The sequence below is a fragment of the Pseudomonas sp. 37 R 15 genome (genome assembly GCF_900004865.1).
GTDB lineage: Bacteria > Pseudomonadota > Gammaproteobacteria > Pseudomonadales > Pseudomonadaceae > Aquipseudomonas > Aquipseudomonas fluorescens_AM.
Map to the genome: position 1 here is coordinate 1 of NZ_CVTV01000005.1, position 55,187 is coordinate 55,187.

Below are 55,187 nucleotides of genomic sequence, written 5' to 3' on the forward strand. Positions count from 1 at the left end.
ACTACGACAAAGCCGGCAACCTCACCCGCCTGCTCGACACCCGCAAAGGCGAACACCGTTACCGCTACGACCCGCTCCAGCGCCTGACCCGCGCCGATCACTCGCAGGATGTGCAGGAGCGTTTCGCCCACAACCCCGCCGGCAACTTGCTTATGCAAGACAGGCCGGGCCCGGACATCGTGGCGGGTAATCGGTTGATGATCCAAGGCGATCACCATTACGACTATGACGCCTTCGGCAACCTGATCCGTGAGCGACGAGGCAAGGGCCATTCACTCGTCACCGAGTACCGCTACGACTGCCAGCACCGGCTGATTGGCGTCACCCAACCCAACGGCCAAACCGCGAGCTATCGCTATGACCCGTTTGGTCGACGCATCAGCAAGACCCTCGAAGAGAAAACCACAGAGTTCTTCTGGCAAGGCGACAAGCTGATCGCCGAACACCACGCCGATCGCCATCGCAGCTACCTCTACGAACCGGACAGCTTCCGTCCGCTGGCACTGCTGGAAGGCTTCGGGCCGGAAGACGTAAAGCCTTACTACTACCAACTCGACCACCTCGGCACACCGCAGGAACTTACAACGCCCGACGGCGAAATCGCCTGGTCCGCCCACTACCGCGCCTACGGCGAAATCAGCCGCCTGGACGTAGGCAAAGTCGACAATCCGCTGCGCTTCCAAGGCCAGTACTACGATCAGGAAAGCGGCCTGCACTACAACCGCCATCGCTACTACAATCCGGATAGTGGTCGTTACCTGACGCCGGACCCGGTGAAATTGCCGGGAGGGATCAATGCGTACCTATACACGCTCAATCCTACGGGGTGGGTTGATCCGCTTGGGCTGGCATGTACGCGGGGCAATTGCCCAGGACAGCAAAGCCAAACCTCTCCTCGATATGGAGAAGAACCGCCGAAGGTAGGGAGTTCAACTCATTCGGCCACCTACGAGCAAGCATTGAACAAAGCACTTGAGTGGTTACTGGAAAATGACTTTCGGGCGGAAAAACCAAAATTAGGAAAATTTGGCGAACGCAAAGGTCAACCCATCGGCATGCAAACGACTGACGCAAGGACAGGTTATCGTGTTGAATATGACGAGAGGCATGGCGCTCACATTAATGTATGGACTCACAAAAAAAACGGCCCCCACTATACTTTTGAAGGCACGTCAAAAACTGTACTTCAACTCACAAAGAGGTTCGCAAAAAAATGAGCTATCTTGACGACGAAATAGTCAAAGACCTCTACCGACTGAATATCGAATTTGATATCCCAGCAGAAGTAGAACACGATTTAATTGTTGAAACGATTAATGCAGCCGTTCCTTTCTCCGGAAATCAAATAGCTTGGAGCTTATTTAAGGAAAACACCTATGTTGGCCCCTCTTCATTAAGATCGACGCTAGAGATACTAGAAAAAAAAATAAAAGCTGCCACTAAATGTAATGTGATTTTCATCGGCGACGCAACCGACAACGCCTATTCAATTACATGCAGAGACCTCATGCAATCACTGCAAATTTTTTCAAAAATACCCCAACATACTTATATACTTCAAAAACAGCTGGATTGGATTGCCTGCATTTCATTTGAGGGCGACATTGATTTTGCAAAAATATAGCTTATGCGAACAACCAACCTATATTGCTAAAAATACGCGCGCTACCAACAACCGTCTATCAAGCTTAAATAAAAATACAAATAAACGATATTTCTTCTGACCAAGACATTGAACTTAGTGAGTCCAGAACACAGAAACTCGGCTTTGTGAAATTTAGCGCAACTGCCATTCATCTACACCCAACAAACACGTGAACACGACTTCAGCTACGCTGCAGCACATTAAACTCTAAGAAATTGCTCCAAGGGAGCCATGAGCCAAATCTGCTGCACAATCGGCTCATCAAATGAGCCGAATACCCCCCTATTCGGCTCGCGCCCAGGCGCTCCCTCATGGATCATCCCATTGAATCTGGCCACACGGCACCTGACCTACCATAAAACAAACTGCAATAGGCCTGCCCGGAGGCGGTCGCAGTACGCGCTATCAGATTAATACTGCGGGCGAGTAAGCCCCCACTCATTTGCCCCAATCCCCCATGTCTGCTAGTGTCGCGCCGGTTTACCGTCTACCGGAATTGCCGCCATGGCCCGCAAAAAAGTTGCACTCGATTTCGAACAATCCCTCGCCGACCTGCAAACCCTGGTCGAGCGTCTGGAGAACGGCGAGTTGTCGCTGGAAGACTCGTTGACGGCGTTTGAGCAAGGCATCGGCCTGACGCGTGACTGCCAGAGCGCGTTGGCGCAGGCTGAGCAAAAAGTGCAGGTGTTGCTTGAGCGCGACGGGGAGTTGGCCGAAGAACCTTTCGATGCGGAACAACCCGAATGATCGATGCGTATCAGGCCAGTAGCCAAGCCCGGGTAAATGCGGCGCTGGAGCCCTTGTTTGTTGCGCCGAGCCCGGAAATGAAGCGGCTTTACGCCGCCATGCGCTACAGCGTGATGAATGGCGGCAAGCGTGTGCGCCCGTTGCTGGCGTACGCCGCGTGTGAAGCGCTGGGGGCGCCGGCCGAACAGGCCAATGGCGCGGCCTGTGCGGTAGAACTGATTCACGCCTATTCCCTGGTACATGACGATCTGCCGGCGATGGACGATGACGATCTGCGTCGCGGCCAGCCGACTACCCATAAAGCCTTTGATGAAGCCTATGCGATCCTGGCCGGTGATGGCCTGCAGAGCCTGGCGTTCAGCGCATTGCTGGACCCGGCGCTGAGCAGCGTCAACGCCGAGATCCGCCTGCGCATGGTCACCGCCCTGGCCCTGGCCGCAGGCCCGGCCGGGATGGTCGGCGGGCAGGCGATCGATATGGGTTCGGTCAGCCTCAAGCTGGATCAACAAGCCCTGGAACACATGCATCGTCACAAGACCGGCGCGCTGATCGAAGCCGCCGTGCAACTGGGCGCCCTGGCCAGTGGCCGGGCTGAAGCGGGGCAATTGGCGGCGCTGCAAACCTATTCACGGGCGATCGGCCTGGCCTTCCAGGTGCAGGACGATATCCTCGACGTGGAAAGCGACACCGCGACCCTGGGCAAACGCCAGGGCGCCGATATCGCACGGGACAAGCCGACCTACCCTGCGCTGCTCGGGCTTGCGGCCGCCAAGGCCTACGCCCTGGAACTGCGCGATCAAGCCCTGGACGCCCTGCGACCTTTCGACGCGGCAGCTGAGCCGTTGCGTGATCTGGCGCGGTATATCGTCGAACGTCGCCACTGACTCGTGCGGCCATAAGCGCCGCAAATTGGCCAAGTTCGCCCCTCTGCGTGGGCAGTTTGCAATGCTTGAGGTAAACTGCCGCCTCTTCTATACCTATAACGATTCGCCTGATGCCCACGACGTTCCTAGAGATTCCCCGCAAGCGCCCGTCCACGCCTTTGCTCGACCGTGCTGCCACGCCGGACGGCCTGCGTCGACTGGGTGAAGCCGAGCTGGAAACCCTGGCCGATGAACTGCGCCTGGAATTGCTCTACACGGTCGGCCAGACCGGTGGGCATTTCGGTGCCGGGCTGGGCGTGATCGAGCTGACCATCGCCCTGCACTACGTATTCGACACCCCGGACGACCGGCTGGTGTGGGACGTGGGTCACCAGGCGTATCCGCATAAAATCCTTACCGGCCGTCGCGAGCGCATGGCCAGCCTGCGCCAGAAGGACGGTGTCGCCGCCTTCCCACGGCGCTCGGAAAGCGAGTACGACACCTTTGGCGTCGGCCATTCCAGCACGTCCATCAGCGCAGCGCTGGGCATGGCGATTGCGGCCCGCCTGCAAGGCAGTGAGCGCAAGGCGATCGCGGTGATCGGTGATGGCGCGCTGACTGCGGGCATGGCCTTCGAAGCGCTGAACCATGCGCCGGAAGTGGATGCCAACATGTTGGTGATCCTCAACGACAACGACATGTCGATTTCGCGCAATGTCGGTGGCTTGTCCAACTACCTGGCGAAAATCCTCTCCAGCCGCACCTACGCCAGCATGCGCGAAGGCAGCAAGAAAGTGCTGTCGCGTCTGCCCGGCGCGTGGGAAATTGCCCGTCGCACCGAAGAATATGCCAAGGGCATGCTGGTGCCCGGCACCTTGTTCGAAGAATTGGGCTGGAATTACATCGGCCCTATCGACGGCCACGACCTGCCCACCCTGATCGCCACGCTGCGCAATATGCGCGACCTCAAGGGCCCGCAGTTCCTGCATATCGTCACCAAGAAAGGCAAAGGCTTCGCCCCGGCGGAAGTCGACCCGATCGGTTACCACGCGATCACCAAGCTCGAACCCCTGGACGCCCCCGCCGCAGCGCCGAAAAAGGCCAGCGGCCCGAAGTATTCCGGCGTGTTTGGCGAATGGCTGTGCGACATGGCCGCCGCCGACCCGCGCCTGGTAGGCATTACCCCGGCGATGAAGGAAGGCTCCGATCTGGTGGCCTTCAGCGAGCGTTTCCCGCTGCGCTATTTCGACGTGGCGATTGCCGAGCAGCACGCGGTGACCTTCGCCGCCGGCATGGCCTGTGAAGGCGCCAAACCGGTGGTCGCGATTTATTCCACCTTCCTGCAGCGCGGTTATGACCAATTGGTGCATGACGTGGCGGTGCAGAACCTCGACGTATTGTTCGCCATCGACCGCGCCGGTCTCGTCGGCGAAGACGGCCCGACCCACGCCGGCAGTTTCGACCTGTCCTACCTGCGCTGCATCCCCGGCATGCTGGTGATGACGCCGAGCGACGAGAACGAATTGCGCAAGATGCTCAGCACCGGCCACCTGTACAACGGCCCCGCCGCCGTGCGCTATCCGCGCGGCAATGGCCCGAATGCGGTGATCGACAAAGACCTGGAGGCGATTGAAGTCGGCAAGGGTATCGTGCGTCGCCAGGGCAGCAAGGCGGCCTTCCTGGTGTTCGGCGTGCAACTGGCCGAGGCCCTTAAAGTCGCTGAGAAAATCGATGCCACCGTGGTCGACATGCGGTTCGTCAAACCACTGGATGAAGCCCTGGTGCGCGAGATTGCCGGTAGTCACGAGCTGCTGGTAACGGTTGAAGAAAACGCCATCATGGGCGGCGCCGGTGCGGCGGTCAGTGAGTTCCTGGCACGGGAGAATATCCTCAAGTCGGTGCTGCACCTGGGCTTGCCGGATGTCTACGTCGAACACGCCAAGCCAGCGCAGATGCTGGCTGAATGCGGGTTGGATGAAGCCGGCATCGAAGCGTCGGTGCGCCAGCGTTTGGCGCTCTTGAATCCGTAACCGGATCCAGGTGTGGGAGGGGGCTTGCCCCCGATAGCGGTGTATCAGTTGTAGCTATTGTGACTGAACCACTGCAATCGGGGGCAAGCCCCCTCCCACATTTGATCTGTGCAACCTTGAAACGCTATGGACAGCCCATGAAACGCCTGTACGTTGCACTGCTGCTTCTGCCTGCCTCGAACCTGCTCGCCGACACCCGCGACCAGGCCTTGAAGCTCTCCGACGTGCTCATCAGCGCCAACCGCCAGGTACAGGCGCGTAACGACAGCAGCGCCGCCAACACCGTATTCACCCGCGCCGATATCGACCGCCTGCAGCCCGGCAGCGTCACCGACCTGCTCAGCCGCGTGCCCGGCGTGCAAGTGGCGCCCACCGGTGGCCGTGGCAGTCTGCCGGGCATCTACATTCGCGGTACAAAATCTGCGCAGAGTCTGGTGCTGGTGGACGGCCAGCGGATCGCCAATACCACCTCGGGCGACAGCGGCCTGCAATACCTCAACGTCGACCAGATCGAGCGTGTGGAAGTGCTGCGCGGCTCACGTTCGGTGATTTACGGCAGCGATGCGATTGGCGGGGTGATCCAGGTGTTTACCCGGCGCAACGCCGAGCAAGGCTTGCAACCGCGCTTGAAACTGGGCGTTGGCAGCAATCAGACTTGGGAGCGCAGCCTGGGCCTGTCGGGCGGCGATGAACAGACGCGCTTCAACCTGGGCGCCAGCCTGGATGAAACGGCCGGCATCAACTCGACCCATCAGTCGTTTCCCAGCGACGGCGACCACGACGCCTACCGCAATCAGTCCCTGAGCCTGAACCTCAGCCACTCGTTCAGCGATGCGCTGGAGCTGGGCTTCAACCTCTTGGATAACCGCGGCAAGTCGGAGTACGACAACAGCTTCGGGCGCTACGACTTCGCTACCGGGCAAAGCTTCGGCCAGAAACCCTACACCGATTACACCGTCAGCAGCGCCAGCGGCTATGTCGCCGCCACCCTCAGCGAAGCCTGGCAGTCGCGCCTGGAGGTGGGCCACAGCGAAAACCGTGACACCAAGCGCGATACCCTCAGCGATGATTTCAGCGTGTTCAACACCTACCGCGATTCGGTCAACTGGCAGAACGACCTGACGCTGAACGAGCGCAACAGCCTGATCGTCGGTGGCGACTGGTACGAAGACCGCTTCCACGGTTCCACCGCGTTTACCGAAGACAGTCGCTGGAACCGTGCCGCTTTCGTGCAGCATCGCTTTCATGCTCAATGGTTTTCCACCGAACTGGGCCTGCGCCGCGACCAGAACCAGCAGTTCGGCGGTCAGAACAGCTGGAGCGGCACCCTGACAGTGCCGATCAACCCTGACAATGACGTGTTGTTCAGCTACAGCGAAGGCTTGCGCGCGCCAACCTTCAACGATCTCTATTACCCCGACACGCAGTACAGCAACCCCAACCTGCAGCCTGAGACGTCAAAAAGCTACGAGGTGCAATGGCGCAGCCAACTGGCGCAGAGCACGCGCCTGGAAGCCTCGCTGTACCGCACCGACCTGAGCGATGCGATCATCCTCGACGCAGGCAAGCCGCAGAACGTAGCGTCGGCGCGAATCAATGGTGTTGAAGCGGCGCTCAAACAAGAGTTGTTTGGCTGGCAGGGCAACCTGGGCGTGTCGCTGATCGACCCGCGTGACCGCGACAGCGGCCATACCCTGGCGCGTCGCGCACGGCGCACGTTGAACCTGGACCTGGATCGGCAGTTCGATAAGGTCGGTGTGGGCGCGAGCTGGCAGGCGATCAGCAGCAGTTACGATGACGAAGCCAATCGTAATCGTCTGGGCGGGTATGCGTTGCTGGGGCTACGCAGCCGTTGGGCGTTGAACCGCGAAGTTTCGTTGTCGCTGAAGGTCGATAACGTGCTGGACACGTCTTATGCGCGGGCGAAGTACAGCTACCTCGAGGGGTATCAGAATTATCGCGAAGCAGGCCGGACGTGGATGCTCGGGGTGACCTGGACACCCGAGATTTGAGTTGTCTGAAGCGGCGTCATCGCAGGCAAGCCAGCTCCCACATTTGACATGCATTCCCCTGTGGGAGCTGGCTTGCCTGCGATAGCGATGTCAGAGGTTCGGCGCAATCACCTGACACAACCGCGCCACCGCTTCCAGCATCTGCCCACTGGGCCGCTCCAGGCCCTTGTCCGGTACCAACCGAACGCGCTCGAACAGGGTCGGCCAGACCTTCCAGGCCTCGCGCTGCGCCTGATCGCCTACCAGGATCAGTTGCGGATCACGCTGCAACACTGACTCGATACTGACCTGCGGCGCTGGTAGCTTGAGGTCGTCGAACACATTACGCGCCCCGCACACTTTCAACGCATCACTGATGATCTGCTCACCGCCCACGGTGTACAGCGGCTGGTTCCAGACCTGGTAAAACACGCGCAACGGCTCGGCGCGCTGATAGCGCTGGCGCAGTTCGGCGAGGCGCCGGCGCAGTTGGTCGGCCAACCCCAGGCCGGCGTCGGCTCGGCCCAATTGCTCGGCAATGGACTGGACCTGGCGGGTCAATTGTTCGAGGTTATGGGGTTCGGCAACGTACACCGGGATATTCAGGCGCTGCAACTGCTCGCGCTGGGCCGGGCCGACGCTGCCGGGCCACAGCAGGATCAGGTCGGGCTTGAGGCTGAGCAGACGCTCCATGTCCAACTGGCCGTAACGCCCCACCGACGGCACGTTAACCAGCGCCGCCGGACGGTCGCCGCCATCGAGCACACCGACCACTAAGCCAGCGGCACCCAATTCGACCACGATTTCAGAGAGCGACGGCGCTAGACTGACAACGCGCTCGACCGCCCAGACCTGAGTGCTGAACACCAGCAGCAGCGCCAGCCAGTGGCGTCTCATCCCAGCTGACGCGGAATGCGATAGAGGTAAAACAGCACCGTCGTCGACAGCGCCAGCAAGAACAGCGGCACCGCTTCCAGGCCGACGAACACCGCCAACGCGCCGATCCATGCCGGTAGCGCAGCCACCAGCAAGGCCGTGCGTCGGCGCGCCGCAAGGGTGATCCAGGCGGCGGGCTCTTCGGCAGTATCGAGGGCTTTGGACGTGGCGATCAGCGCGTGTTTATAGCCATGAAAATAACGCAGGCTGAGAAACATCGAGGCCACGCCGGCGATAAACAACGGCATGGCCAGTACGGGAAGCAAGGACCCGGCACGGCCGAACACCAGGTTGATCACAAACAATGGGAGCAATGCCAGGGCCAGGTACTGCCACCAGTTGAAGGACAGTCGCCGTTTCACCTGGCCGCGGGTCACGCGCGGTCGGCCTCGCCCTGATGCTCGTTGCCCATCATGTGGTCGAGCTTGCTGGCTTTGGTGGCCAGGTACAGTTTGTTATGCGGGTTGTGCCCGGTATGCAGCGGCACGCGCTCGGCCACAGTGATGCCCATTTCGGTCAAGGCTTTGACCTTGCGCGGGTTGTTGGTCATCAGGCGCAGCGACTTCACGCCCAGATGCTCGAGCATCGGGAGGCAGATGGCGTAGTCACGCTGGTCGGCGGCAAAGCCCAGGCGCTCGTTGGCCTCCACGGTGTCGGCACCGCCATCTTGCAATTCATAGGCGCGGATCTTGTTCAGCAGGCCGATGCCACGGCCTTCCTGACGCAAGTACAGCAGCACGCCACGGCCCTCACGGGCGATAGCCTGCAACGCGGCTTCCAATTGCGAACCGCAGTCGCAACGCTGGCTGAACAGCGCGTCGCCGGTCAGGCATTCGGAATGCACGCGGCCCAGCACCGCTGCACCATCAGCGATATCGCCCAGGCTGAGCACAACGTGCTCGCGCCCGGTGGCCTCTTCGAGAAAGCCATGCATGGTGAATGTGGCAAAGGGGGTAGGCAGCTTGGAAGCGGCGACGAAAACGACGGGCACCGTGTGCTCCTGATTTCAGATTTCACAGAGGCAGGCATTGTAACAGCCTGTTCCTACACACGCTTAAGCTGAATTATCGCTGATAAAGATCAATGCGTTCGATTGGCCTTCGGCTTGGTTCTATGCAGGTCAGAACGGATACGGCTGCTTCCAGCGTTGAAAAATCGGTTTCAACTCGCCGGTTTTCACCAGCACGCCCATGCGCTGGTCATACAAGGTCCTCAGTATCTGCCCACGTTCGTTATCGGCAAAGCCTATGTAGAGCGGCAGTTGCGCGAGGTGGGTGAGTGTGAACCGCGACGGATCATCGGCCTGACTGAGCACATACTCGGCTTCGGTGCGCGACTCGATGTAGAAGTCTGCATGGCCATGCTGCAGCATCGACAGGATACCGTCGCGGCGCTGGACCTGGTTGAAGCGACGCACGTTCGGCAGGTATTTCTCGTATTTGTAGCCACGCACCCAGGCCAGGCGGTAATCGCCGAGCGTCGCCAGGCTCGGCGCGGGTATCGTTACCAGGCCAAGGGCGTAGATATGATCGGAGTCAAAGTGCCAGCGCGGATAAAGCACGTGCTCAGCTTCGTCGCGGTAGGAACCGACCCAACCGTCAACCTCGCCGCGCTGGGCCAAGCCGACCGAGCGGGTATAGGGTGCGCTGCGGATTTGCAGGGCGACGCCGGCCGGTTCGAAAACCCGACGTAACACGTCCCAGGCCAGGCCGCTGCCATCATTGTTGGTGTAGTCGCTCCACTCTTCGCTGGCCAATATGATCTTGCCGGGCACTGGGGCTTCGTGCGCCTGAAGCACAGTGGAAAAGACACACAGCATGATCGGCAGCCAGCGGCGCACACTCATTGTGAGGGGCTTCCTACGTGGAGATATTCATATGAAGGGTAGCGCAGGACGCCAGCTACGGCAGCTCGCGAAAATGCTGATAGCCGCGCACGACCGGTGTAATGTCTTGGCCATGCGCGTCGAGCAGTGTCACGCCCTGCCCCGCTTCGACCCGACCGATCACATGAACCGGCCAGCCGCCGGCCCGCAACGATGCCAGTTCGGCCGGCGGCAAGGTGAACAGCAGCACATAGTCATCGCCGCCACTCAATGCGGCTACGTGAGCCTCGTCGCGATCGACAAACGCCAGCAATGCCGCAGACAACGGCAAGGTGTCGCGTTCGATCAACAGGCTGACAGCCGATGCCCTGGCGATATGCCCGCAATCGGCCAGCAGCCCGTCGGAGATATCCATGGCCGAAGTCGCTTTACCCCGCAGCGCCAGCCCCAAGGCCAGCTGCGGTTGCGGTGACCAGTAGTGGGCGAGCAGCGGCTCGGCGATGGCCGCTTGCGCGCTGCGCTGGCCCAATACCAGCGGCAAGGCACCGGCCGCGTTGCCCAATTCGCCACCGACACACAGCAAATCACCTGGCCGTGCACCGCCGCGCGTCAAGGCCAGCCCGGCCGGCACGCGACCGAATACGGTCAAGGTCAGGCTCAGCGGCCCGCGCGTGGTATCGCCGCCCACCAGGCCCACACCGCAGCGTAGCGCCATGGCGTTCAAACCTTGGGCATAGCGTTGCAACCAGTCGGCTTCGACGGCCGGCGTGGTCAGGGCAAGGGTAAACGCGAGGGGATGGGCGCCCATGGCGGCCAGGTCGCTCACCGCCACGGCCAGCGAGCGCTGGCCGAGCAGGAACGGGTCACAGGGGTCGGCAAAATGTACGCCGGCCACTAACGTGTCAGTGGAGACTGCCAGTTGCTCCCCGGCGGGGAGCGCCAGCAAGGCGCAGTCGTCGCCGATCCCCAGGGCAATGCCTTCGCCGCCTTGCGCGCAGGGCGCGGCGGCGAAATAGTTGCGGATCAGCTCGAACTCACCCATCGAGGACTCAAGCGCGACTTAGCGCTTGTGTTCCTTCACTTCGGCTTCACGCAGGCGCGGGGCCAGCTTGTCGAGCACGCCATTGACGAACTTGTGGCCGTCGGTCGAACCGTAGACTTTCGCCAGTTCGATGCCTTCGTTGATCACCACGCGGTACGGCACGTCGACGCGCTTGAGCAGTTCCCAGGTGGACAGGCGCAGCACGGCCAGTTCAACCGGGTCCAGCTCCTCGAGGGTCAGGTCCAGGCAGGGCGCCAAAGCCTTGTCGATCTCGTCCAGGTTGGCCGGCACACCGTGCAGGATGTCGTGGAAGTAGCTCTGATCGGCGAAGGTGAAATCGTTATCGACGCGAAATTGCGCTTCGATTTCGTTCAGCGCAGTGCCGGCCATGTGGCGCTGGTACAGCGCCTGGGTCGCCAGCTGGCGCGCCGCACGACGCTTTTCGTTTTTCGAAGGCTTGCCGGCGTCGGCTGGACGCTCGTCGCGCGGGTTGAAACGATCGCTCTCGTCGGAAATCACTTGGCCTCCAACTGCGACAGCAGGCTGACCATTTCCAGGGCGGACAGGGCAGCTTCAGCGCCTTTGTTACCGGCCTTGGTGCCGGAACGTTCGATGGCTTGCTCGATGGAATCAACGGTCAGCACGCCGAAAGCGACGGGCACGCCAAACTCCATGGACACCTGGGCCAGGCCCTTGGTGCATTCGCCGGCCACGTATTCGAAGTGCGGGGTACCGCCACGAATGACCGCGCCCAGGGCGATGATTGCCGCGTATTCACCCTGCTGGGCAACTTTTTGCGCAACCAGTGGAATTTCGAAGGCGCCAGGGGCACGGATAAGGGTGATGTCGCTCTCGCTCACACCGTGGCGAACCAGGGCGTCAACGGCACCGCTTACCAGGCTTTCAACCACGAAGCTGTTGAAGCGGCCAACCACCAGGGCATAGCGGCCTTTGGGGGCGATGAAGGTACCTTCGATGGTCTTCAGGGTCATTCGACAAATCTCTTAAAGAGCCGGGACGCGAAAAGTGCGTCCCTCAGTGATGATTTAACCGCGAACAAGGGGCAAAAATCGCCAGCCTTTATTCGGAGGGCACGTATTCTACAACTTCCAGGTCGAATCCGGATATCGCATTAAACTTCATCGGTGCGCTCATCAGGCGCATTTTGCGTACACCGAGGTCGCGCAGGATCTGCGAACCGGCACCGACGATGCTGTAGGTGGTCGGTTTTTTCACCGGCACGTGGTCGGCTGTTTCACGGATATGCGCCAGCAGTACATCACCATCCAGCGGGTGGCCAAGCAACAGCACCACGCCACTGCCCGCCTCGGAAACCGCGGCCATGGCGGCGCGCAGGCTCCAGCGCCCGGGTTGCTTGACCATCAACAGGTCGCGCAGCGGGTCCATGTTGTGCACGCGCACCAGGGTCGGCTCTTCGGCGCAGATGGTGCCCAGGGTCAGGGCCATGTGCACATCGCCTTCCACTGAATCACGGTAGGTCACCAGATTGAATTGGCCCAGTTCGCTGTCCAGCGGCTGCTCGGCAATCCGCTGAACGGTACGTTCGTGGATCATGCGGTAGTGGATCAGGTCGGCAATGGTGCCGATCTTGAGGTTGTGTTCGGCGGCAAAGGCTTCGAGCTCACTGCGACGGGCCATGGTGCCGTCGTCGTTCATCACTTCGCAGATCACTCCGCTGGGCTCGAACCCGGCCATGCGCGCCAGATCGCACGCGGCTTCGGTGTGACCGGCACGCGCCAGGGTGCCGCCCGGCTGGGCCATCAAAGGGAAGATGTGGCCCGGGCTGACGATGTCTTCGGCCTTGGCGTCTTTCGCAGCGGCGGCCTGCACGGTGCGGGCGCGGTCAGCGGCGGAAATGCCGGTGGTGACGCCGGTGGTGGCTTCAATCGATACGGTGAACTTGGTACCAAACCCCGAGCCATTGCGCGGCGCCATCAGCGGCAGCTTGAGCAATTCGCAGCGTTCACGGCTCATGGGCATGCAGATCAGCCCACGGGCGTGCTTGGCCATGAAGTTGATGTGCTCGGGCTTGCACGCCTCGGCGGCCATGATGATGTCGCCTTCATTCTCGCGATCTTCGTCATCCATCAGGATGACCATCTTGCCTTGGCGGATGTCTTCAACCAGTTCTTCGATGCTATTGAGCGCCACGCGGCACCCCCTTGGTCAGGATTTCAGGTAGCCGTTAGCGGCCAGAAAACTTTCGGTGATGTTGCCTGATGCAGGCTCTGCGGCCTTTTCGCCCATCAACAGGCGCTCCAGGTAACGGGCAAGCAAGTCCACTTCCAGGTTCACCCGCCGGCCTGGCTGGTAGGAGGCCATGATGGTTTCGCTGAGGGTGTGGGGAATGATGGTCAGTTCGAATTCGGCGCCATTGACGGCGTTCACGGTCAGGCTGGTGCCGTCGACGGTGATCGAGCCTTTGTGGGCGATGTACTTGGCCAGCTCTTTCGGCGCACGGATACGAAATTCCACCGCGCGTGCGTTTTCGCTACGGGCCACCACTTCGCCAACGCCGTCGACATGCCCGCTGACCAGGTGGCCGCCCAGGCGCGTGGTCGGCGTCAGGGCTTTTTCCAGGTTGACCGGGCTGCCGGCCGCAAGATCGCTCATTGCAGTGCAGTCCAGGGTCTCGCGGCTGACATCGGCGGCAAAGCCATTACCCGGCAGCTCGACGACGGTCAGGCACACACCGCTGACGGCGATGCTGTCGCCCAGCTTGACGTCGCCCAGGTCGAGCTTGCCGGTTTCAACCAGCAGGCGAATGTCGCCGCCTTTGGGGGTCATTGCACGGATGCTGCCGATGGACTCGATAATACCGGTGAACATGTCGTTCTCCTGAAAGCGGGGGGCTGACGCTCAAGCGCAGGCCGGGAATTATACGCACGCTGGCGCAAGCGGGACGGCGGTGACTCGCCAGTCGTCGCCCACAGCGCGCATGTCAGTGATCTTGAGTTGGGGAGCATCGGCCAGCTTCTCAAGCGGCCAATCCAGCAAAGGCCGGGCAGCGGAGCCGAGGAACTTGCCGGCGACAAAAATCACGTACTCGTCGACCAGCCCTTGCTGGGCAAACGCGCCCGCCAGGCTCGGGCCGGCTTCCACCAGCACTTCGTTGACGCCACGGTTGGCAAGCGCCACCAGTGCCGAACGCAGGTCGACCTGGCCCTCCACACCCGGTACCACCAGGCACTCGGGGCCCCGGGGGAACTGGTTTTCCGCGGTCACGCACGTGATGACCAACGCCGGGCCCGCCTTGAAGAACGGCGCATCGAGCGGCACCCGCAGACGGCCGTCGATCAACACACGCAGCGGCGGGCGCGACATGGCCAGGGCGGTGGTCTCTGCATCCAGGCCCAGCTCGGCGGCGCGCACGGTCAGGCGGGCACCGTCGGCCAGCACCGTATCGGCACCGGTCAGCACCACGCTCGCTTCGGCGCGCAGGCGCTGCACGGCGGCACGCGCGGCGGGGCCGGTGATCCATTGGCTTTCGCCGCTGGCCATCGCGGTGCGCCCGTCCAGGCTCATCGCCAACTTGACCCGCACAAACGGCAGGCCGTGTTCCATCCGCTTGAGAAAGCCTGGGTTCAGCGCACGCGCTTGAGCTTCCAGCACGCCGCTGCGAACCTCGATGCCGGCCTGGGCCAGGCGCTGCATGCCGCGCCCGGCCACTTCCGGGTTGGGGTCCTGCATGCCTGCCACCACACGCGCCACACCGGCTGTCACCAGCGCATCGGCGCACGGCGGCGTACGGCCATGGTGGCTGCAGGGCTCGAGGGTGACGTAGACCGTCGCGCCACGGGCCTTGTCACCGGCGGCGCGCAAGGCGTTGGGTTCGGCATGGGGCTCGCCGGTGCGCTCATGCCAGCCTTCGCCGACAATCTGCCCGTCACGCACAATCACGCAGCCCACCCGTGGGTTGGGGTGAGTGGTGTACAGGCCCTTGCGCGCCAATTCGAGGGCGCGGGCCATGTAATGGGCGTCGAGAATTGCCTGTTCAGAGGTCATTGTTTGGAGGGCTCACGGGCCAGGCGGTCGATCTCTTCGCGGAACTCATTGAGGTCCTGGAAGCGTCGATACACCGAGGCGAAACGGATATAGGCGACTTCGTCGAGCTTTTGCAGCTCGCCCATCACCAACTCGCCGACCACCAGGCTCTTGACCTCGCGCTCGCCGGTCGCGCGCAGCTTGTGCTTGATATGCGCCAGCGCCGCCTCCAGCCGCTCGACACTCACCGGGCGTTTTTCCAGGGCGCGCTGCATACCGGCGCGCAGTTTGTCTTCGTCGAAAGGCTGGCGGCTGCCGTCGGACTTGATCAGACGTGGCAATACCAGTTCGGCGGTTTCGAAGGTGGTGAAACGTTCACCGCAGCCAGAGGCCAGGCATTCGCGCCGGCGACGCACTTGATCGCCCTCGGCGACCAGACGCGAGTCAATGACCTTGGTGTCGTTGGCACCGCAGAAGGGACAGTGCATGGTTGGCAGGCAACAAATAAAGGGAGGGCCATGGTAGCGCATCCCCGTCGCAAGACAAGCCATAGCCTTTAAGGTATATAGGCAGGCTTATATGTTTCTATTTTTTAAGCCACGGATTTTGCCCTCTCTGGAGCCGTACATGCAGTTACGACCACTTGCTCTCCTCGCCCTGTTCAGTTTTCTGGTCGCCTGCAGCAGCGAAGCCCCCAAGCCGGCCGCGCCTCAGCCAACACCCGCACAAGAGAAAAAAGTCCCCGGCATCGAAGACCTCGGCCCCCTGCCCGCCTACCAGCGTGAAATCAGCGGCAACCTGACCAACGTGCCGGCCGGCGCCGAAGTCGAGTTGGCGCTGCTGGTGATCGACGAGCGCTCGCGCCCGCAGCAGTTGCTCGCCAGCAGCGTGCTGACCGGCAATGGCAAGCCCCTGGCCTTTCGCCTGCGCTTCAACCCCGAAGCGTTCCCGGCCGGGGCACGGGTTGAATTGCGCGGTCGCGCCAGCCAGTCCGGCCAGTTGATCCTGCACCTGCCCGCCGTGCGCATCACCCAGGCGATCACCCAGACCACCGGCCCCCTGCAACTCGTCAAGGCGCCATGACGCCACCGCTGCACCTGCAACGCGCCCTGAGTGAACTGATCGGCGACGCACACTTGGTGCCCTGCCCGCTGCCGGGCACCGAGCTGTCGTTGTGGTTGCTCGACGCCGACAACATGGACCGTGCCTTCAGCCAGGAAGAAACCCGGCGCATCCTGCATGAACCGCCCTACTGGAGCTTCTGCTGGGCCAGCGGCCTGGCACTGGCGCGCTATCTGGCGGCGAACCCCGAATGGGTGGCGGGCAAGCGCGTGCTGGATTTCGGCGCCGGCTCCGGCGTGGCCGCGATTGCGGCCGCCAAGGCCGGGGCATTGGAGGTGGTGGCGTGCGACCTTGACCCGCTGGCGCTGGCGGCTTGCCGGGCGAATGCCGAGCTCAATGAGGTGGCACTGAGTTATTCAACCGATTTCTTTGCAGAGGCTGATCGTTTCTACCTGATTCTGGTGGCCGACGTGCTTTACGATCGCGCCAACCTGCCGCTGCTGGATCAGTTCCTGACCCGTGGCCACGAAGCGCTGGTGGCAGACTCGCGGGTGCGCGATTTCCAGCATCCGGATTATCGGCGGCTGGACATCCTCGAGGCGCTGACCCTGCCGGACCTGGCCGAGCCGTGGGAGTTTCGCAAGGTGAGCCTGTACCATTCGCGGCGCCCTTAAGGCCATCACGGGCAAGCCCGCTCCCACAGGGGAATGCAGTACAAAATCGGCGAACGGGTTCGTCTGCCAAAGCGGTCTCGAGTCCACGATGCTTTCGGCCAACCGCGCCAGCCCTTATAGTTGCCCCCATTCCCGCTTTATTCGAGACGCCTCATGAGTGAGCCCACGCCGTACATCTTCGACGTCACCACCGCCAACTTCGAGCAGGCGGTGATTCAGAACTCTTTCGAAAAACCTGTGCTGGTGGACTTCTGGGCCGAGTGGTGTGCGCCGTGCAAGGCGCTGATGCCGATGCTGGCGCAGATTGCCGAGAGTTATCGCGGTGAGTTGCTGCTGGCCAAGGTCGATTGCGAAGCCGAACAGGACATCGTTGCGCGTTTCGGTATTCAGAGCCTGCCGACGGTGGTGCTGTTCAAGGACGGTCAGCCGGTGGATGGGTTTGCCGGGGCGCAGCCGGAGTCGGCGGTGCGGGCGATGCTCGAGCCCCATGTGCAGATGCCGCCACCGGCTGCGGCCGATCCACTGGAGCAGGCACAAGCGCTGTTTGCCGAGGGCCGCATCAGCGATGCCGAAGCCCTGCTGGTAGCGCTGCTGGGCGAAGACAACACCAACGCCGCCGCGCTGATCCTTTACGCGCGTTGCCTGGCCGAGCGCGGTGAACTGGATGAAGCCCAAACCGTGCTGGACGCCGTAAAAGGCGACGACCACAAGGCCGCTCTCGCCGGAGCCAAGGCGCAAATCACCTTCCTGCGCCAGGCTGCCGACCTGCCGGACGCCGCCGACCTGAAAAGCCGCCTGGCGCAGAACCCGCAGGATGACGAAGCGGCCTATCAGTTGAGCATTCAACAACTGGCGCGCCAGCAATACGACGCCGCGCTGGAAGGCCTGCTCAAGCTGTTTATCCGCAATCGCAGCTACAGCGAAGGCTTGCCACACAAGACCTTGCTGCAGGTGTTCGAACTGCTGGGCAACGATCACCCGCTGGTCACGGTGTACCGCCGCAAATTGTTCGCCGCGCTGTACTAACCCTCGCCCTGTAGGAGCGAGCTTGCTCGCGAAGGCCGTCAACGATAACGCGAACATCCTGGATGAACGCGGCGCCTACGCGTTTTTCGCGAGCAAGCTGGCTCCTACAAAGCGTCGATCCAGGTGTACAGCGGCGTGTCTGCGCCGCTGGTCACTTTCACTTTGGCGCTGTGGCGCAGGCGCACCAGCAGGCGCTTGCCCGCGGCGGCATCGCCGGCCAACCCTTCCAGTTGATCGAGCAATTCCAGGCCGCTGAGCTGCCCGGCGTTGCGCAACAGATCCTGGGCGTTCTGCCACAGATCCTCACTTTGCCTGACCGGTACCGCCGTCGACTCGGCCGGCACCGGGGCGGCCTGCAATTGTGCGCCCAGCCGCGCCCAATCGCCGTCGTCCAGTTCCAGGGTCAAGTCCACCGGCAGGTCGCCGACGGTTCCACGAATTCGCAACATCGTCCTTACTCCCGCATTTTTTCTGACGGACATGCTCCCATGCAGCTTGCGCAACGCCAAGCGGACGGTCAAACTCTCGGCACTATTGTTATAAGATCACATAACAAAACTTTCATCTGTGGAGTCCTGTCATGCGCCGTCTGCTGCTTGCTTTGCCGTTTGCCCTGCTGCCTCTGGCTGTCGCTTACGCCCATGAAGATCACGACCATGAGCATGGCAGCCTCGGCGCTCACGAACACGGTGTGGGCCGTCTCAATGCAGTGCTGGACGGCCAGAGCCTGGAGCTTGAGCTGGACAGCCCGGCGATGAACCTGGTGGGTTTCGAACATGTCGCGACCAGTGCCGCCGACAAAGCCAAAGTCGCCGCCGCGCGCAAACAGCTGGAAAGTCCGCTGGCACTGTTCAACGTGCCCAAGGCCGCCGGTTGCGTCGTCAGCGCCCAGGCACTCAACAGCCCGCTGTTCGGCGACAGGCCCGAGGCCGATCATGATGGCGACAATGGCGATGATGGCGATGATGGCGATGACAATGACCATGCCACCGACGGCAAAGGCGCTGCCGCCCATGAGCATCATCATGACCACAGCGACATCCATGCCCACTACCAGTTCACCTGCGCCAAGCCAGAGGCACTGAGCAACCTGGACCTGAGCCAAGTGTTCAAGACCTTCCCCGCCACCCGGAAAATTCAGGTACAACTGATCGGCCCGAGCGGCCAGCAAGGTGCTGACGCGACCGCCACTGCAGCCACACTGAAGTTCTGAGTTGACATGACCGACGCATTGATCGAACTGTCCGACCTGGGCTTCAACTGGCCCGGTCACCCCCAGTTGCTGGACATCCCCGCGTTCCGCCTGGAGCCGGGGCAAACCCTGTTCCTCAAGGGTCCGAGCGGCAGTGGCAAAACCACCTTGCTCGGGCTGCTTGGCGGCGTGCAGAAACCCAGCCGAGGCAGTATCCGCCTGCTCGGCCAGGAGCTGACCGAACTGTCTGCCGGTGCCCGTGACCGTTTTCGCGTGGACCACACCGGCTACATCTTCCAGCAGTTCAACCTGCTGCCGTTTTTGTCGGTGCGCGAAAACGTCGAGCTGCCTTGCCACTTCTCCAAACTGCGGGCACAGCGCGCGGCCCAGCGCCACGGCAGTGTCGACCAGGCCGCAGCGACCTTGCTTGCGCACCTGGGTTTGAACGACCCGGACTTGCTCGAGCGCCGCGCCGATTCGCTGTCCATCGGCCAGCAACAACGGGTGGCCGCCGCCCGTGCGCTGATCGGTCAGCCGGAACTGGTGATCGCCGACGAGCCCACCTCGGCTCTGGACTACGACGCCCGCGAAGCATTCATCCAGCTGCTGTTCGCCGAATGCCGCGAAGCGGGTGCCAGCCTGTTGTTTGTCAGCCACGACCAAAGCCTGGCCCCGCTGTTCGACCGCAACCTGTCGCTGGCCGAACTCAATCGCGCCGCCACGCCCGCAGAGGTTTGAGATGTATCTGTTTCGTCTGGCCATGGCCAGCCTGGCTAACCGCCGCTTTACCGCCATCCTCACCGCCTTCGCCATCGCGCTTTCCGTCTGCTTGTTGCTGGCGGTGGAGCGCGTGCGCGTTGAGGCGCGCAACAGCTTCGCCAGCACCATCAGCGGTACCGACCTGATCGTCGGGGCGCGCTCGGGCTCGGTGAACCTGCTGCTGTACTCGGTGTTTCGCATCGGCAACGCCACCAATAACATCCGCTGGGACAGCTACGAGCACTTCGCCGCCAACCCCCAGGTGAAATGGGCGATTCCGATTTCCCTGGGCGATTCCCATCGCGGTTACCGCGTGATGGGTACCAACGAGTCCTACTTCGAGCATTACCAGTACGGTCGCAAACAGAACCTCGAACTGGCCAGCGGCCGCGCCTTTGCCACCGACCCGTTCGAAGTGGTGCTCGGCGCCGAGGTCGCCGACGCCCTGCACTACAAGCTCGGCGACAAGCTGGTGCTGGCCCACGGCGTGGCGGTGGTCAGCCTGGTCAAGCACGATGACAAGCCCTTCACCGTGGTCGGCATCCTCAAACGCACCGGCACGCCGGTGGACCGCACGCTGCATATCAGCCTCGGCGGCATGGAAGCGATCCACATCGACTGGCACAACGGTGTCCCGGCCCAGGGCAAAGGCCGTATCAGCGCCGATCAGGCGCGCAATATGGACCTGACCCCGCAAGCCATCACCGCGTTCATGCTCGGTTTGAACAACAAGATTTCCACCTTCGCCCTGCAACGGGAAATCAATGAATTCCGTGGCGAGCCGATGCTGGCGATTCTGCCGGGCGTGGCATTGCAAGAGCTGTGGAGCATGATGGGCACGGCCGAAAAAGCCTTGTTCGTGATCTCGTTGTTCGTGGTGCTGACCGGTTTGATCGGCATGCTCACGGCGATTCTCACCAGCCTCAACGAACGCCGCCGGGAGATGGCGATCCTGCGCTCGGTGGGCGCACGGCCTTGGCATATCGCCACGCTTTTGATCTTCGAGGCCTTCGCGCTCGCCCTGTCCGGCGTGGTGGCAGGTCTTGGTTTGCTGTACCTGTGCATCGGCGCATCGCGCGGTTATTTGCAGGCCAACTACGGGCTGGACCTGCCGATGGCATGGCCGAGCGAATATGAATGGACGTTGCTCGCCGGTATCCTGGCGGCGGCGCTGTTGATGGGCAGCGTGCCTGCATGGCGTGCCTATCGCCAGTCGTTGGCCGATGGGCTGTCGATTAGGCTGTAGAACAGCAGCTGCAGGTTTTGTGCTTCAAGCTGCAAGCAAATCGGCTTTTACTTGTAGCTTGCAGCTTGTAGCTTGCCGCTTGCAGCTACCCACTAAGGAGTCTTCATGCATCGTGCCCTGTTTGCCCTGTTGCTGCTGGTGGCCGTACCTGCCTGGGCCGAGGAGCAGCCCCGGGATTTGTCCTGGCAGGAAATGATCCCGCCGGATGCGCCACCGGAAGTGCCCAATATGAAACCGCTGCACGACCTGTCGAACATGGCCGATGCCTTGTCCGTCGAGGCCGCGCCCGCCGCCAAACAGGACTTGCCCAACGCGCCGGTGGTGCAGAGCCTGGACGGCCGGCACATTCGTTTGCCGGGGTACATCGTGCCGCTGGAGGTGAGCGAAGAGGGCCGCACCACCGAGTTCCTGCTGGTGCCGTATTTCGGCGCGTGCATCCATGTGCCGCCGCCGCCGTCGAACCAGATCGTGCACGTGAAAAGCGAAGTCGGCGTGAAACTCGATGAGCTGTACCAGCCGTACTGGATCGAAGGCGCGATGCAGGTCAAGCCGTCGTCCAGCGAATTGGCCGACGCCGGTTACCAGATGGATGCCGAGAAGATTTACATGTACGAGCTGGAAGAGTAATCCCCATCTGCGAACACAGCGAAGATCAAATGTGGGAGGGGGCTTGCTCCCGATAGCAGAGTGTCAGTCAACAGAGCTATTGACTGACCCACCGCCATCGGGAGCAAGCCCCCTCCCACAGTTTTTTGCGGCGTGGTTAGCCTTTCATTGAGCTGAGTCAAAAGATCGAGCGGAACGATCTTTACCATTGGACGTACAACTTTTAACGTCCTTCTGGAGCTCCCATGAACAAGTCTCTGCTCGGCGCGTCCCTCTTCGCGCTCGCCCTCGTCGTCCCTGTCGCCCACGCCCACCAGGCGGGCGACATTCTGGTTCGCGCCGGTGCAATCACCGTGAACCCGAAGGCCGACAGCAGCAGCGTCAAGGTTGACCAGGGCCCATTGGCCGGCGCCAACCTGGGCGGCAAGGCGACCATGAGCAGCGACACCCAACTGGGCTTGAACTTCGCCTACATGATCACCGATCACGTCGGTATCGAACTGTTGGCCGCCACGCCGTTCGAGCACGATGTAAAGATCAAGAACACCGCCCTCGGCGCCGCCAACGGCAAGCTCGGCACGCTGAAACACTTGCCGCCGACCCTGAGCGTCGTGTACTACCCGCTGGACCACCAATCGGCGTTCCAACCGTATGTGGGCGCCGGCATCAACTACACCTGGATCTATGACGAACACGTCGGCAGCCGCGCCGAGCAAGCCGGTTTCAGCAACTTCAAGGCCGAAAACTCCTGGGGCTGGGCCGCGCAGATCGGCGCCGACTACATGATCAACGACAAATGGATGATCAACGCCCAGGCGCGCTACATCGACATCAGCACCAAGGCGACTGTGGATAACAACGCGTTGGGCCAGGGCACCCGGGCCAAGGTCAATGTGGATGTCGACCCGATGGTCTACATGGTGGGTATCGGCTACAAGTTCTAAATAACACGGCATAACAATGTGGGAGGGGGCTTGCCCCCGATAGCAGAGTGTCAGTCAAAGACTTATTGACTGGTCCACCGCTATCGGGGGCAAGCCCCCTCCCACATTTGGTTTTGCAGTGTGTCAGGTGTGGCGGTAGAACCGGTCGAGCAACGCCGGCAACCCCGCCCGCCATGCCCGTGGCTTGATGCCAAAGGTATGCAGGATTTTCTTGCAGGCCAGCACCGCGTGCTGGGGTTCATCCGCCGCATCCGGCCGCGCTGCGTGAGCCTGGGCGGTCGGTGACTCGATGGCCAGGGGGTGGAAGTTGCGCGCTTCGGTGAGGATCGCCTGGCCCAGCGCCAGCGGCGTGGTCGCCTCGTGACCGGCGTAGTGATAGGTGCCCCACAGCGGCGCCGCGCAATCGAGTTGCTTGAGCACGGAAATGATTACCCGCGCCGCATCGTCCACCGGCGTCGGGTTGCCACGACGGTCGTCGGCCATCAACAACTCATCCGGCTGTTCGGCCCGGGCCAGGAAGCGCCCGAGGGTGCCGTCGACGCTGTCATCGAGCAGCCAGCCAAACCGCAGCAGCACATGCTGCGGGCAGGTGGCGCGTACGCTCTGCTCGATACGCCACAACGCCTGGCCGCGCAGGCCCAGGGGCACCGGCTCGTCTTTTTCGCTGTAGGCGGTGGCGCGTGAACCATCGAACACGCGGTAGCTGGACGGTTGCACCAGGGTAATGCTGTGGTGCTGGCACAGTTCGGCCAGGCGTTCGATGGCAAACTCCTGGGAAGCCAGGCGGGTTTCGCTGACGGCTTCGGCCTGGAACCAGTCGAAATAGTAGGCGAGGTTGATCAAGGCGTCGGGACGGGTGTCGTCGAGCAATTGGGTGAGACTCGCGGCATCCCAGCCGTCTTGGGGCGGTTTGGGGGCGAGGAAACCGATGTCTTCCTCTGCACCGAGGCGAATCAGCGCCTGCCCGAGGGCATTCCCGCCGCCCAGTAACATAAGGCGCATTCGCATAGATTGAGCAGGCCCGGTCTGTTTGGAACGATGGTTGTTGTCGGCAGGCGCGTGAGCCTTGCCGTAGGTTTATTCCAGAATCGTTGCATTTTGCGGGTTTGTAGCGCAACCGTCACGGACAAAGTAGGTGTTTGCAACTTGTTGGAGCGGCCGGCATCAATCACTACATGAACCTTCCCGACTCAACAGACAAGGCACTGGACGGCTTCCACCCCGCCGTCAGCACCTGGTTTCGCAGCACCTTCCCCTCGGTGACCGACGCGCAGGCCCAGGCGTGGCCGCTGATCCGTCAGCGCCGTTCGACGCTGATCGCCGCGCCGACCGGTTCGGGCAAGACCCTGACCGCCTTTCTCGCGGTGCTGGACGACCTGGTCCACCAGGGTCTGGCCAACGGCGGCCAACTGCCCGATGAAACCCTGGTGGTCTACATTTCGCCGCTCAAGGCGCTGTCCAACGATATTCAACTCAACCTGCAAAACCCGCTGGCCGGCATCACCGAGCATCTTGAACAATCGGGCCTGCCGCCGTTGGTGATCCGCACCGCGGTGCGCACCGGCGACACCCCGCAAAAAGACCGTGCACAGATGCGCAAGCGCGCGCCGCATATCCTGGTCACCACCCCGGAATCGCTGTATGTGCTGCTCGGCTCGGACTCGGGCAGGCAGATGCTCGCCAGCACGCGCACGGTGATCGTCGATGAAATCCACGCGATAGCCGCCGGCAAGCGCGGCAGCCACCTGGCGTTAAGCCTGGAGCGCCTGCAAGCCTTGTGCGCCGAGCCGCTGACGCGCATCGGCCTGTCGGCCACGCAAAAGCCCATCGACGCGGTGTCGAGGTTTTTGGTCGGTACCGGCCGCGACTGCGCCATTGTCGACATCGGCCACGCCCGCCCGCGCGACCTGGCTATCGAAGTGCCGCCGGTGCCGCTCTCGGCGGTGATGGCCAATGATGTGTGGGAGCTGGTATACGACCGCCTCGCCGAGTTGGCGCGCGAGCATCGCACCACGCTGATATTCGTGAACACCCGGCGCCTGGCCGAACGCTTGGCGCGGCACCTGAGCGAGCGCCTGGGCAAGACGGCGGTGGCCGCCCACCACGGCAGCCTGGCCAAGGAAATGCGCCTGGACGCCGAGCAACGCCTCAAGGCCGGTGCGCTGCAAGTGCTGATCGCGACCGCGTCACTGGAGCTGGGGATTGATATCGGCGATGTGGACCTGGTCTGCCAGATCGGCTCGCCCGGTTCAATCAACGGGTTTCTGCAACGGGTCGGCCGCTCCGGGCACCAGGTCGGCGGTACGCCCAAGGGCCGCCTGTTTGCCACCACCCGCGACGACTTGATCGAATGCGCAGCCCTCCTCGACTGCGTGCGCCGTGGCGAGCTCGACACCCTGCACATCCCCGTGGCGCCGCTGGACGTGCTGGCCCAGCAGATCATCGCCGAGGTCAGCGCGCGCGAATGGTCGCAAGCGGCCCTGCTGACGCTTATCCGCCGCGCCGCGCCGTATGCCGTGCTGGACGAGCGCCATTACCAGGCGCTGTTGCACATGCTCGCCGACGGCTTCAACGGCCGCCAGGGTATGCGCAGCGCTTACCTGCACCGGGACGCCGTGACTCACACCCTGCGCGGCCGCCGTGGCGCCCGGCTCACGGCCGTGACCAGCGGCGGCACCATCCCCGACAACGCCGACTACAGCGTGCTGCTCGAACCCCAGAGCCTGAACATCGGCAGCGTCAACGAAGACTTTGCGGTGGAGAGCATCGCCGGCGATATTTTCCAGCTCGGCAATACGTCCTACCGCATCCTGCGGGTGGAAGCCGGCAAGGTGCGCGTCGAGGACGCCCACGGTCAGCCGCCGACCATTCCGTTCTGGATGGGCGAAGCGCCGGGGCGCAGCAACGAGTTGTCGGCGGCGGTGGCCCGTTTGCAGGGGCAGTTGGACCACCTGCTCGGCGCCAGCCCGGGTGACCTGCAACCGGCGCAGACGTGGCTCACCGACACCCTCGGCCTGAACCGCGCCAGCGCCGAACAACTGTTGGATTACCTGGCCCGCACGCGCCTGGCCCTCAGTGCCTTGCCGTCGCGGGACACCTTGATCATGGAGCGGTTTTTCGACGCGTCCGGCGGCACCCAGTTGATCATCCACACGCCGTTTGGCAGCCGCATCAACCGCGCCTGGGGCCTGGCCCTGCGCAAGCGCTTTTGCCGCACGTTCAACTTCGAGCTGCAAGCGGCGGCCAGCGAAAATGCGATTGTGCTGTCGCTGTCCACCAGCCACAGCTTCGCGCTGGATGACGTGTGGCGTTACCTCAACAGCAACAGCGCCGAACACCTGCTGATCCAGGCCGTGCTGGATGCGCCGCTGTTCGGCGTGCGCTGGCGCTGGAACGCCGGCGTGGCGCTGGCATTGCCGCGCTACACCGGCGGGCGCAAGGTAGCGCCGCAGATCCAGCGCATGAAAAGCGAAGACCTGATCGCCAGTGTGTTTCCCGACCAGATTGCCTGCCTGGAAAACCTCGCCGGCGAACGCGAAGTGCCCGACCATCCGCTGGTGGAACAAACCCTCGATGACTGCCTGCACGAAGCCATGGACAGCGAGGGCTGGCTGGCCCTGTTGCGGCGCATGGAAGCGGGCGACGTGCGCATGGTCAGCCGTGACCTGCCCGCGCCCTCGCCGATGGCCGCCGAAATTCTCAGCGCGCGCCCCTACACTTTTCTCGATGACGCGCCATTGGAAGAACGCCGCACCCAGGCGGTGCTCAACCGCCGCTGGAGCGACCCGCAGAGTACCGACGACCTCGGCGCACTGGATACCGAAGCGATTGCCGGCGTACGCGAGGAGGCGTGGCCCGCGCCCCAGGGGCCGGACGAAGTGCACGAAGCGCTGATGAGCCTGGCCTGTGTTGCAGAGCAGGAGGTCACGCCGCAATGGGCCGAATGGTTGCAGACGCTGAACAAGGCCGGACGCGCTTATCCATTGCCCAACGGCCTGTGGGTAGCGGTGGAACGCTTGAGCTGTCTGCAGGCAATCTACCCGCACAACCTGCCGCTGCTGCCAGGTTTCGACGAGCCCTGGACATTCGATGAGGCCTTGGTGGAAGTGCTGCGCGCGCGCCTGGGCGGTTTCGGCCCATTGACGCTGCCCGAGATTGCCGCGCCCCTGGCGTTGCCCCCCGCCACCGTGGCCCAGGGGTTGGCGCGGCTGGAGCAGGAAGGCTACGTGCTGCGCGGGCACTTCAGCCCAGGCTGTAGCGCTGAGCAATGGTGCGAACGGCACCTGCTGGCGCGTATTCATCGCTACACGGTCAAGCGCCTGCGCCGGGAAATCGAACCGGTGGCGCTGCAGGATTTCATGCGTTTTCTGTTCGACTGGCAGCACTTGTCCGACAGCACGCGCGGCCAGGGCAGCGCGGTGTTGCCGCAGATAGTCGCCCAGTTCGAAGGCTACGCCGCCGCCACGTCGGCCTGGGACAGTGACCTGCTCAGTGCGCGTATCAAGGATTACGCCTCGACCTGGCTCGACGACCTGTGCCGCAGCGGCAAGCTGGTGTGGACGCGCCTGAGCCACAAGGCCGGCGCCATTGCCTTGCGCAGCACGCCGATCGTGCTGTTACCGCGCAGCCAGGTGCCGTTGTGGAGCGGGCTGACCGAACAGACCGACAGCACGACGCTGTCGCCCAAGGCGCAGAAAGTCCATTTGGCCCTGCGCGAACAGGGCGCGCTGTTCTTCGATGAACTGGTGCATGAAGCCCATCTGCTGCGCAGCGAGCTGGAAACCGCCTTGCAGGAGTTGGTCGGCGCGGGGTTGGTGAATGCCGACAGCTTCGCCGGGCTGCGCGCCCTGACCACGCCCGCCAGCAAACGCCAGGCGCGCAGCAGCCGGCGTGGACGCGGCGCCTTTATCGGCGGCATGGATGATGCCGGGCGCTGGGCACTGATACGTCGCGCGCCAAGCGAGCCCGGTGCGCATTCGGCCGAGACGCTGGAGCATGTCGCGATGACCCTGCTGCGCCGCTATGGCGTGGTGTTCTGGCGCCTGCTCGAGCGCGAGGCGGACTGGTTGCCGAGCTGGCGGGAATTGCTGCGCACCTACCAGCGCCTGGAAGCGCGGGGCGAGATTCGCGGCGGGCGGTTTGTCAGTGGCTTGGCGGGGGAACAGTTTGCACTGCCGGAGGCGATCCCGTTGCTGCGTGAGGTGCGGCGCCGGCCCCATGACGGCAGCTTGATCGCAGTGTGCGGGGCCGACCCGCTGAACCTTGTCGGCACGCTGCTACCGGGAAGCAAAGTGCCGGCGGTGAGTGGCAATCGGATCGTGTACCGGGATGGCGTGCCGGCGGGGGTGATGGTGGGCGGTAAGCAGCGGGTGTTGCTGGAGGTGGATCAGCAGGCGATTCAGGAGAAATTGCTCAGGCGGTGAGTTTGAGGGCCTCATCGGGGGCAAGCCCCCTCCCACACTGGATGTGTGAACACAGTTCCAATGTGGGAGGGGGCTTGCCCCCGATGGCGCCGGTTCAGGCACCACAATCACTCGGCACGCGGTTGCTCGGTCATCTCCACCTCATGCTCCTGCCCCACCCGCTTTGGCAACACAACCTGCTGTGGATAAGTCTGCGCGAAATGCACTTCATCGCAGTTATCCACAAGCTTCTTCAAGCGCTGGTTAAACGCACGACTCACCGCATACTGCCCACCCGACACAGTACGGAACTGCGCCGTCAGCACCACGCCGTTGAGGTCCATCCTGTCGACGCCGAACACCTCCAGCGGCCCTTGCAGGTTGTACTTGAGGAACACGTCGTCGCGAATCGACTGGCCGGCCTCGCGGATCAGTTCCACGGCTTTGTCCACATCGGTGTCGTAGGTGAACTGCACCGAGAAGAACGCGTAAGCGAACTGGCGCGACTGGTTGGTGACCGCCTTGATCTGCCCGAACGGCACCGAATGCACGAAGCCCTTGCCATCGCGCAGGCGCAGGGTGCGGATGGTCAGGCCCTCGACGGTGCCGGCATGGCCGGAGTCGAGCACCACCCAGTCGCCGATCGACAAGGTGTCTTCGATGATGATGAACAGGCCGGTGATCACGTCCTGCACCAATTGCTGCGAGCCAAAACCGATGGCCAGGCCGACCACACCGGCCCCCGCCAGCAGCGGCGCGACGTTGATGCCCAGGTTGGCCATGGTGGTGATCGCACAGATCACCACGAGGATGATTTTCACCGCGTTGCGCAACAGCGGCAGGATGGTTTTCACACGGGTGCTGGGCTGACGGCTGGAGCGCTTGTTGACCGGCGGTTTGAGCGCTTCCTGAATCGCTGTATCGAGCACCACCCAGAACAGCCACGTCATCAACAGGATCAGGCCGATGCTGCTGAGGGAATCGCTGATTGCCCGGCCTATTGAGTTGCGCTGGGCAAACTCGAACAACGACACGCCCCAGATACGCCCGAGAATTTCGATAAAGGCGATGGCCATGACGATGCGCAATATCGCGTGCAACAGGCTGAGGAAGCGCTCCTTGTAGGCGCTGCTACGCTGGATCGCCACCTGGCTGCGAGACTTGAACAGGTGTTGCAGCACAGTGCTGAGGAACACCGTGCCGATCAGCAGGATGGTGGTGAACAGGGCACAGCGCAGGGCCTTTTGATTGTCGTCGCCCGCACCGATCAGGTTGATTGCCGATACCAGCACCATCAGCAGAATCGGCCAATACCAGAGCCCGGAAAATACTCGCAATGATTGCTGCAACGCCGGTTGTTTGAGCCGCTGGGCCAGCGGCCGATTGCGGATCAGATGCGCAACCGGACGCCGCAGGCGCACCACCAGCACGCCAAAGATCACCGTCGCAAACAGGCCGGTAAACACCGCGATACTGCTGGTGATATTGCCACCGAGCTGACGGGCGATCTGCGGACTGGTCAGCGCATCGCTGAGGGCGGCCAGGAAGCCGATCAGGAACAGCGGCTTGGGACAATAGCCGCAAATTATCCGCACCGCCGGGCGCTTGTGGCCGACGTTGAACATGACGATGACGCACAACAGCATCGAGGTGGAGAAAATGCCGCTACTGGTGGCGTAGGCAAAACACAGCGCCAGCGCCCGGCCCACCGAGGTGGCTAAAAAGTGGCTGACATACAGCGTCAACGGCAGGCAGATAATGGCCGGGAGGGTATAGGGCACCACATACCCGAGCACCGCCAGCAGGCGCGCGCGGCGCTGGAAAAAACCACGCAGGCCCAGGCGCCGCACGATCAGGCGGCCCAACAGCGTCAACACGGCAAAGGCACCGATCCACACGGCGGACAGCAACAGGAAATCCCCGGCCACGCTCCATGGCGAGCGCGCCGCCGTCTGGTCGACCAAACGCCCGACTTCATTCGCGGCCCGGTCGGCCCGCAGGCGCCACTCGTCGATGAAATTCTGATTGAGGTCCAGCTTCTGTTGCACATCATCGATGCTGGAACTGATGGCCCCGAGCAGGCCGCCCTCCACCAGCAATTCCGGCTTGGCCGGGGCTTCGGGTTCAGGCGCGGTGGCCGCGGCTTGGAGTGCGCCGTTGCCGCACAACAGCAGCGCGCCGAGCAGTAATGCAGTCTTTAGATTCAGCAAAACACCGGGCTCCTTCAGGGGGTCTGTAAGGAACTGACGGGTTTGAGCCGTGATCGTTCCCCTGATTCGCCCGGCCCCTCTCCCACACCCTGGCCTCTACCGCCTCCTCTACCGCCCGCTCTACCGCCTGTAGGAATGTGGAAACTTTCGGCCAAAGATCGTAGTCATCCCAAAACGCGGGGCAATCGACCCTGGATCAACGGGAGTAAGCATGGCGGCGATTCACATCGGCATTTCCGGCTGGCGCTATACGCCCTGGCGGGGCGATTTCTACCCCGAAGGCTTGACCCAGAAACGCGAATTGCAGTTTGCGTCACGCGCCGTCAACGCGATCGAAATCAACGGTTCGTTCTACGCGCTGCAAACCCCCAAGCGCTACGCCGAGTGGTATGCCGACACGCCCGACGGGTTCATGTTCAGCGTCAAGGCCCCGCGCTATATCACCCATATCCTGCGCCTGCGCGATGTGCACAAGCCCATGGCGAACTTCTTCGCGTCCGGGGTGCTGGAGCTCAAAGACAAACTTGGGCCGATCCTCTGGCAGTTCCCGCCCAGCTTCAAGTTCGACCCGCCCCTGTTCGAAGCCTTCCTGGCCGAACTGCCCACCACCACCTTGCAGGCCGCCGCCCTCGCCCATCAGCATGAGCCACGCCTGAACGGCAAAGCGAGCATGAAGGCCTACGGCAAGCAGCCGTTGCGCCATGCGGTGGAAATTCGCCACCAGAGCTTTGCGGTGCCTGAGTTTGTGCAGTTGCTGGACAAGTACGGCGTCGCCCTGGTGGTGGCGGACACTGCTGGCAAGTGGCCGTATGCCGAAGACGTCACCGCCAACTTCCTGTACCTGCGCCTGCATGGCGACAAGCAGTTGTACGCCAGTGGCTATACCGACGAAGCCCTCAAACGCTGGGGCGACCGCATCGAGCGTTGGCGTCACGGCAAACAGCCTGCGGATGCGCATTTGATCGCCCCGCAGCACAAGCCACGCGCGCGCAAACAGCGCGACGTATTTTGCTTTTTTGATAACGACATCAAGGTGCGTGCGCCTTTCGATGCCCGTCAATTGTTACAGCGTTTCGGTCTGGACAAGCACTTGGCGACAGCGCCGGGGCAATTGCCGGAACCTGGAGTGCTGCCATGACACAGCCGGAGTTGATCCCCATCACACCCACTGCCCCCATTACTCGCTTTACCGTGCTGACGGTGAATATCCACAAGGGTTTCACCGCCTTGAATCGGCGTTTCATCCTGCCCGAGTTGCGTGAAGCGGTGCGCAGCGTTGGCGCCGACATGGTGTTCCTGCAGGAAATCCATGGCACCCACGAACAGCATCCGCAGCGCTACAGCGACTGGCCGAAGATGCCGCAGTACGAGTTTCTCGCCGACAGTATCTGGCCGCAGTTCGCCTACGGGCGCAACGCGGTCTATCCCCATGGCGACCACGGCAATGCGCTGCTGTCGAAATTCCAGATCATCCGTCACGACAACCTCGACATCTCCCAGAGCGGCCATGAAAACCGCGGCCTGCTGCATTGCGTTCTGCGCCTGCCGGGCAGCGGGCAGCAAGTGCATGCGATCTGCATCCACCTGGGCCTGCGTGAAGTGCATCGCCAGCAGCAACTGCGCTTGCTGGAGCAGCGCATCAGCGAGATTCCGGCCGACGCGCCGGTGGTGGTCGCCGGCGATTTCAACGACTGGCGCCAGCGTGCCGACCTGAGCCAAAGCGGCCTTGAGGAAGTCTTCGTGCAGACACAGGGCAAACCTGCACGCACGTTTCCCGCGCGCCTGCCGTTGTTGGCGCTGGACCGCATCTACGTGCGCAATCTGAAGGTGCATAACCCCCGGGTGCTGACCACACGCCCCTGGTCCCATTTGTCTGACCATGTGCCGCTGTCGGTGGAGATTGAGCTATGAACGTTGCTGTAGAACATATCGCCACCGACCAGCCGCCGGATGATGCCAAGGCGCGTGACCTCGATTACGGCTGGCAGAGCGGCAACCGCATCGAGTTGCTGGAAAATGGCGAGGCCTACTTTCCCAAGGTGTTCGAGGCCATGCGCGCGGCGCAGCGCGAGATTCTGCTGGAGACGTTTATCCTCTTCGAGGACAAGGTCGGCGTTGAGCTCAAAGGCATCCTGATCGAAGCCGCGCAGCGCGGGGTGAAGGTGGTGGCCAGCCTGGATGGCTTTGGTTGCGGCGAACTGAGCCGCGCATTTTTACGCGAGCTGGCCGAGGCCGGGGTGGTGGTGCAGATGTTCGATCCGGCCTCGAAGACGCTGGGTATCCGCACCAACTGGTTCCGTCGCCTGCACCGCAAAATCGTGGTGGTGGATGCCAGCGTGGCGTTCATCGGCGGTATCAACTTTTCCGCCGACCATCTGGGTGACTTCGGCCCTGAAGCCAAGCAGGATTATGCGGTGCAAATCGTTGGCCCGGCGGTGGCCGACCTGCACCACTTCGCCCTGGCGCAAAGTGGTCGCCAGGTGCGCACGCGGCGTGGATGGCGGCGGCGCCAGCAACGTCCGACGCCATGGGCAACGTCTGACGAAGACGGCCTGGTACGCCTGATCTATCGCGACAACGTGCAGCATCGCGATGACATCGAAGAAGCCTATATCCACGCGTTGAGCAAAGCGCGTACGCGCGCCGTGATTGCCAACGCGTATTTCTTCCCCGGTTACCGCCTGCTGCGGGAAATCCGCAACGCCGCGCGCCGTGGCGTGCACGTGCAATTGATCATGCAGGGCCAGCCGGATGTGCTGCTCGCCAAGCTGGCGGCGCGCATGCTCTATGACTATCTGCTCAAGGACGGCGTGGTCATTCACGAGTATTGCCAGCGCCCGCTGCACGGCAAGGTGGCCTTGGTGGACGAGGACTGGAGCACTGTCGGTTCAAGCAACCTGGACCCGTTGAGCCTGGCATTGAACCTTGAAGCCAATGTGTTGATCCGCGACCGGGCGTTCAATCAGCAGTTGTACGAAAGCCTGGAAGCGCTCGCCAGGGACCATTGCCAGACCATGCCGGCAAAACGCAAACCGCGCCTGTGGTTGTGGCGCCTGACCGTGGGCTTCCTGGTATTTCATGTGATGCGTCACTTCCCCGCCCTGACCGGCTGGCTGCCGGCACACAAGCCGCGTTTGAAACCTATTGAGAGTCCGGCCCATGACGTCTGAAAAAAGCGGCTCCCGGTTCCAGCGCTGGAAGAAGCCCCTGACCCTTGCGTTCTTCCTGCTGCTGATCGTGCTGTTCACTTTGCTTGCCCGACGCATCGACTGGAGCGAAGTGGTACAGACGTTGAGCGAATTCAAGGTGCGCACCCTGCTGATCGCCGGCGCGCTGACGGTGTGCAGCTTTATTGTGTATGCCTGCTTCGACCTGATCGGTCGCACCTACATTCGCCAGCCCTTGCGCTGGAAGCAGATCCTGCCGGTGGGCATCATCAGCTACGCGTTCAACCTCAACCTGAGCGCGTGGGTGGGCGGCATCGCCATGCGTTATCGGCTGTATTCGCGACTGGGGGTGAGCACCAGCAATATCGCCAAGATCCTGGGGCTGAGCCTGGCAACCAACTGGTTCGGCTATATGGCGTTGGCCGGAGCGGTGTTCAGCAGCGGCCTGGTCACCATGCCGCCGGGCTGGAAAGTCAGCACCACGGCCTTGCAAGGCATCGGTGCGCTGTTGGTGCTGGCGAGCCTGGGCTACCTGGTGGCGTGCCAATTTTCGAAAAAGCGCGCGTGGACGATTCGCGGCATGGAAATCAACCTGCCGTCGCTGCGCATGGCGTGTTTGCAGTTGCTGCTGGGCGCGTTGAACTGGTCGCTGATGGCGGCCGTGATTTTCACGCTGTTGCCGGCGAAACTGGATTATCCGCTGGTGCTGGGGGTGCTGCTGATCAGCGCGATTGCCGGGGTGCTCACGCATATTCCTGCCGGGCTCGGCGTGCTGGAAGCGGTGTTTATCGGGCTGCTGCAGCATGAGGCGTCACGCGGCAGTTTGCTGGCGGGATTGATTGCCTATCGAGCGATCTATTTTATCTGCCCGTTGTTGATCGCGCTGGTGATGTATTTGGGGGTGGAGGCGAAGGCCAAGGCGTTGCGGGTGAAGAAAACACCCGCTTAGCGGGTTAGCGCGATTGAATGATGCTCAGCCGTTCACCCACTACCATCTCAGTGATCCAATCCACCAGGATCGAGGTGTACGCCTGCTGCGACACCGGATCGCTCAATGAGTGGTCGGCGCCGTCGATGATGCGGTGGGTCAGCGAATGGGTCTGCTGGCACGCCGCGCGGTAACTCATGATGGTGGCGTGAGGCACGTGATCGTCGGTTTCCGATTCGACGATCAGTACATCTCCGGTGAATTTCGCGCAGGCATGCAAGGCACGATTGGTTTGAGCATGAACCAGCGTGCTGCGGTAATCAATCAGGTCGGCTTTATCCAGTTCACGCTTGGGCTTGAGCCATTCCTGGTCTCGGTACAGCGCAGGCACCCGCAACGCCAGCCAGCGCACCGGGCGCAATGAGGTGAGGATCGCCGCCAGGTAGCCGCCATAGCTGGTGCCCACCACTGCTACCGCCGAGGTGTCGATCGCCGGGTGGGCCAGCAGCCGGTCGTAGGCGGCCAACAGGTCGCGCAGGTTGTCTTCACGGGTCACGCGGGACAGCGGGATACCGGTGCCGGCATGGCCGCGAAGGTCGAACGTCAGGCACACGCAACCGAGCCCCGCGATGCCTTTGGCGCGCTCCAGGTCGCGCTCCTGGCTGCCGCCCCAACCGTGCACGAACAACACGCCCGGCACTTTGGATTTGGGGCTGAGGAAGGTCCCGCTCATCTGTTCGTCGTCGATGTCGATTGCGATGCTCTCGCTTCTAGCCGTCATAAGCGTTAACCGTCACATATTTGAGGAGAAAGTCGCTGTTTTCAGCCGGGCCGCGGTACACCTCGATGGCGTCTGCCGGTAACGTCCGATCCACATAGGTTTCCACCGAGGCCACGCGGATCGCGCGCAAGCCGGGGTGGTTGACGAAGCTCTGCAGCGCCGCGACTTCCGCGCTGCTGGCCCCGCCCATGCGCCAGGACTGTTCGAGCACGCCACTGCGGCGTTGGCCGTCGCTGTCCAGCCCCTGGGCGATGTCGTAGTTGCGGCGCGAGGCGTAGAAGCCGGGGTAGGCTTCATCGGCAGCCTTGTCGAAAACCTGCGCTTGCCTGACGGCTTCGCGTACATCGTCCGGCAGAGCCAGCGTGAGCAAGTCGTCGTAGCCGCCGGGCACCACCAGCAGTTTGGAGCCGCCGTAGACCTCTTCGCCCTGCCCGTCCCGGGTCAGGTATTGCTCGCCGCAGTAACTGATGACGTGATCGCCGATAAAGCTTTGGCCCACACTGTGAGTGACTACGTCCTGCAGGTCTTGTTCCAGCACCACCCCATCATTAAACATTGCGGCGGCTTCGGGACGCGCCAGCAGGGCATCGAATTCGTCGAGGCTGCGGATCACCTCTTGCCCGCGTCCCGCGCAGGCGTTTACGGGCTTCAAGCGAATCGGCCCGCTGTAGAGCAAACGAGTCGCGGCTGGCCGTGCATCTTCCAGCGCGAAGACACTCAAGCCATCAAGGACTACGTCGCGCACGCGCTCACAAAACAGCGGCGACCAGCCCTCGGGCGCCTGGGCTTGCGGGCTCAGCAGGCCGTGAGTGATGGCTTTGGTACAGATGAACGCATGATCGACATAACCGCCCCACAGGTCTTGCGGGCCCTTGATATTGAGCGCTTGTGCCTGGGCGGCCCCCACCAGCGTTTGTGTGGGAAGCAGGTACAGATCGTGGCCGGCGTGCTTGAGCGGGTCGTAGCTGCCGCCGAATTTTAGCCCCAGTATCTGCGCGAGCCAGCGCGCCAGGGCGCGATTGGTCTCCACTTCATGCTGGGGTGCGCCGCTGCGCGTTGAATGAGAGAGCACCAGCTTTTTACGTGAAATCGGGGTCATGCATCCCCCTTGGCATCCGGCCATGTGTGTAAAAGAAGCGTAGCAGGGATCAGGCCAAGGTCGCGCTGAGGAGGAGCGCTTGAAAATCAATCAGTTGCCGCACACGCAATAGCAGTTAGCCTGCGCCATTCTGCACGATGCGGCCTCGGGCACGCGGCGTTCTGCACGATTCACGTGTACGGCAGCCGATATCCGACGGCGGCGCCAGCTAAGATACTGGACCTATCAACCCATCACGAGGCAACCCACATGGCCAAGCAAGCACTCATCCTGATCGATATCCAGAACGACTACTTCCCCCAGGGCAAGTGGCCGCTTGACGGTGTGGAGGCCGCTGCGGACAACGCCGCGCAGGTGCTGAAGGCCTTTCGTCAGACCGGCGATGCGGTGATCCACGTGCGTCACGAGTTCGCGGACGATGACGCGCCGTTCTTCACGCCGGGCTCCGAAGGCGCGCAGTTGCATGCCAACGTGTTGAACCAGGGTAACGAGCCGGTGGTGCTCAAGCACTTTGTGAATGCCTTTCGCCAGACCAACCTGCGCGAGTTGCTGGAACGGCGCAGCATTACCGACGTGGTCGTGGTCGGCAGCATGAGCCATATGTGCATCGACGCTGTGGTGCGGGCGGCGGCAGACTTGGGCTACAAGGTCACGGTCATTCATGACGCCTGCGCTACCTGTGACCAGGACTTCAATGGACAGGTGATTCCCGCCGCCCAGGTGCATGGCGCCTACATGGCCGCGTTGGCCTTCGGCTATGCGAGTGTGGTGTCGACGGAAGACTATTTGAAAGCCCAAGCGGCGGTGGCTTGACCGCCGCTCGGTGCGTTCAGCGTGTGGCGATGATAAACAGGCGCGGGAATGGCAGCAGTACCGTGCCATCCGCCAGGGCTGGATAAGCCTGGATGATCCGTGCCTGGTACGCCTGCAGGAAAGCGGCTTTTTCGTCGTCGTTCAGTGGCGCCAGGAAAGGCCGCAGCGCTGAACCCTTGAACCACTCCACCACTGCCCCGTGATCTGCCAACGGGTGGTGGTAGGTGGTACGCCAGACATCGACGGTGCTGCAATGCCGGTTCAGCAGTTCGAAGTAATAGCTCGCCGAATGCCGCTCGTTATGCTTGACCGCGCCGATCTTCGCGGCCCATGGCCCCTGCGCTGCGACCTCACGGGCGAGCCGGTGGGCAGGCTCGTCGAGGTTGTCCGGCGTCTGTACCGCCAGCGTGCCACTGGGTGTCAGTTGGTTGACCAAGTGCGGATAGAGCGTGGCGTGGTCAGGCAACCATTGCAGGGAAGCATTGGCGAGAATCACGTCAAACCGCTGCGCCGGACGCCAGGCGCCGATATCCGCCAGTTCGAAGCTCAAGGCCGGCAGGCGCTTGCGGGCGTCACGCAGCATGTCATCGGAGCTGTCCATGCCGGTAATGTGGGCGTGTGGAAAGCGTTCGGCCAACACTTGGGTGGAATTGCCGGGGCCACACCCTAAATCGACGGCCGTGCCCACATCGGTATTGGGAATCGCGGCCACCAGATCGCGGACGGGGCGGGTGCGCTGCTGCTCGAACATCGTGTACTGCTTGGCGGACCAGGTCATCGGGGTTTCTCCTTCTCTTGGTGGTTAAGCATCGCCCATAAAAAAACCCCGAAGCCAGGGCTATCGGGGTTTTTTTTGGGTTCTGGGGTTTTAAACCCTAGAACGGGATATCGTCATCAAAGCTGTCGAAATCCGGAGCCGGCTGCGGGGCGGCCTGTTGTGGCGCGGGACGCGACTCACGCTGAGGCTGCTGGCTTGGCTGCGGACGCGATTGCTGTGGACGCGGTGCCGAGTTGGACATGCCGCCCTGGCCCTGTTGGTCGCCCTGTGGACGGCCGCCCAGCAATTGCATGGTGCCTTGCATGTCGACCACGATTTCAGTGGTGTAACGCTTGATGCCGTCTTTTTCCCACTCGCGGGTTTGCAGTTTGCCTTCGATGTAGACCTGCGAACCTTTGCGCAGGTACTCACCGGCGATCTCGGCCACTTTGCCGAACATCGACACGCGGTGCCATTCGGTTTTCTCGACCTTCTGGCCAGTCTGCTTGTCGGTCCACTGTTCGCTGGTCGCCAGACTCAGGTTGGTCACGGCGTTACCGTTAGGCAGGTAGCGAACTTCGGGATCCTGGCCGCATGTACCGACCAATATGACTTTGTTAACCCCACGGGCCATAACGTTCTCCTAGGCTGGGCGCGCTGTCGGCACTGGGTTGACCAGGTGCTCGAGCGTCGCGCGATCCAATAATTCGGTGTCCAATTTGATGTAAATCGCAGCTTCTTCTGCGACCACTACTGCGTCCGTTACTCCAACGACGGCCTTCAGGCGCTCGGCCAAGCCAGCTTCGCGCATCGCTTCAGGCGATAACGGCAGGCGTAGGCTCGTCACATACGGAGGTTCGCGCATGGTAACAGCAAAGACCAGCCAAAGTGCAGCCAGCCCGGCGCATCCGAGGAACACAACCGACAAACCGCCATGCTGGAACATCCAGCCGCCCAGGATTCCGCCCAGCGCCGAACCGAGGAACTGGCTGGTGGAATAAACGCCCATTGCCGTGCCCTTGCCGCCAGCCGGTGAAACTTTGCTGATCAGCGACGGCAATGACGCCTCCAGCAGGTTGAACGCGGTGAAGAACACCACCGTGCCGACCACCAGCGCCCGCAAGCTGTCGCCGAACTGCCAGAAGAATAGTTCAGTGAGCATCAATGTCGCGACGGCGCCGAGCAGAACTCGTTTCATTTTGCGTTTCTTCTCGCCGTAGATGATGAACGGAATCATGGCGAAGAACGAAATCAACAGTGCGGTAAGGTAGACCCACCAGTGCTGCTCCTTGGGCAAACCGGCTTTCTGCACCAGCGCCAGGGGCAAGGCGACGAAGCTGCACATCAGCATTGCGTGCAACACGAAGATACCTAAATCCAGGCGCAGCAGGTCCGGATGCTTGAGCGTCGGCAACAGCGCCTTGCGCGCGACGCCGGACTCACGGTGCTGCAGCGTGCCGGTCGAGCGCGGCACCATGAAGGCCACGATCACGATCCCGAACAACGCCATGCCGCCGGTGGCCAGGAACAACCCGTGCAGGCCGAAGGCGCGAGTCAGCAGCGGGCCGACCACCATCGCCACGGCAAACGACAAACCAATGGTCATGCCGATCATGGCCATGGCCTTGGTGCGATGTTGTTCGCGGGTAAGGTCCGACAGCAAGGCCATCACCGCAGCGGAAATCGCCCCGGCGCCTTGCAGGATCCGTCCGGCGATCACGCCCCAGATCGAATCGGACTGCGCCGCGAGCACACTGCCGAGGGCGAACACGATCAACCCCAGGTAAATCACCGGGCGACGGCCAATACGGTCGGAAATGATGCCGAAGGGTATCTGGAAGATCGCCTGGGTCAGGCCATAGGCGCCAATCGCCAGGCCGATCAATGCGGGGGTCGCGCCTGCGAGATCCATTCCATAGGTCGCCAGCACCGGCAACACCATAAACATGCCCAGCATACGGAAGGCGAACACCAGGGCCAGACCGCTTGCCGCTCGGGTCTCGCCGCTACTCATGCGTTCGCTGTGGGGATCGTGCATGGAAAAACCTCGTGTGAACCGGCGGCGATTCTACCAGTCCCATCGATTGAGAGGGTATATGCGGCGCTTTGCCGCGCAGCTTTCATGTAAGGCTGCAAGCGGCCTTTTGACAGTGTATATTCATCCAGTCTTTAGCCGTATACTCCGGCATTATTTACGCCCGCCGTGCGAGGCCATCTTGGACAAGATCCTGATTCGTGGGGCTAGAACCCACAACCTGAAGAACATCGACCTGACCCTGCCCCGGGACAAACTGATCGTCATCACCGGCCTGTCCGGTTCGGGCAAATCGTCCCTGGCGTTCGATACGCTGTATGCCGAAGGCCAGCGGCGCTATGTGGAATCGCTGTCGGCCTATGCCCGGCAGTTCCTGTCCATGATGGAAAAGCCCGACGTCGACACCATCGAAGGTTTGTCGCCGGCCATTTCCATCGAGCAGAAATCGACGTCCCATAACCCGCGCTCCACCGTGGGCACCATTACCGAAATCTACGATTACCTGCGTCTGCTGTATGCACGCGTGGGTATTCCGCGCTGCCCGGACCACGATATTCCGTTGGAAGCCCAGACCGTCAGCCAGATGGTTGACCTGGTGCTGGCCCAGCCGGAAGGCGCCAAGCTGATGCTGCTGGCGCCCGTCATCCGCGAGCGCAAGGGTGAACATCTGTCGGTCTTTGAAGAGTTGCGGGCGCAAGGTTTCGTGCGCGCTCGCATCAACGGCAAGCTTTATGAGCTGGATGAAGCGCCGAAGCTCGACAAGCAGAAGAAGCATTCCATCGACGTGGTGGTTGACCGTTTCAAGGTGCGTGCCGATCTGCAGCAACGCCTGGCGGAATCCTTCGAGACCGCGTTGAAACTGGCCGACGGTATTGCCCTGGTCGCGCCGATGGACGATGAGCCGGGCGAAGAGATCATCTTCTCCGCACGTTTTGCCTGCCCGATCTGCGGCCATGCCATCAGCGAGCTGGAACCCAAGCTGTTTTCCTTCAACAACCCGGCCGGCGCCTGCCCGACCTGTGACGGCCTGGGCGTCAAGCAGTTCTTCGACATCAAACGCCTGGTCAATGGCGACCTGACGCTGGCGGAGGGGGCGATTCGTGGCTGGGACAGGCGCAACGTCTACTACTTCCAGATGCTGGGGTCGTTGGCGTCGCACTACAAGTTCAGCCTCGAAGTGCCGTTCAACCAACTGCCGGCGGACCAGCAGAAGGTCATCCTCAACGGCAGCGGCTCGCAGAACGTCGACTTCAAGTATCTGAACGACCGTGGTGACATCGTCAAGCGTTCCCACCCGTTCGAAGGCATCGTGCCGAACCTTGAGCGCCGTTACCGCGAGACGGAATCGGCCAGTGTGCGTGAAGAACTGGCGAAATTCCTCAGCACCCAACCTTGCCCTGATTGCCGTGGCACTCGCCTGCGCCGTGAAGCGCGGCATGTGTGGGTTGGCGAGAAGACATTGCCGGCGGTGACCAACCTGCCAATCGGCGATGCCTGTGAGTACTTTGGTGTGCTCAAGCTGACCGGCCGTCGTGGGGAGATTGCCGACAAGATCCTCAAGGAAATCCGCGAGCGTTTGCAGTTCCTGGTCAACGTTGGCCTGGATTATCTGTCCCTGGACCGCAGCGCCGATACCCTGTCGGGCGGCGAGGCCCAGCGGATTCGCCTGGCCAGCCAGATCGGCGCGGGACTGGTGGGCGTGTTGTACATCCTCGATGAGCCATCAATCGGCTTGCATCAACGCGACAACGATCGCCTGCTGGGTACGCTGAAACACCTGCGGGATATCGGCAACACGGTGATTGTGGTCGAGCACGACGAGGACGCCATTCGCCTGGCGGATTACGTCGTCGATATCGGCCCGGGGGCTGGCGTACATGGCGGGCATATTGTTGCCGAAGGTACGCCTGCCGAGGTGATGGCTCACCCGGACTCCCTGACCGGTAAATACCTGTCTGGCCGGGTAAAAATCCAGGTGCCGGCCAAGCGCACGCCGCGCAACAAGAAGATGGCGTTGCACCTCAAGGGCGCTCGTGGCAACAACTTGCGCAATGTGGATCTGGAAATACCCCTGGGCCTGCTGACCTGTGTGACCGGGGTGTCCGGCTCGGGCAAGTCGACGCTGATCAACAACACGTTGTTCCCCCTCAGTGCTACCGCACTGAACGGCGCCACCACCCTGGAAGCAGCGGGCCACGACAGCATCAAGGGCCTGGAGCATCTGGACAAGGTGGTCGACATCGACCAGAGCCCGATTGGCCGTACGCCGCGGTCCAACCCTGCGACTTACACCGGGCTGTTCACGCCGATTCGCGAGTTGTTCGCCGGTGTTCCGGAGTCCCGCTCACGCGGCTACGGGCCGGGCCGGTTCTCGTTCAACGTCAAGGGCGGCCGCTGTGAAGCCTGCCAGGGCGACGGTTTGATCAAGGTCGAGATGCACTTCCTGCCGGATATCTATGTGCCGTGCGACGTGTGCAAGAGCAAGCGCTATAACCGCGAAACCCTGGAAATCAAATACAAGGGCAAGAACATCCACGAAACCCTGGAGATGACCATCGAGGAAGCTCGGGTGTTCTTCGATGCGGTTCCGGCGTTGGCGCGCAAGCTGCAGACGTTGATGGATGTAGGCTTGTCTTATATCAAGCTGGGGCAGTCGGCGACCACGCTGTCGGGTGGTGAAGCGCAGCGGGTTAAACTGTCGCGTGAGTTGTCCAAACGGGATACGGGCAAAACCCTGTATATCCTTGATGAGCCAACCACTGGCCTGCACTTTGCCGATATTCAGCAACTGCTGGACGTACTGCATCGCTTGCGCGACCACGGTAATACAGTGGTGGTGATTGAACACAACCTGGATGTGATCAAGACCGCCGACTGGTTGGTCGACCTGGGACCGGAAGGCGGCTCCAAGGGCGGGCAGATCATTGCGGTCGGTACGCCGGAGCAAGTCGCCGAGATGTCGCAATCCCATACTGGCTACTACCTGAAGCCGCTGCTGGAGCGCGACCGGGCCTGATTTATCGGGCCCGATAAAAAGCCCCTGTCACCTCATCGGCGGCAGGGGCTTTTTCGTAGCCGGAATCAGAACTGCGATTGCAGGTAGTTTTCCAGGCCAATCAGCTTGATCAGACCCAACTGCTTTTCCAGCCAGTAGGTGTGATCTTCTTCGGTGTCATTCAACTGCACCCGCAGGATCTCGCGAGTGACATAGTCGTTGTGCTGCTCGCACAGCTCAATGCCCTTGCAGAGAGCGGCACGGACCTTGTATTCGAGACGAAGGTCGGCAGCGAGCATTTCCGGCACTGTGGTGCCCACATCCAAGTCGTCGGGACGCATGCGCGGCGTGCCTTCGAGCATGAGGATACGACGCATCAGTGCGTCAGCGTGCTGCGCCTCTTCTTCCATCTCATGGTTAATACGTTCATAGAGCTCGGTAAACCCCCAGTCTTCGTACATACGCGAATGGATGAAATATTGGTCACGAGCTGCCAGTTCGCCCGTCAGCAACGTGTTGAGGTAATCGATTACGTCGGGGTGACCTTGCATCGCCCTACATCTCCCTGCTTGAAAGTCTGTAGTTTGAACCATGCTGACCTGAAGGTCACGGGATCAACGGCAGAAAAGCGAAGATTTCCGGAGAAAAGTAGCTGAAATAACGCAAAAACCGCCCAAATGAGGGCGGTTCTGCTTATCGTTTAGAGTCAGTTAAGCGATACACCCAGTGCATTTGCGATTGCTTCTCCATAAGCGGGATCCGCTTTATAGAAATGCTGCAACTGACGCTGGACCACATCACTGGAAACACCGCCCATCGCGCCGGCAATGTTGCTGGTCAGCAGCGCTTTTTGCTCGTCATTCATCAAGCGGAACAGTGCACCGGCGTGGCTGTAGTAATCCGTGTCTTCGCGATGATCATAACGATCAGCTGCACCGCTCAAGGCCAGTGCAGGCTCAGCGTACTGTGGCGCCTGCTTTGGCGCATCCGCGTAGCTGTTTGGCTCATAGTTCGGCGCAGCGCCACCATTACTGCCAAAGGCCATCGAACCGTCACGCTGGTAGCTGTTGACCGGGTTCCGTGGAGCATTCACCGGCAGTTGCTGATGATTGGTGCCAACACGGTACCGGTGAGCATCTGCGTAGGCAAAGACTCGACCTTGCAGCATGCGGTCCGGCGACAGGCCAACGCCTGGAACCATGTTGCTTGGGCCGAAAGCGGCCTGTTCCACTTCGGCGAAATAGTTCTGCGGGTTGCGGTTGAGTTCCAGCTCGCCCACCTCGATCAGTGGGAATTCTTTTTGCGACCAGGTCTTGGTTACGTCAAACGGGTTTTCGTAGTGAGCGTTCGCTTGAGCCTCGGTCATGATCTGGATGCAAACGCGCCATTTCGGGAAATCACCACGCTCGATGGCGCCGAACAGATCGCGCTGGGCATAGTCTGGATCGGTACCCGCCAGGCGCGCGGCCTCAGCCGGTGCCAGGTTCTTGATGCCTTGCTGGGTCTTGTAGTGCCATTTCACCCAGTGACGCTCGCCTTTGGCATTGATCAGGCTGTAGGTGTGACTGCCGAAGCCGTGCATGTGGCGATAGCCATCGGGGATGCCACGGTCCGAGAACAGGATGGTGACCTGGTGCAGCGCCTCTGGGGAATGCGACCAGAAGTCCCACATCATCTGTGCGCTTTTCAGGTTGCTTTGCGGCAAGCGCTTTTGGGTGTGGATGAAATCCGGAAACTTCAGCGGATCACGGATGAAGAACACAGGCGTATTGTTGCCAACGATGTCCCAGTTGCCTTCCTCGGTGTAGAACTTCAAGGCGAAGCCGCGTGGGTCGCGCTCAGTGTCAGCGGAACCACGCTCACCTCCTACAGTGGAGAACCGCAGGAAGGTCGGGGTCTGCTTACCCACTGACTCGAACAGCTTGGCGCTGGTGTAGTGAGTAATGTCCTGGGTGACTGTGAACGTACCGTAGGCGCCCGAACCTTTGGCGTGTACACGGCGCTCTGGAATATTCTCACGATTGAAGTGAGCGAGCTTCTCGATCAGGTGAAAGTCGTCGAGCAGCAGCGGGCCACGAGGACCGGCGGAACGGGAATTCTGATTATCCGCAACGGGAGCGCCGCTGGCGGTGGTAAGGATTTTATTCTGGCTCATGCGCAATCTTCCTCAGGTGAGACTTGAAACTGCCGGCTAATCGGCTTGGTGGAAGTATTAATCAACAGCATGACACCCACAAATTTATTAAATTGCAGGCTTCAATAGAAAATTACTACCAAACAAACTGGCGTCCATCATGCCCACCGTCGCCTCGGGAAACTTGTACCTATCGCGCTTTTATGACGCGCACAAAAAACCGGGCACTAGGCCCGGTTCTTCGTTGCAGACTGTCGTCTTACTCGGCGCTTACAGCTTCGCCGGCAGTAGCACGATCAACCAACTCGACGTACGCCATAGGCGCGTTGTCGCCAGTGCGGAAGCCGCACTTGAGGATGCGCAGGTAGCCACCCTCACGGGTAGCGTAACGCTTGCCCAGGTCGTTGAAGAGCTTACCAACGATAGCTTTCGAACGAGTACGGTCGAAAGCCAGACGGCGGTTAGCCAGGCTGTCTGTCTTGGCCAAAGTGATCAGCGGCTCAGCAACGCGACGCAGTTCTTTAGCTTTCGGCAGTGTAGTTTTGATCAGCTCGTGCTCGAACAGCGACACCGCCATGTTTTGGAACATGGCCTTGCGGTGCGAGCTGGTACGGCTCAGGTGACGACCACTTTTACGATGACGCATGGTTCATTCCTTACCAAACTCACGTTCGGTGATTACGACGATCAGGCAGTCGCCTTGTCGTCCTTCTTAAGACTTGCAGGCGGCCAGTTGTCGAGGCGCATGCCGAGGGACAGACCGCGGGAGGCCAGAACGTCCTTGATTTCAGTCAAGGATTTCTTGCCCAGGTTCGGAGTCTTCAACAGTTCTACTTCGGTACGCTGAATCAGGTCACCGATGTAGTAAATGTTTTCCGCCTTAAGGCAGTTAGCCGAACGTACAGTCAGTTCCAGATCGTCAACCGGGCGAAGCAGGATCGGATCGATCTCGTCTTCCTGCTCGATTACCACTGGTTCGCTGTCACCTTTGAGGTCGACGAACGCAGCCAACTGCTGTTGCAGAATGGTTGCAGCGCGGCGGATAGCCTCTTCAGGATCCAGAGTACCGTTGGTTTCCAGATCAATAACCAGCTTGTCCAGGTTAGTACGCTGCTCGACACGGGCGTTTTCCACCACGTATGCGATACGGCGAACCGGGCTGAACGAAGAGTCAAGCTGCAAGCGACCAATGCTGCGGCTTTCGTCTTCATCGCTCTGACGCGAGTCGGCCGGTTCATAACCACGACCACGAGCTACAGTGAGCTTCATGTTCAGGGCGCCGTTAGACGCCAGGTTAGCGATTACGTGATCGGGATTAACGATCTCGACATCATGATCCAGCTGAATATCGGCAGCGGTAACCACCCCCGAACCCTTCTTCGACAAGGTCAGCGTAACTTCGTCACGGCCGTGCAGCTTGATAGCCAGACCTTTAAGGTTCAACAGGATTTCAATTACGTCTTCCTGTACACCTTCGATGGCGCTGTACTCGTGGAGCACACCGTCAATCTCGGCCTCGACTACTGCACAGCCGGGCATTGAGGACAACAGGATGCGGCGCAGCGCGTTGCCCAGGGTGTGGCCAAAACCACGCTCGAGAGGCTCGAGAGTAATTTTAGCGCGGGTTGGACTGACAACCTGCACATCAATGTGGCGGGGTGTCAGGAACTCATTTACCGAAATCTGCATGGATGCACCTATTTTCTAGCCCTTACTTGGAGTAGAGCTCGACAATCAGGCTTTCGTTGATGTCGGCGGACAGATCACTGCGAGCAGGAACGTTCTTGAAAACGCCCGACTTCTTCTCAGTGTCTACTTCTACCCATTCTACGCGGCCACGTTGGGCACACAGATCGAGAGCTTGGACAATGCGAAGTTGGTTTTTTGCTTTCTCGCGAATCGCGACCACGTCACCAGCACGAACCTGGTAAGACGGTACGTTAACGGTTTGGCCGTTTACGCTGACGGATTTGTGCGATACCAGCTGACGGGATTCGGCGCGAGTCGAACCAAAGCCCATACGGTATACAACGTTGTCCAGACGGCATTCGAGCAGTTGCAGCAGGTTTTCACCGGTTGCACCTTTCTTGCCAGCAGCTTCTTTGTAGTAGCCGCTGAACTGACGCTCGAGAACGCCGTAGATACGACGGACCTTCTGCTTTTCACGCAGTTGGGTGCCGTAATCGGACTGGCGACCGCGGCGTTGGCCGTGGATACCAGGTGCTGCTTCAATGTTGCACTTCGATTCGATCGCGCGCACGCCGCTCTTCAAGAAGAGATCGGTGCCTTCACGACGAGCGAGTTTGCATTTTGGACCAATGTAACGAGCCATTCTTTACAATCTCCTGGATTACACGCGGCGCTTCTTCGGCGGACGGCACCCGTTGTGCGGGATTGGCGTCACGTCGGTGATGCTGGCGATCTTATAGCCACAGCCGTTCAAAGCACGGACAGCAGACTCACGACCTGGACCTGGACCTTTGACGTTAACGTCGAGGTTTTTCAGGCCGTATTCCAGCGCAGCTTGACCAGCACGTTCAGCAGCTACTTGAGCAGCAAACGGGGTGGACTTGCGGGAACCGCGGAAACCCGAACCACCGGAGGTAGCCCAAGAAAGCGCGTTACCTTGACGGTCGGTGATGGTCACGATTGTGTTGTTAAAAGAAGCATGGATGTGGGCGATGCCATCAACCACTGTCTTTTTAACTTTTTTACGAGGACGAGCAGCAGGTTTTGCCATGATAATTTTCCTGTCGATTCGCGTGGGCGATTACTTGCGGATCGGCTTACGCGGACCTTTACGGGTACGCGCGTTAGTCTTGGTACGCTGACCGCGCACTGGAAGACCACGACGATGACGCAGACCACGGTAGCAACCGAGGTCCATCAAACGCTTGATTTTCATGTTGATTTCGCGACGCAGGTCACCTTCAGTGGTGAACTTCGCCACTTCGCCACGCAACAGCTCAATCTGCTCGTCGCTCAGATCCTTGATCTTTGCGGCTGGGTTTACCCCAGTGTCTGCGCAAATTTTCTGCGCAGTAGTGCGACCAACACCATAGATGTAGGTCAGCGAGATAACAGTGTGCTTGTTATCTGGAATGTTAACGCCTGCAATACGGGCCATTCAGTGGGACTCCAATTGACAGCTACCTACGCCCCGGAAGCCAAGAAATAGGGCGCGAGATAATATCGCTGTAATAACAAATAATCAACCCGGCAGCGCACTAGCTGCCGGGCTTCAAGCGGATCACACTCAGCCTTGGCGCTGTTTGTGACGCGGTTCCGCGCTGCAAATTACTCGAACAACACCTTCGCGGCGAATAATCTTGCAGTTGCGGCACAGCTTTTTCACCGATGCACGAACTTTCATCACCAACTCCTCGAACCTTATGGGGTACTCAGCGCAACATGCCGCTGCCGTAGCCCTTCAGGTTGGCTTTCTTCATCAGGGATTCGTACTGGTGCGAAACGAGGTGCGATTGTACTTGGGACATGAAGTCCATCACAACCACGACCACGATCAGCAACGAGGTCCCGCCAAGGTAGAACGGAACGTTTGCCGCAACCACCAGGAACTGGGGAAGCAAACACACGGCCGTCATATATAGAGCACCGAACAGGGTCAAACGAGTCAGAACGCCATCAATGTAGCGTGCAGACTGCTCACCCGGACGAATACCCGGAATAAAGGCACCGGACTTCTTCAGGTTTTCCGCTACGTCTTTCGGATTGAACATCAACGCCGTATAGAAGAAGCAGAAGAAAATAATCCCTGCACTAAACAGCAGAATATTCAACGGCTGACCAGGAGCGATCGACTGAGAGAGGTCCTGCAGCCAGCCCATATTTTCAGACTGACCAAACCAGGTACCCAACGAAGCCGGAAACAGCAAGATGCTGCTCGCGAAAATTGCCGGAATAACGCCGGCCATATTCACCTTCAGCGGCAAGTGGCTGGTCTGCGCAGCAAAGACCTTACGGCCCTGCTGACGCTTGGCGTAGTGAACAGCAATACGACGCTGACCACGCTCAATGAACACCACGAAACCGATAATCGCTACTGCCAGCAAACCGATGGCAACCAGGGCGAAGATATTGATATCACCCTGACGCGCAGACTCGAAAGACTGCCCAATTGCTCTCGGAAGACCGGCGACGATACCTGCGAAAATCAACATCGAGATACCGTTACCAACACCACGCTCAGTAATCTGCTCACCCAGCCACATCATGAACATCGCACCAGCCACAAACGTGGATACCGCGACGAAATGGAAGCCAAAGTCACCAGTGAACGCAACGCCCTGCCCTGCCAGGCCAACGGACATGCCGATAGCTTGAACCAGAGCGAGGACGACAGTGCCGTAGCGGGTGTACTGGCTAATCTTGCGACGGCCAGCTTCACCTTCCTTCTTCAACTGCTCCAGCTGCGGGCTGACGGCGGTCATCAGTTGCATGATGATCGATGCCGAAATGTACGGCATGATCCCCAGTGCAAAGATGCTCATCCGCTCCAGCGCGCCGCCGGAAAACATGTTGAACAAGCTAAGAATGGTCCCCTCATTCTGTCGAAACAGGTCTGCGAGTCGGTCCGGGTTGATACCTGGAACCGGGATGTGTGCGCCTATTCGGTAGACGATAATCGCCAGGAACAGAAAACGCAGACGAGCCCAAAGTTCAGACATACCGCCTTTGCCGAGCGCTGAGAGAGCACCTTGCTTAGCCATTTATTCCTCGAACTTGCCGCCAGCTGCTTCGATAGCCGAACGCGCACCTTTGGTGGCGCCGATTCCCTTGCCGATAGTGACAGCGCGAGTCACTTCACCGGACAGCATGATTTTCACACGCTGTACGTTGACGTTGATCACGTTGGCATCTTTCAGGGTCTGCACAGTAACGATGTCGCCTTCCACTTTAGCCAGCTCGGACAGACGCACTTCTGCGCGGTCCATGGCTTTCAGGGATACGAAACCGAACTTAGGCAGGCGACGATGCAGCGGCTGTTGACCGCCTTCAAAGCCTGGAGCAATGGTGCCACCGGAGCGGGAGGTCTGACCTTTGTGGCCACGGCCACCGGTCTTACCCAAACCACTACCGATACCACGGCCCGGACGATGCTTTTCGCGACGGGAACCCGGCGCTGGACTCAGATCATTGAGTTTCATCGATTAACCCTCTACACGCAGCATGTAGTAAGCCTTGTTGATCATCCCGCGATTCTCGGGAGTATCCTGGACTTCTACAGTGTGACCGATGCGACGCAGACCCAGACCTTTAACACACAGCTTGTGGTTAGGAATGCGGCCGGTCATGCTTTTGATCAGCGTTACTTTAACGGTAGCCATGATCAGAAGATCTCCTTCACAGTCAGGCCACGCTTGGCAGCGATGGACTCAGGAGATTGCATAGCTTTCAAACCTTTGAAAGTGGCGTGAACCACGTTTACCGGGTTAGTCGAGCCGTAGCACTTGGCCAGAACGTTCTGAACGCCAGCAACTTCGAGGACAGCACGCATAGCGCCGCCAGCGATGATACCGGTACCTTCAGAAGCAGGCTGCATGTACACCTTCGAAGCGCCATGGGCGGACTTCATTGCGTACTGCAGGGTAGTGCCGTTCAGATCAACCTGGATCATGTTGCGACGAGCAGCTTCCATTGCCTTCTGGATCGCGGCAGGCACTTCACGTGACTTGCCACGGCCGAAGCCAACACGCCCTTTACCATCACCCACCACGGTCAACGCGGTGAAAGTGAAGATACGGCCGCCTTTAACGGTTTTGGCTACGCGGTTAACTTGAACCAGCTTCTCAATGTAGCCTTCGTCGCGCTTTTGGTCGTTATTTGACATAACTTAGAACTCCAGCCCAGCTTCACGAGCAGCATCAGCCAGCGCTTTAACGCGGCCGTGGTACTTGAAGCCAGAGCGGTCGAAAGCCACTTGCGAGACGCCCACGGCCTTAGCACGTGTAGCGACCAGCTGGCCAACCTTAGTGGCCGCGTCGATGTTGCCGGTGGCACCATCACGCAGTTCTTTATCCAAAGTCGAGGCGCTTGCCAGGACTTTGTTGCCGTCGGCCGAGATGACCTGGGCGTAGATGTGCTGCGACGAGCGATACACGCAGAGACGCACGACTTCGAGTTCGTGCATTTTCAGGCGTGCTTTGCGAGCGCGACGCAGTCGAGTAACTTTTTTGTCGGTCATTTGCTATGCCCTACTTCTTCTTGGCTTCTTTACGACGGACGACTTCGTCCGCGTAGCGCACACCTTTGCCTTTGTACGGCTCTGGTGGACGGAAGTCGCGGATCTCAGCGGCCACCTGACCTACCAGCTGCTTATCGATGCCCTTGATCAGGATATCGGTTTGGCTAGGGGTCTCAGCGGTGATGCCTTCCGGCAGTTCGTAATCCACTGGGTGCGAGAAGCCAAGGGCCAGGTTCAAAACCGTGCCTTTTGCTTGCGCTTTGTAACCAACACCGACCAGCTGGAGCTTACGCTCGAAGCCTTGGCTTACGCCTTGGACCATGTTGTTTACCAACGCACGCGTGGTACCGGCCATTGCGCGAGTTTGTTGATCGCCATTGCGAGCAGCGAAACGCAGCTCACCAGCTTCTTCAACGATCTCAACGGACGAATGGATATTCAGTTCAAGAGTGCCCTTGGCACCCTTCACCGAAAGCTGTTGGCCTGCGAATTTGACTTCGACACCGGCTGGCAGCTTAACGGGGTTCTTAGCGACGCGAGACATGCTTATCCCCCCTTAGAACACAGTGCAAAGAACTTCGCCGCCGACACCGGCAGCGCGCGCAGCACGATCCGTCATCACACCTTTGTTGGTGGAGACGATAGACACGCCCAGACCGCCACGAACTTTCGGCAGATCTTCAGCGGACTTGTACTGACGCAGGCCTGGACGGCTAACGCGCTTCACTTCCTCGATGACCGAACGGCCTTCGAAGTATTTCAGCTCGATGGACAGCAGTGGCTTGATTTCGCTGCTGATCTGATAACCCGCAATGTAGCCTTCGTCTTTCAGGACTTTGGCAACAGCTACCTTCAACTTGGAAGATGGCATGCTTACGACGGACTTTTCAGCCATCTGGGCATTACGGATACGAGTTAGCATGTCCGCTAACGGGTCCTGCATACTCATGGGCTAGACGCTCCTAATACAAAAAAATTAGCCTTGCGGCTACATATGTCGCCGAGAATCTTCCGAGCGTAAAAAACACGGGCTCAGGCGAGCCGCGTATTTTAGACACAGTCCGGAAATGAAACAAGCCCCAAAAGGGGCTTGTTCCAGATTCAAGGCCACCGGCGGTCAGTATCTTGCGAACCCGACCACCCTGGCGTTGAAGTACTTACCAGCTGGCTTTAACCAGACCTGGTACGTCACCACGCATTGCCGCTTCACGCAGTTTGTTACGGCCGAGGCCGAACTTGCGGTAAACGCCGTGTGGACGACCGGTCAGGCGGCAGCGGTTACGCATGCGCGAGGCGCTTGCGTCACGTGGCTGCTTCTGCAGAGCAACTGTAGCTTCCCAACGCGCTTCTGGACTTGCGTTCAGATCAACGATGATTGCTTTCAGTGCTGCACGCTTCTTGGCGTACTTGGCAACCGTGAGCTGACGTTTCAGCTCGCGGTTTTTCATGCTCATCTTGGCCATGGTCCTACTCCAATCAGTTGCGGAACGGGAATTTGAAAGCACGCAACAGGGCGCGACCTTCATCATCGTTCTTGGCAGTGGTGGTCAGGGTGATGTCCAGACCGCGGAGAGCATCGATCTTGTCGTAGTCGATTTCCGGGAAGATGATCTGCTCTTTCACGCCCATGCTGTAGTTACCACGACCATCGAAGGACTTGGCATTCAGGCCGCGGAAGTCGCGAACCCGAGGCAGGGAGATCGACAGCAGACGATCCAGGAATTCATACATACGCTCACGGCGCAGAGTCACTTTGACGCCGATCGGCCAGCCTTCGCGGACTTTAAAGCCAGCGATGGATTTCCGAGCGTAAGTCACAACGACTTTTTGACCGGTGATCTTTTCCAGGTCAGCAACAGCGTGCTCGATGACTTTTTTGTCACCGACCGCTTCGCCCAAACCCATGTTCAGGGTGATTTTGGTAACGCGTGGAACTTCCATCACGTTCGAAAGCTTAAGTTCTTCCTTAAGTTTCGGTGCGATTTCTTTCCAGTAAATCTCTTTTAGTCGTGCCATGGTCTTCTACCTAGCAGTGTTCAAGCATCAACCGCTTTTTGGGTCGACTTGAAGACACGAATTTTCTTGCCATCTTCTACTTTGAAACCAACGCGGTCAGCCTTGTTGGTTTCGCCGTTGAAAATGGCGACGTTAGAAGCGTCCAGTGGAGCTTCTTTTTCGACGATACCGCCTTGCACGCCCGACATCGGGTTAGGCTTGGTATGACGCTTGACCAGGTTCAGACCACTGATAACCAGACGGTTATTAGCGAGAACCTTAAGCACCTTACCGCGCTTACCTTTGTCTTTGCCGGCGATCACGATGATCTCGTCGTCACGACGAATCTTTTGCATGTCGGATCTCCTTACAGCACTTCTGGGGCGAGCGAGACGATCTTCATGAACTTCTCAGTACGAAGTTCACGGGTCACTGGCCCAAAGATACGGGTGCCGATAGGCTCTTGCTTGTTGTTCAGAAGAACAGCAGCGTTGCCATCAAAGCGGATAATGGAGCCATCAGCACGACGTACGCCGTGACGAGTGCGGACTACAACAGCAGTCATCACTTGGCCTTTTTTCACTTTACCACGAGGAATTGCTTCCTTGACGGTCACTTTGATGATGTCACCGATACCAGCGTAACGACGATGGGAGCCACCCAGCACCTTGATGCACATAACGCGGCGAGCGCCGCTGTTATCGGCCACATCGAGCATGGATTGAGTCTGAATCATATAATTTCTCCGACCCCTAGTCCTTAGACTTCCACAGCGCGTTCGAGAACATCAACCAGCGCCCAAGACTTGGTCTTGGCCAGCGGACGAGTTTCACGAATAGTGACCTTGTCGCCGATGTGGCACTGATTGGTTTCGTCGTGCGCGTGCAGCTTAGTCGAACGCTTAACATATTTACCGTAGATCGGGTGCTTAACGCGACGCTCGATCAAAACGGTGATGGTTTTGTCCATCTTGTCGCTGACAACACGGCCAGTCAGCGTACGGACAGTCTTTTCGGCTTCAGCCATGATCACTTACCTGCCTGCTGGTTGAGCACAGTCTTCACGCGAGCAATGTCACGCTTAACTTGCGAGAGCAGATGAGACTGCCCCAACTGGCCAGTTGCTTTCTGCATACGCAGATTGAACTGGTCGCGCAGCAGGCCGAGCAGTTGCTCGTTCAGCTGCTGTGCGGATTTTTCACGAAGTTCATTCGCTTTCATCACATCACCGTCCGTTTAACAAAGGAGGTGGCGAGCGGCAGCTTTGCAGCAGCCAGGGCGAAAGCCTCACGCGCCAGCTCTTCAGAAACGCCCTCGATTTCATACAGGACTTTGCCTGGCTGAATCTGGGCTACCCAGTATTCCACGTTACCCTTACCTTTACCCATCCGAACCTCGAGAGGTTTTTTGGAGATCGGCTTGTCCGGGAATACACGGATCCAGATCTTGCCGCCACGTTTTACGTGACGGGTCAGAGCACGACGCGCTGACTCGATCTGACGAGCGGTGAGACGACCACGAGCTACAGACTTCAGCGCGAACTCGCCGAAGCTGACTTTGCTACCGCGCTGAGCCAGACCACGGTTGTGGCCTGTCATCTGCTTGCGGAACTTCGTACGCTTAGGTTGCAACATTTGGCGTACCCCTTACTTAGCAGCTTTTTTACGAGGCGCTGGTGCTTGTGGTTTCAGTTCTTCTTGGCGACCACCAATTACTTCGCCTTTGAAGATCCAAACCTTTACACCGATCACACCGTAGGTGGTGTGAGCTTCGTAGTTGGCATAGTCGATGTCGGCACGCAGGGTGTGCAGTGGCACACGACCTTCGCGATACCATTCAGTACGTGCGATTTCAGCACCGCCGAGACGACCGCTCACTTGGATTTTGATGCCTTTGGCACCAATGCGCATGGCGTTCTGTACAGCGCGCTTCATAGCGCGACGGAACATTACGCGACGCTCCAGCTGCTGAGCTACGCTCTGCGCAACCAGCATACCGTCGAGCTCCGGCTTGCGGATCTCTTCGATATTGATGTGCACAGGCACACCCATTTGCTTGGTCAGGTCCTGACGCA

Annotated in this window: 63 protein-coding genes (1 of these 63 running past the window's edge); 21 read left to right on the forward strand and 42 right to left on the reverse strand. The window is 60.5% G+C overall.

Going from position 1 to position 55,187, the window contains the following annotated elements; translation table 11 throughout:
• The 6 genes from BFQ04_RS00025 to BFQ04_RS00050 form a co-directional block, all read left to right on the forward strand.
• The coding region (locus BFQ04_RS00025) for an RHS repeat-associated core domain-containing protein (protein ID WP_139111875.1) at positions 1–1,217 on the forward strand (1,217 nt) is incomplete at its 5' end.
• Positions 1,214–1,624 (forward strand): hypothetical protein, encoded by a 411-nt coding sequence (locus tag BFQ04_RS00030; protein WP_065949058.1) that lies wholly within the window; start codon positions 1,214–1,216, stop codon positions 1,622–1,624. The genes BFQ04_RS00025 and BFQ04_RS00030, both read left to right, overlap by 4 nt.
• Before the next feature lie 525 nt (positions 1,625–2,149).
• Positions 2,150–2,392, forward strand: a complete 243-nt coding sequence (locus tag BFQ04_RS00035; RefSeq protein WP_003176346.1) for an exodeoxyribonuclease VII small subunit — start codon at positions 2,150–2,152, stop codon at positions 2,390–2,392.
• Entirely contained in the window at positions 2,389–3,276 is an 888-nt protein-coding gene (locus BFQ04_RS00040) for a polyprenyl synthetase family protein (protein WP_065949059.1), read from the forward strand. Before BFQ04_RS00035 ends, BFQ04_RS00040 begins: the two co-directional genes overlap by 4 nt.
• Positions 3,277–3,386: 110 nt before the next feature.
• Positions 3,387–5,285 carry a 1-deoxy-D-xylulose-5-phosphate synthase gene (gene dxs, locus BFQ04_RS00045; protein WP_065949060.1) on the forward strand — a complete coding sequence of 633 codons (1,899 nt, stop codon included), beginning with the start codon at positions 3,387–3,389 and terminating at the stop codon, positions 5,283–5,285.
• A 137-nt stretch (positions 5,286–5,422) separates the two neighbouring features.
• On the forward strand, positions 5,423–7,297 hold the full coding sequence (locus BFQ04_RS00050; protein WP_065949061.1) for a TonB-dependent receptor domain-containing protein: 1,875 nt from the start codon (positions 5,423–5,425) through the stop codon (positions 7,295–7,297).
• A 90-nt stretch (positions 7,298–7,387) separates the two neighbouring features.
• Here the strand turns inward: BFQ04_RS00050 and BFQ04_RS00055 are convergent, their stop codons facing one another.
• The 11 genes from BFQ04_RS00055 to nrdR all read right to left on the reverse strand — a co-directional run bounded on the left by BFQ04_RS00055 (position 7,388) and on the right by nrdR (position 15,572).
• The gene (locus BFQ04_RS00055) at positions 7,388–8,173 is read right to left on the reverse strand and encodes a cobalamin-binding protein (protein WP_065949062.1); all 786 of its coding nucleotides are present in this window, start codon (positions 8,171–8,173) and stop codon (positions 7,388–7,390) included.
• Entirely contained in the window at positions 8,170–8,589 is a 420-nt protein-coding gene (locus BFQ04_RS00060; RefSeq protein WP_065949063.1) for a nuclear fragile X mental retardation-interacting protein 1, read from the reverse strand. Before BFQ04_RS00060 ends, BFQ04_RS00055 begins: the two co-directional genes overlap by 4 nt.
• Positions 8,586–9,203, reverse strand: a complete 618-nt coding sequence (gene ribA, locus BFQ04_RS00065) for a GTP cyclohydrolase II (RefSeq protein WP_065949064.1) — start codon at positions 9,201–9,203, stop codon at positions 8,586–8,588. Before ribA ends, BFQ04_RS00060 begins: the two co-directional genes overlap by 4 nt.
• Positions 9,204–9,332: 129 nt before the next feature.
• Positions 9,333–10,058, reverse strand: coding sequence for a substrate-binding periplasmic protein (locus tag BFQ04_RS00070; RefSeq protein WP_065949065.1), 726 nt, complete (start codon positions 10,056–10,058; stop codon positions 9,333–9,335).
• Positions 10,059–10,113: 55 nt separating this feature from the next.
• Positions 10,114–11,079, reverse strand: coding sequence for a thiamine-phosphate kinase (gene thiL / locus BFQ04_RS00075; RefSeq protein ID WP_065949066.1), 966 nt, complete (start codon positions 11,077–11,079; stop codon positions 10,114–10,116).
• 18 nt (positions 11,080–11,097) lie between these two features.
• A complete protein-coding gene (gene nusB, locus BFQ04_RS00080) occupies positions 11,098–11,598 on the reverse strand; it encodes a transcription antitermination factor NusB (RefSeq protein ID WP_065949067.1) in 501 nt (166 codons plus the stop codon).
• Positions 11,595–12,071 carry a 6,7-dimethyl-8-ribityllumazine synthase gene (ribE, locus tag BFQ04_RS00085; protein ID WP_003194576.1) on the reverse strand — a complete coding sequence of 159 codons (477 nt, stop codon included), beginning with the start codon at positions 12,069–12,071 and terminating at the stop codon, positions 11,595–11,597. Before ribE ends, nusB begins: the two co-directional genes overlap by 4 nt.
• An 88-nt stretch (positions 12,072–12,159) precedes the next feature.
• Complete coding sequence (gene ribBA / locus BFQ04_RS00090) at positions 12,160–13,251, reverse strand: bifunctional 3,4-dihydroxy-2-butanone-4-phosphate synthase/GTP cyclohydrolase II (protein ID WP_065949068.1); 1,092 nt, start codon at positions 13,249–13,251, stop codon at positions 12,160–12,162.
• A gap of 15 nt (positions 13,252–13,266) precedes the next feature.
• Entirely contained in the window at positions 13,267–13,929 is a 663-nt protein-coding gene (locus BFQ04_RS00095) for a riboflavin synthase (RefSeq protein ID WP_065949069.1), read from the reverse strand.
• A gap of 48 nt (positions 13,930–13,977) precedes the next feature.
• Entirely contained in the window at positions 13,978–15,105 is a 1,128-nt protein-coding gene (gene ribD, locus BFQ04_RS00100) for a bifunctional diaminohydroxyphosphoribosylaminopyrimidine deaminase/5-amino-6-(5-phosphoribosylamino)uracil reductase RibD (protein ID WP_065949070.1), read from the reverse strand.
• Positions 15,102–15,572, reverse strand: a complete 471-nt coding sequence (gene nrdR / locus BFQ04_RS00105) for a transcriptional regulator NrdR (protein WP_057010308.1) — start codon at positions 15,570–15,572, stop codon at positions 15,102–15,104. Before nrdR ends, ribD begins: the two co-directional genes overlap by 4 nt.
• A gap of 139 nt (positions 15,573–15,711) precedes the next feature.
• Here nrdR and BFQ04_RS00110 point away from each other — a divergent pair, with 139 nt between their 5' ends.
• The 3 genes from BFQ04_RS00110 (at position 15,712) to trxA (ending at position 17,846) form a co-directional block, all read left to right on the forward strand.
• A complete protein-coding gene (locus BFQ04_RS00110; protein WP_065949071.1) occupies positions 15,712–16,167 on the forward strand; it encodes a YbaY family lipoprotein in 456 nt (151 codons plus the stop codon).
• Positions 16,164–16,820 carry a class I SAM-dependent methyltransferase gene (locus tag BFQ04_RS00115; protein ID WP_065949072.1) on the forward strand — a complete coding sequence of 219 codons (657 nt, stop codon included), beginning with the start codon at positions 16,164–16,166 and terminating at the stop codon, positions 16,818–16,820. The genes BFQ04_RS00110 and BFQ04_RS00115 overlap by 4 nt, the downstream gene beginning before the upstream one ends.
• Before the next feature lie 153 nt (positions 16,821–16,973).
• A complete protein-coding gene (trxA, locus tag BFQ04_RS00120; protein ID WP_065949073.1) occupies positions 16,974–17,846 on the forward strand; it encodes a thioredoxin in 873 nt (290 codons plus the stop codon).
• 104 nt (positions 17,847–17,950) lie between these two features.
• Here trxA and BFQ04_RS00125 read toward each other — a convergent pair whose 3' ends face one another.
• A complete protein-coding gene (locus BFQ04_RS00125) occupies positions 17,951–18,295 on the reverse strand; it encodes a hypothetical protein (protein WP_065949074.1) in 345 nt (114 codons plus the stop codon).
• 131 nt (positions 18,296–18,426) lie between these two features.
• Here BFQ04_RS00125 and BFQ04_RS00130 point away from each other — a divergent pair, with 131 nt between their 5' ends.
• The 5 genes from BFQ04_RS00130 to BFQ04_RS00150 all read left to right on the forward strand — a co-directional run bounded on the left by BFQ04_RS00130 (position 18,427) and on the right by BFQ04_RS00150 (position 22,593).
• Positions 18,427–19,059 (forward strand): DUF2796 domain-containing protein, encoded by a 633-nt coding sequence (locus BFQ04_RS00130; protein WP_065949075.1) that lies wholly within the window; start codon positions 18,427–18,429, stop codon positions 19,057–19,059.
• 6 nt (positions 19,060–19,065) lie between these two features.
• The gene (locus tag BFQ04_RS00135) at positions 19,066–19,776 is read left to right on the forward strand and encodes an ABC transporter ATP-binding protein (RefSeq protein WP_065949076.1); all 711 of its coding nucleotides are present in this window, start codon (positions 19,066–19,068) and stop codon (positions 19,774–19,776) included.
• Between the two features lies 1 nt (position 19,777).
• A complete protein-coding gene (locus BFQ04_RS00140; protein ID WP_065888397.1) occupies positions 19,778–21,043 on the forward strand; it encodes an ABC transporter permease in 1,266 nt (421 codons plus the stop codon).
• Positions 21,044–21,148: 105 nt separating this feature from the next.
• A complete protein-coding gene (locus BFQ04_RS00145; RefSeq protein WP_065949077.1) occupies positions 21,149–21,670 on the forward strand; it encodes a DUF3299 domain-containing protein in 522 nt (173 codons plus the stop codon).
• A gap of 224 nt (positions 21,671–21,894) precedes the next feature.
• Positions 21,895–22,593: an OmpW/AlkL family protein gene (locus tag BFQ04_RS00150; protein ID WP_065888399.1), complete on the forward strand. Its 699-nt coding sequence runs from the start codon at positions 21,895–21,897 to the stop codon at positions 22,591–22,593.
• Positions 22,594–22,716: 123 nt separating this feature from the next.
• On the opposite strand, the gene BFQ04_RS00155 is transcribed toward BFQ04_RS00150, so the two are convergent.
• Positions 22,717–23,601, reverse strand: a complete 885-nt coding sequence (locus BFQ04_RS00155; protein ID WP_083217886.1) for a sugar nucleotide-binding protein — start codon at positions 23,599–23,601, stop codon at positions 22,717–22,719.
• Positions 23,602–23,768: 167 nt separating this feature from the next.
• On the opposite strand from BFQ04_RS00155, the gene BFQ04_RS00160 reads away from it, so the two are divergent.
• A complete protein-coding gene (locus tag BFQ04_RS00160; RefSeq protein WP_065949079.1) occupies positions 23,769–28,016 on the forward strand; it encodes a DEAD/DEAH box helicase in 4,248 nt (1,415 codons plus the stop codon).
• A 107-nt stretch (positions 28,017–28,123) separates the two neighbouring features.
• Here BFQ04_RS00160 and BFQ04_RS00165 read toward each other — a convergent pair whose 3' ends face one another.
• The gene (locus BFQ04_RS00165; protein ID WP_065949080.1) at positions 28,124–30,205 is read right to left on the reverse strand and encodes a mechanosensitive ion channel family protein; all 2,082 of its coding nucleotides are present in this window, start codon (positions 30,203–30,205) and stop codon (positions 28,124–28,126) included.
• A gap of 211 nt (positions 30,206–30,416) precedes the next feature.
• On the opposite strand from BFQ04_RS00165, the gene BFQ04_RS00170 reads away from it, so the two are divergent.
• Genes BFQ04_RS00170 through BFQ04_RS00185 form a run of 4 tightly spaced genes read left to right on the forward strand, consistent with a single transcriptional unit; the run spans position 30,417 to position 34,321 of the window.
• The gene (locus BFQ04_RS00170; RefSeq protein WP_065949081.1) at positions 30,417–31,343 is read left to right on the forward strand and encodes a DUF72 domain-containing protein; all 927 of its coding nucleotides are present in this window, start codon (positions 30,417–30,419) and stop codon (positions 31,341–31,343) included.
• Entirely contained in the window at positions 31,340–32,116 is a 777-nt protein-coding gene (locus BFQ04_RS00175; protein ID WP_065949082.1) for an endonuclease/exonuclease/phosphatase family protein, read from the forward strand. The genes BFQ04_RS00170 and BFQ04_RS00175 overlap by 4 nt, the downstream gene beginning before the upstream one ends.
• On the forward strand, positions 32,113–33,375 hold the full coding sequence (gene clsB / locus BFQ04_RS00180) for a cardiolipin synthase ClsB (protein ID WP_065949083.1): 1,263 nt from the start codon (positions 32,113–32,115) through the stop codon (positions 33,373–33,375). The genes BFQ04_RS00175 and clsB overlap by 4 nt, the downstream gene beginning before the upstream one ends.
• On the forward strand, positions 33,365–34,321 hold the full coding sequence (locus BFQ04_RS00185) for a lysylphosphatidylglycerol synthase domain-containing protein (RefSeq protein ID WP_065949084.1): 957 nt from the start codon (positions 33,365–33,367) through the stop codon (positions 34,319–34,321). Before clsB ends, BFQ04_RS00185 begins: the two co-directional genes overlap by 11 nt.
• Positions 34,322–34,325: 4 nt before the next feature.
• Here BFQ04_RS00185 and BFQ04_RS00190 read toward each other — a convergent pair whose 3' ends face one another.
• Positions 34,326–35,081, reverse strand: coding sequence for an alpha/beta hydrolase family protein (locus BFQ04_RS00190; protein WP_065949085.1), 756 nt, complete (start codon positions 35,079–35,081; stop codon positions 34,326–34,328).
• The gene (locus BFQ04_RS00195) at positions 35,071–36,180 is read right to left on the reverse strand and encodes a DUF3182 family protein (protein WP_065949086.1); all 1,110 of its coding nucleotides are present in this window, start codon (positions 36,178–36,180) and stop codon (positions 35,071–35,073) included. Before BFQ04_RS00195 ends, BFQ04_RS00190 begins: the two co-directional genes overlap by 11 nt.
• A gap of 249 nt (positions 36,181–36,429) precedes the next feature.
• Between BFQ04_RS00195 and BFQ04_RS00200 the strand changes: the two genes are divergently transcribed.
• Entirely contained in the window at positions 36,430–36,993 is a 564-nt protein-coding gene (locus tag BFQ04_RS00200) for a cysteine hydrolase family protein (RefSeq protein ID WP_065949087.1), read from the forward strand.
• A 16-nt stretch (positions 36,994–37,009) separates the two neighbouring features.
• Here the strand turns inward: BFQ04_RS00200 and tam are convergent, their stop codons facing one another.
• The 3 genes from tam to BFQ04_RS00215 form a co-directional block, all read right to left on the reverse strand.
• Positions 37,010–37,771 carry a trans-aconitate 2-methyltransferase gene (gene tam, locus BFQ04_RS00205; RefSeq protein WP_065949088.1) on the reverse strand — a complete coding sequence of 254 codons (762 nt, stop codon included), beginning with the start codon at positions 37,769–37,771 and terminating at the stop codon, positions 37,010–37,012.
• A 97-nt stretch (positions 37,772–37,868) separates the two neighbouring features.
• Complete coding sequence (locus BFQ04_RS00210; protein WP_003232445.1) at positions 37,869–38,384, reverse strand: single-stranded DNA-binding protein; 516 nt, start codon at positions 38,382–38,384, stop codon at positions 37,869–37,871.
• 9 nt (positions 38,385–38,393) lie between these two features.
• Complete coding sequence (locus tag BFQ04_RS00215; protein ID WP_065949089.1) at positions 38,394–39,788, reverse strand: MFS transporter; 1,395 nt, start codon at positions 39,786–39,788, stop codon at positions 38,394–38,396.
• 178 nt (positions 39,789–39,966) lie between these two features.
• Here BFQ04_RS00215 and uvrA point away from each other — a divergent pair, with 178 nt between their 5' ends.
• A complete protein-coding gene (gene uvrA, locus BFQ04_RS00220) occupies positions 39,967–42,801 on the forward strand; it encodes an excinuclease ABC subunit UvrA (RefSeq protein ID WP_065949090.1) in 2,835 nt (944 codons plus the stop codon).
• A gap of 65 nt (positions 42,802–42,866) precedes the next feature.
• Here uvrA and bfr read toward each other — a convergent pair whose 3' ends face one another.
• The 23 genes from bfr to rpsC form a co-directional block, all read right to left on the reverse strand.
• Positions 42,867–43,331 carry a bacterioferritin gene (gene bfr, locus BFQ04_RS00225; protein WP_065930320.1) on the reverse strand — a complete coding sequence of 155 codons (465 nt, stop codon included), beginning with the start codon at positions 43,329–43,331 and terminating at the stop codon, positions 42,867–42,869.
• A 155-nt stretch (positions 43,332–43,486) separates the two neighbouring features.
• Complete coding sequence (locus BFQ04_RS00230) at positions 43,487–44,935, reverse strand: catalase (protein ID WP_065949091.1); 1,449 nt, start codon at positions 44,933–44,935, stop codon at positions 43,487–43,489.
• 238 nt (positions 44,936–45,173) lie between these two features.
• Complete coding sequence (rplQ, locus tag BFQ04_RS00235) at positions 45,174–45,560, reverse strand: 50S ribosomal protein L17 (protein WP_007918448.1); 387 nt, start codon at positions 45,558–45,560, stop codon at positions 45,174–45,176.
• A gap of 41 nt (positions 45,561–45,601) precedes the next feature.
• On the reverse strand, positions 45,602–46,603 hold the full coding sequence (gene rpoA / locus BFQ04_RS00240; RefSeq protein ID WP_003176403.1) for a DNA-directed RNA polymerase subunit alpha: 1,002 nt from the start codon (positions 46,601–46,603) through the stop codon (positions 45,602–45,604).
• A 22-nt stretch (positions 46,604–46,625) separates the two neighbouring features.
• Positions 46,626–47,246: a 30S ribosomal protein S4 gene (gene rpsD / locus BFQ04_RS00245; protein ID WP_003210056.1), complete on the reverse strand. Its 621-nt coding sequence runs from the start codon at positions 47,244–47,246 to the stop codon at positions 46,626–46,628.
• A gap of 18 nt (positions 47,247–47,264) precedes the next feature.
• Positions 47,265–47,654 carry a 30S ribosomal protein S11 gene (gene rpsK / locus BFQ04_RS00250; protein ID WP_002555466.1) on the reverse strand — a complete coding sequence of 130 codons (390 nt, stop codon included), beginning with the start codon at positions 47,652–47,654 and terminating at the stop codon, positions 47,265–47,267.
• A 30-nt stretch (positions 47,655–47,684) separates the two neighbouring features.
• The gene (gene rpsM / locus BFQ04_RS00255; protein WP_003210063.1) at positions 47,685–48,041 is read right to left on the reverse strand and encodes a 30S ribosomal protein S13; all 357 of its coding nucleotides are present in this window, start codon (positions 48,039–48,041) and stop codon (positions 47,685–47,687) included.
• 129 nt (positions 48,042–48,170) lie between these two features.
• Complete coding sequence (rpmJ, locus tag BFQ04_RS28120; RefSeq protein ID WP_002555468.1) at positions 48,171–48,287, reverse strand: 50S ribosomal protein L36; 117 nt, start codon at positions 48,285–48,287, stop codon at positions 48,171–48,173.
• Positions 48,288–48,315: 28 nt separating this feature from the next.
• Positions 48,316–49,644, reverse strand: a complete 1,329-nt coding sequence (secY, locus tag BFQ04_RS00260; RefSeq protein ID WP_003194637.1) for a preprotein translocase subunit SecY — start codon at positions 49,642–49,644, stop codon at positions 48,316–48,318.
• The gene (gene rplO, locus BFQ04_RS00265; protein ID WP_003176407.1) at positions 49,645–50,082 is read right to left on the reverse strand and encodes a 50S ribosomal protein L15; all 438 of its coding nucleotides are present in this window, start codon (positions 50,080–50,082) and stop codon (positions 49,645–49,647) included.
• Between the two features lie 3 nt (positions 50,083–50,085).
• Positions 50,086–50,262, reverse strand: a complete 177-nt coding sequence (gene rpmD, locus BFQ04_RS00270; protein ID WP_003176408.1) for a 50S ribosomal protein L30 — start codon at positions 50,260–50,262, stop codon at positions 50,086–50,088.
• A 2-nt stretch (positions 50,263–50,264) separates the two neighbouring features.
• The gene (rpsE, locus tag BFQ04_RS00275; RefSeq protein ID WP_003176409.1) at positions 50,265–50,765 is read right to left on the reverse strand and encodes a 30S ribosomal protein S5; all 501 of its coding nucleotides are present in this window, start codon (positions 50,763–50,765) and stop codon (positions 50,265–50,267) included.
• A gap of 3 nt (positions 50,766–50,768) precedes the next feature.
• Positions 50,769–51,119, reverse strand: a complete 351-nt coding sequence (rplR, locus tag BFQ04_RS00280; protein ID WP_017135964.1) for a 50S ribosomal protein L18 — start codon at positions 51,117–51,119, stop codon at positions 50,769–50,771.
• A 10-nt stretch (positions 51,120–51,129) separates the two neighbouring features.
• Positions 51,130–51,663, reverse strand: a complete 534-nt coding sequence (rplF, locus tag BFQ04_RS00285) for a 50S ribosomal protein L6 (RefSeq protein ID WP_003176412.1) — start codon at positions 51,661–51,663, stop codon at positions 51,130–51,132.
• 12 nt (positions 51,664–51,675) lie between these two features.
• Positions 51,676–52,068 (reverse strand): 30S ribosomal protein S8, encoded by a 393-nt coding sequence (rpsH, locus tag BFQ04_RS00290; RefSeq protein ID WP_003176413.1) that lies wholly within the window; start codon positions 52,066–52,068, stop codon positions 51,676–51,678.
• A 208-nt stretch (positions 52,069–52,276) separates the two neighbouring features.
• Positions 52,277–52,582: a 30S ribosomal protein S14 gene (gene rpsN / locus BFQ04_RS00295; RefSeq protein WP_003176414.1), complete on the reverse strand. Its 306-nt coding sequence runs from the start codon at positions 52,580–52,582 to the stop codon at positions 52,277–52,279.
• Positions 52,583–52,595: 13 nt separating this feature from the next.
• Positions 52,596–53,135 (reverse strand): 50S ribosomal protein L5, encoded by a 540-nt coding sequence (rplE, locus tag BFQ04_RS00300; protein WP_003176415.1) that lies wholly within the window; start codon positions 53,133–53,135, stop codon positions 52,596–52,598.
• A gap of 20 nt (positions 53,136–53,155) precedes the next feature.
• Complete coding sequence (gene rplX, locus BFQ04_RS00305; protein ID WP_008081905.1) at positions 53,156–53,470, reverse strand: 50S ribosomal protein L24; 315 nt, start codon at positions 53,468–53,470, stop codon at positions 53,156–53,158.
• An 11-nt stretch (positions 53,471–53,481) separates the two neighbouring features.
• Entirely contained in the window at positions 53,482–53,850 is a 369-nt protein-coding gene (gene rplN, locus BFQ04_RS00310; RefSeq protein ID WP_002555479.1) for a 50S ribosomal protein L14, read from the reverse strand.
• Positions 53,851–53,873: 23 nt separating this feature from the next.
• Positions 53,874–54,140 carry a 30S ribosomal protein S17 gene (gene rpsQ, locus BFQ04_RS00315; protein WP_003176419.1) on the reverse strand — a complete coding sequence of 89 codons (267 nt, stop codon included), beginning with the start codon at positions 54,138–54,140 and terminating at the stop codon, positions 53,874–53,876.
• Positions 54,141–54,142: 2 nt separating this feature from the next.
• Entirely contained in the window at positions 54,143–54,334 is a 192-nt protein-coding gene (gene rpmC, locus BFQ04_RS00320) for a 50S ribosomal protein L29 (RefSeq protein WP_002555481.1), read from the reverse strand.
• Positions 54,334–54,747 (reverse strand): 50S ribosomal protein L16, encoded by a 414-nt coding sequence (rplP, locus tag BFQ04_RS00325; protein ID WP_003176421.1) that lies wholly within the window; start codon positions 54,745–54,747, stop codon positions 54,334–54,336. The genes rpmC and rplP overlap by 1 nt, the downstream gene beginning before the upstream one ends.
• Before the next feature lie 12 nt (positions 54,748–54,759).
• Positions 54,760–55,187: the 3' portion of a 30S ribosomal protein S3 gene (rpsC, locus tag BFQ04_RS00330; RefSeq protein WP_003176422.1), read on the reverse strand. It continues 259 nt past the right edge of the window; the window shows 428 of its 687 coding nt (coding positions 260–687); its start codon lies beyond the right edge, outside the window; the stop codon is at positions 54,760–54,762.

Coding starts and splice junctions, on each gene's coding strand:
- BFQ04_RS00030 (WP_065949058.1), top strand. CDS start 1,214: ATGAGCTATCTTGACGACGAAATAGTCAAAGACCTCTACCGACTGAAT.
- BFQ04_RS00035 (WP_003176346.1), top strand. CDS start 2,150: ATGGCCCGCAAAAAAGTTGCACTCGATTTCGAACAATCCCTCGCCGAC.
- BFQ04_RS00040 (WP_065949059.1), top strand. CDS start 2,389: ATGATCGATGCGTATCAGGCCAGTAGCCAAGCCCGGGTAAATGCGGCG.
- dxs (WP_065949060.1), top strand. CDS start 3,387: ATGCCCACGACGTTCCTAGAGATTCCCCGCAAGCGCCCGTCCACGCCT.
- BFQ04_RS00050 (WP_065949061.1), top strand. CDS start 5,423: ATGAAACGCCTGTACGTTGCACTGCTGCTTCTGCCTGCCTCGAACCTG.
- BFQ04_RS00055 (WP_065949062.1), bottom strand. CDS start 8,173: ATGAGACGCCACTGGCTGGCGCTGCTGCTGGTGTTCAGCACTCAGGTC.
- BFQ04_RS00070 (WP_065949065.1), bottom strand. CDS start 10,058: ATGAGTGTGCGCCGCTGGCTGCCGATCATGCTGTGTGTCTTTTCCACT.
- thiL (WP_065949066.1), bottom strand. CDS start 11,079: ATGGGTGAGTTCGAGCTGATCCGCAACTATTTCGCCGCCGCGCCCTGC.
- ribE (WP_003194576.1), bottom strand. CDS start 12,071: ATGACCCTGAAGACCATCGAAGGTACCTTCATCGCCCCCAAAGGCCGC.
- BFQ04_RS00095 (WP_065949069.1), bottom strand. CDS start 13,929: ATGTTCACCGGTATTATCGAGTCCATCGGCAGCATCCGTGCAATGACC.
- ribD (WP_065949070.1), bottom strand. CDS start 15,105: ATGACCTCTGAACAGGCAATTCTCGACGCCCATTACATGGCCCGCGCC.
- nrdR (WP_057010308.1), bottom strand. CDS start 15,572: ATGCACTGTCCCTTCTGCGGTGCCAACGACACCAAGGTCATTGACTCG.
- BFQ04_RS00110 (WP_065949071.1), top strand. CDS start 15,712: ATGCAGTTACGACCACTTGCTCTCCTCGCCCTGTTCAGTTTTCTGGTC.
- BFQ04_RS00115 (WP_065949072.1), top strand. CDS start 16,164: ATGACGCCACCGCTGCACCTGCAACGCGCCCTGAGTGAACTGATCGGC.
- trxA (WP_065949073.1), top strand. CDS start 16,974: ATGAGTGAGCCCACGCCGTACATCTTCGACGTCACCACCGCCAACTTC.
- BFQ04_RS00125 (WP_065949074.1), bottom strand. CDS start 18,295: ATGTTGCGAATTCGTGGAACCGTCGGCGACCTGCCGGTGGACTTGACC.
- BFQ04_RS00130 (WP_065949075.1), top strand. CDS start 18,427: ATGCGCCGTCTGCTGCTTGCTTTGCCGTTTGCCCTGCTGCCTCTGGCT.
- BFQ04_RS00135 (WP_065949076.1), top strand. CDS start 19,066: ATGACCGACGCATTGATCGAACTGTCCGACCTGGGCTTCAACTGGCCC.
- BFQ04_RS00140 (WP_065888397.1), top strand. CDS start 19,778: ATGTATCTGTTTCGTCTGGCCATGGCCAGCCTGGCTAACCGCCGCTTT.
- BFQ04_RS00145 (WP_065949077.1), top strand. CDS start 21,149: ATGCATCGTGCCCTGTTTGCCCTGTTGCTGCTGGTGGCCGTACCTGCC.
- BFQ04_RS00150 (WP_065888399.1), top strand. CDS start 21,895: ATGAACAAGTCTCTGCTCGGCGCGTCCCTCTTCGCGCTCGCCCTCGTC.
- BFQ04_RS00155 (WP_083217886.1), bottom strand. CDS start 23,601: ATGCGAATGCGCCTTATGTTACTGGGCGGCGGGAATGCCCTCGGGCAG.
- BFQ04_RS00160 (WP_065949079.1), top strand. CDS start 23,769: ATGAACCTTCCCGACTCAACAGACAAGGCACTGGACGGCTTCCACCCC.
- BFQ04_RS00170 (WP_065949081.1), top strand. CDS start 30,417: ATGGCGGCGATTCACATCGGCATTTCCGGCTGGCGCTATACGCCCTGG.
- BFQ04_RS00175 (WP_065949082.1), top strand. CDS start 31,340: ATGACACAGCCGGAGTTGATCCCCATCACACCCACTGCCCCCATTACT.
- clsB (WP_065949083.1), top strand. CDS start 32,113: ATGAACGTTGCTGTAGAACATATCGCCACCGACCAGCCGCCGGATGAT.
- BFQ04_RS00185 (WP_065949084.1), top strand. CDS start 33,365: ATGACGTCTGAAAAAAGCGGCTCCCGGTTCCAGCGCTGGAAGAAGCCC.
- BFQ04_RS00190 (WP_065949085.1), bottom strand. CDS start 35,081: ATGACGGCTAGAAGCGAGAGCATCGCAATCGACATCGACGACGAACAG.
- BFQ04_RS00195 (WP_065949086.1), bottom strand. CDS start 36,180: ATGACCCCGATTTCACGTAAAAAGCTGGTGCTCTCTCATTCAACGCGC.
- BFQ04_RS00200 (WP_065949087.1), top strand. CDS start 36,430: ATGGCCAAGCAAGCACTCATCCTGATCGATATCCAGAACGACTACTTC.
- tam (WP_065949088.1), bottom strand. CDS start 37,771: ATGACCTGGTCCGCCAAGCAGTACACGATGTTCGAGCAGCAGCGCACC.
- BFQ04_RS00210 (WP_003232445.1), bottom strand. CDS start 38,384: ATGGCCCGTGGGGTTAACAAAGTCATATTGGTCGGTACATGCGGCCAG.
- BFQ04_RS00215 (WP_065949089.1), bottom strand. CDS start 39,788: ATGCACGATCCCCACAGCGAACGCATGAGTAGCGGCGAGACCCGAGCG.
- bfr (WP_065930320.1), bottom strand. CDS start 43,331: ATGCAAGGTCACCCCGACGTAATCGATTACCTCAACACGTTGCTGACG.
- BFQ04_RS00230 (WP_065949091.1), bottom strand. CDS start 44,935: ATGAGCCAGAATAAAATCCTTACCACCGCCAGCGGCGCTCCCGTTGCG.
- rplQ (WP_007918448.1), bottom strand. CDS start 45,560: ATGCGTCATCGTAAAAGTGGTCGTCACCTGAGCCGTACCAGCTCGCAC.
- rpoA (WP_003176403.1), bottom strand. CDS start 46,603: ATGCAGATTTCGGTAAATGAGTTCCTGACACCCCGCCACATTGATGTG.
- rpsD (WP_003210056.1), bottom strand. CDS start 47,246: ATGGCTCGTTACATTGGTCCAAAATGCAAACTCGCTCGTCGTGAAGGC.
- rpsK (WP_002555466.1), bottom strand. CDS start 47,654: ATGGCAAAACCTGCTGCTCGTCCTCGTAAAAAAGTTAAAAAGACAGTG.
- rpsM (WP_003210063.1), bottom strand. CDS start 48,041: ATGGCCCGTATTGCAGGCGTTAACATTCCAGATAACAAGCACACTGTT.
- rpmJ (WP_002555468.1), bottom strand. CDS start 48,287: ATGAAAGTTCGTGCATCGGTGAAAAAGCTGTGCCGCAACTGCAAGATT.
- secY (WP_003194637.1), bottom strand. CDS start 49,644: ATGGCTAAGCAAGGTGCTCTCTCAGCGCTCGGCAAAGGCGGTATGTCT.
- rplO (WP_003176407.1), bottom strand. CDS start 50,082: ATGAAACTCAATGATCTGAGTCCAGCGCCGGGTTCCCGTCGCGAAAAG.
- rpmD (WP_003176408.1), bottom strand. CDS start 50,262: ATGGCTACCGTTAAAGTAACGCTGATCAAAAGCATGACCGGCCGCATT.
- rpsE (WP_003176409.1), bottom strand. CDS start 50,765: ATGTCAAATAACGACCAAAAGCGCGACGAAGGCTACATTGAGAAGCTG.
- rplR (WP_017135964.1), bottom strand. CDS start 51,119: ATGACCGACAAAAAAGTTACTCGACTGCGTCGCGCTCGCAAAGCACGC.
- rplF (WP_003176412.1), bottom strand. CDS start 51,663: ATGTCTCGCGTCGCTAAGAACCCCGTTAAGCTGCCAGCCGGTGTCGAA.
- rpsH (WP_003176413.1), bottom strand. CDS start 52,068: ATGAGTATGCAGGACCCGTTAGCGGACATGCTAACTCGTATCCGTAAT.
- rpsN (WP_003176414.1), bottom strand. CDS start 52,582: ATGGCCAAGATGAGCATGAAAAACCGCGAGCTGAAACGTCAGCTCACG.
- rplE (WP_003176415.1), bottom strand. CDS start 53,135: ATGGCACGACTAAAAGAGATTTACTGGAAAGAAATCGCACCGAAACTT.
- rplX (WP_008081905.1), bottom strand. CDS start 53,470: ATGCAAAAGATTCGTCGTGACGACGAGATCATCGTGATCGCCGGCAAA.
- rplN (WP_002555479.1), bottom strand. CDS start 53,850: ATGATTCAGACTCAATCCATGCTCGATGTGGCCGATAACAGCGGCGCT.
- rpsQ (WP_003176419.1), bottom strand. CDS start 54,140: ATGGCTGAAGCCGAAAAGACTGTCCGTACGCTGACTGGCCGTGTTGTC.
- rpmC (WP_002555481.1), bottom strand. CDS start 54,334: ATGAAAGCGAATGAACTTCGTGAAAAATCCGCACAGCAGCTGAACGAG.
- rplP (WP_003176421.1), bottom strand. CDS start 54,747: ATGTTGCAACCTAAGCGTACGAAGTTCCGCAAGCAGATGACAGGCCAC.